A 56,382-nucleotide genomic window follows, 5' to 3' on the forward strand; every position below is an offset into this window, starting at 1 on the left:
CGTCGGCGAGCTCGTCGGCGGGCGCAGCGGTCTCGAACAGCGCGGGCGGGCCGTCGTCCACGGCGGGCGGGTCGGGATCGGGGGTGCGCCCCTGGAGGCGGGCCGTCGCCGCCGCCAGCCCGTGCGGCTGCCCGAAGTGACCGTCGGCCGCGACGAGCAGGCCCTCGACCAGCTCGACGTCGTGCGCGCGGCCCACGTCGACGCCCGCCGCGAGCAGCCGCCGATAGCTGCGGGCCCTCGCGAACACCCACCTCGGCGCCTCCTGCTTCTCGAGCGCGGCGACGGCGGCGAGATCCGGCAGGGTCTCCGCCACGCCGGCCGGGGTGCCGTCCTCGTGCAGCCGCTGGATCCGCGGGACGCCCTCGCGCGGACCCGGGTCGAACGCGACCCTCACCGGCGGCGGGGCAGTAGCCCGGCCAGCAGGCCCCGCTGCGGACCACCGAGGATCTCCTCCGGGGCGGCGCCCACCTCCGCGAACACGTCGTTGGCCGCCAGCACACCCGAGACGGCTGCACGTTCCATGAGGCCGGTGAGGAACGGGGTGGTGACGTGGTCGCCCGCCACCCGCAGCCCGCGGCACGGACCGGTGACGGTGATCCTGGACGCGGCCCCGCCGGGCGGGAACGACGGCGCCGTGGCCTCCATCCGCTCCTGCCGGTGCAGCACACCGGCGTCGGCCGTCTCCGGCCACAGCTCGGCGAGCTCGGCCCGCATCCGCGCCGACGCGGTGGAGGCGTCGGGGGCGGAGCAGGCGTAGGAGTGCAGCTCCACGATCGAGCCGCCGGTGCGCGCCGCCCACTCCGCCGACGGCGCCTCGAGGCGGGAGTAGACCGTGACCGAGTCGAGGGTGCGCTCGCGGCTCACGGCGCTGAACGTGGCGCGGTGGGGGGCGACGTCGCGGTCGAACCACAGCCGGGTGACGGCGAACGGCGGCGCGACCGGGATGGCGGCCGCCTTCGCCACGAGCCGCGGCGCCACCGCCGCCACCTGCGGGGACGCCGCGAGGAGGGCGCGCAGCGCGGGCGGTTCGGTGGCGAGCACCAGGTGCCGGGTGAGCAGCGCACCGTCATCCAGCTCCACCCGCCAGCTGTGGAACTCGGCCGGGGCGATCGACCGGGCAGGCGCGGCCGTGCGCACCTGCGCGCCCAGCTTCTCCAGGTACGCCGCGAACGGCTCCCAGATCGCGGTGCGGTGGTCGGTGGCCGGCGCGTCGAAACCGATGCCGTGCGGATTGCCCAGGAAGTAGTAGTGGAACATCGCGATCAGCTCGGCGGCCGACAGCGCGCCCGGATGGGCGAAGAACGAGCGCGCGAACGCCTCGAACAGCATCGCCTGCGCGCGATCGGACATGCCGAGCGAGGCGAGGAACCGGGCCGCGGGCACGTGGTCGAAGCGTGCGGTGGTGCGGACGCGGTCGTAGGCCAGCAGCTCGGCGGCGAGCGACTGGCGGGACCGCAGCAGGTCGCGCAGCCCGAGGCTGGGGGACCGGGCGAACAGCGCGATCAGGTTGAACGGCGGGACGCCGGGCAGTCCGGTGAGGTCCTCGTCCGGCCATTCGCGGGAGATCACCGGGTAGCCGCCGATCGGGCGGAGGAAACCCAGCTCCGGGTCGATGCGGCGCAGCAGCGCACGCCAGGTGTGGTAGTGGCGGAAGAACGCGTGGAACCCGTGCTCGACCACCTGCTCGGTGCCGTCGGGCAGGGTGTGCGGCCACGCGCCGAGCCGGCCGCCGAGGGTGGGCGCCGCCTCCAGCAGCGTGACGGCCACCCCGCGCTCGGCCAGCACCACCGCCGCCGAGACCCCGGCGATACCGCCGCCCACCACCACCGCCTCGGTGCCGGCCGGGACCGTGTGGGGCAACGACGGATCGGCCGGCACCAGTACCCGCGGGCGCGGTTCGCGACTCACCCGCTGACCCTATGCGGGAGCACCGACGCTTTCGCGGAATGCCCGCCCACCCGAGCCGCGTTGGCCCGTGACATGACGATCGATGTGGGCCGGTACGGGATCTGGCGAGGGCAAGGGGGGCTCAGCCCCGAGTTCGCGGTGGAGGCCGAGGCGCTCGGGTACGGCGCCGTCTGGATCGGCGGGTCGCCTCGAGGGGACCTCGCGCTCGCCGAGTCGCTCCTCGACGCCACCGAGCGCATCGTGATCGCCACCGGCATCGTGAACATGTGGGCGACACCCGCGGAGGAGGTGGCGCCGTCCTACCACCGGATCGCGGCGAAGCACCCGGGCCGGTTCCTGCTCGGCGTCGGGATCGGGCACCCCGAGCAGACGAGCAAGTACCGCAGCCCGTACGCCACGATGGTCGACTACCTGGACGCGCTGGACAAAGCCGATGTCCCCGTCGCGGGACGGGCGCTCGCCGCGCTGGGGCCGAAGGCGCTGCGGCTGGCGGCCGACCGCACGGCCGGCGCGCACCCCTACCTCACCACCCCAGAGCACACCCGGGAGGCGCGGGAGATCGTCGGTGACGGCGTCCTGCTCGCCCCTGAGCAGAAGGTGGTGCTCGACACCGACGCCGAGCGCGCCCGCGCGATCGGCCGCCCGGTCGTCGACCGGCCCTACCTGAACCTGGTCAACTACCGGTCCAACCTGCTGCGTCTCGGCTGGAGCGAGTCGGACCTCGACAACGGCGGCAGCGACGCGCTCATCGACGCCCTCGTGGCCCACGGCGACGCCGAGTCGGTGGCCGCGCGGCTCACCGCCCACCTCGACGCGGGCGCCGACCACGTGTGCGCCCAGGTGCTCACGGCCGAGGGCGCCGACCCGCTCCCGCCCCTGCGCGAGCTCTCGGCGGCGCTCGGGTTGCGCTGACCCTTTCCGGCCCGCCTCCCGGTGGTCGAGTAGCGCCGGCCCGCCAGGGCCTCTGTCCGGTGGTCGAGTAGCGCCGGCCCGCCAGGGCCGGCGCGTATCGAGGCCACAGCCACGATCGCCTCATGGGTGAGTGGTCTCGATACGGGCCGGCGCTGGGGCGCCGTCCCTACTCGACCACCGGGAGGGCGGTGAGCAGCTCTCTCGCGCGGGTCGCCGCGGCCGCCGCCAGGTGGGACAGCGCGTCCGGTGGGAGGCCGGGCGGTGGCGGGAACACCGGGACGTCCGCTCGTGCCGGTGGCGGGAGCGGAGCGGGAAGACCTGCGGGAGTGGCCGTGTACGCCGCGGCCGCCGCCACCACGCGATCGACGTCCCGCCGGTCCGCCGGTTCGGCCGCGGCCGGTTCCCTGCCGAGCACGTCGAGCAGCTCGTCCGCGTCGCGGCCGCGCAGCAGGAGCAGCACGAACGGGTCGTCGTCCAGCAGCCACGCCGCCTGGTAGCAGAGGCCGGCCGCGTGCTGGCACGGATCGCCGATGTCCGGGCAGTCGCAGTCGGACTCGAGGTCGCCGATGGTCGGCAGGAGCGCGACGTCGGCGGCGTCCGCGGAGCGCACGAGCGATCGCGGCACCTCGCGGTCGAGCAGCGCCGCGAGGTGGCCCGCCTCGGCCAGCACCTGGTCGAGGAACCGGGCCCACTCCGCGTCGGTGAGCTCGGCCAGGTGCACCACGACGTCGTAGATCCCGTCCGGGTCCTCGATGGTGGCGGCGATCCGGCCGGGCGACACCGTGATCGGCCCGATCCGCCCGCTGCCGGCGAACCGCCGCCCGGCCCGCAGCAGAGTGGCGTCGAGGGCGGCGTCCTCCATGGCCGCGGTGAACGCCCGCGCCCACCAGGACCGGCCGCGCCTGCCCGGGCGCGGCGGGAACGCGGGGAACCCCCGCGCGGCGGTCACGATTCGCCCCGCAGGGCGACGAGGTCGGCCAGCTGGGCGTCGGTGAGCTCGGTGAGCGCGGCCTCGCCCCCGGCGAGCACGGAGTCGGCGAGCGCGCGCTTGGATTCGAGCAGGGCGGCGATGCGGTCCTCCACGGTGCCTTCGCTGATCAGCCGGTGCACCTGCACCGGGCGGGTCTGCCCGATCCGGTACGCCCGGTCGGTGGCCTGCTCCTCGACGGCGGGGTTCCACCAGCGGTCGAAGTGCACGACGTGGTCGGCGCGGGTGAGGTTGAGCCCGGTGCCCGCCGCGCGCAGCGACAGCAGGAACACCGCCGCCTCGCCGCGCTGGAATCGCTCGACCATCGCCTCGCGTTCCGGCACCGGGGTGCCGCCGTGGAGGAACTGGACGGACGTGCCGCGCGCTCGCAGGTGCCGCTCGAGCAGCCGCCCCATGGTGACGTACTGCGTGAACACGAGCGCCGCGCCGTCCTCGGCGAGGATCGTGTCGAGCAGCTCGTCGAGCAGCTCCAGCTTCCCGGACCGGCCCCGCAGCACCGGGTCGGGCTCCTTCGCGTAGAGCGCGGGGTGGTCGCAGATCTGTTTGAGCGCGGTGAGGAGCGCGAGAACGAGGCCGCGCCGGGCCATGCCGTCGGCGCGGGCGATGCGCTCCATCGTCTCGGCCACCACCGCCTCGTACAGCCCCGCCTGCTCGCGGGTGAGCCCGACGGGGCGGTCGGTCTCGGTCTTGCGGGGCAGCTCCGGCGCGATGCCGGGGTCCGACTTGCGCCGTCGCAGCAGGAACGGGGCGATGAGCCGCGCGAACCGTCCGCCGACGCCCGGATCCTCCGAGATCGGGTCCGCCCAGCGGGCCCGGAACTCGGCGAGTGTGCCGAGCAGACCCGGGGTGGTCCAGTCGAGGATCGACCACAGCTCCACCAGGTCGTTCTCCACCGGGGTGCCGGTGAGCGCGACTCGGGCGGCGGACGGGATGCGGCGCAGCGCGGCCGCGGTGCCCGACGCGGGGTTCTTCACGTGCTGCGCCTCGTCGGCGACCACAAGGCCCCACCGGTGCGCGGCCAGCGCGTCGACGTCCAGCCGCATCGTCGCGTACGTGGTGAGGACGAACCCGTCGTGCTCCGGCAACTCCCGGCCGCTGCCGTGGTAGCGGTCGACGGGCACGCCCGGCGCGAACCGCGTGATCTCCCGCTCCCAGTTGCCCAGCAACGACGCCGGGCAGACCACCAGTGTGGGTCCGGCAGCGCGGTGCAGGTGCAGTGCGATCAGAGTGATCGTCTTACCGAGGCCCATGTCGTCGGCGAGGCACGCGCCGAGCCCGAGCGAGGTCATCCGGTCCAGCCAGCCGAGGCCGCGCAGCTGGTAGTCGCGCAGCGTTGCGGCGAGCCCGTCCGGCGGCGCGAGCGGGGCGGGCGGCGCGGCGATCCGCTCCTTGAGCTCCTGGAGCCAGCCCGTCGTGAGCACCGGAACCGGGGTTCCGCGGTCGTCGACCTGTCCGGTGAGCGCCGCTCCCAGCGCCGACACCGGGCTCACCGGGCCGAGCGTCCGATCGGTCGCCCGCGCCCGGGTGGCGGGATCGACGAGCACCCACTCGTCACGAAGCCGCACCACCGGCCGGTGACTCGCGGCCAGCTCGGCCATCTCCTCGCCGGTGAGGGGGTCACCGCGCAGGGCGAGCTCCCAGTCGAGGTGCAGCGGCTCCCCGCCTGCCGTGAACGGGGTCGGACCGCTGCCGCGCCCCGCGACGACGCGCGCGGACAGCTCCGGCCGCAGGTCCCGCGGCCAGTGCACGGCGACTCCCGCGGCGGCGAGCCGGGCGGAGCCGTCGCCGAGCAGGTCGGTGACATCCCCGTCGTCGAGGTCGAGCACGTCCGGCACCGCCTGCCCGAGCAACTGCTGAAGCGGGTCCCAGAACCGCGCGGCGCGGCGCACGGCGAGCAACGCGTCGATCCGGCCGCGAGGCCCGAAGCCGACGGCCGCGCCGCTCCACACGGCGGCGAGGTCGGCCACCCGCGTGGGATCGTCGAGCGCGTGCAGCTGGACGACGGCGCGGAACCGGGTGGCGTCCGGCCCCACCTCGACGCGCAGCGACAACCGCACGCCGGCGTCGAAACCCGCCGCGACCTCGTCGGCCCAGTCCCTCAGGTGCGGGACGGCGTGTGGCTCCGGCGAGGCGTACACCGGCGTGCCGGTCGCCTCGACCGCCTCGGGGGAACGGGGCAGCACGTCGGCCACGGCGTCGAGGAACGCCCGCAGCAGCGGTGCGGCCGCCGGGAGGGCCACCGGCTCCTCTCCCGGCGCGGGGACCGCCCTTGCGCTGGGCGGCATCGCCGCGGCGAGGGAGTGCAGCCGGTCGGCGTCGTCGGCGTCGAGCGGGCCGACCCGCCACGCGTCGAACCCCGCGGGCGACACACCCGGGAGCAGCCGGCCACGGGCGACGAGGTGCACGGCGAACCGGGCCGCATCGGCCCAGAACCGCAGCGCCGCGTCCAGATCGCCGGACTCACCGTGCCCGAACGTCGGACTCGCGAGCAGGGGCGCCAGCGCCTCGGCCACCGGTATCCGCCGCACCGGCACGTTCCGCACGTCGTCCCCGGGCGGGGGCACGACGTCGGCGGCGCCGGGGGTGCCGAGGCCGGTCAGCACGTCGCCGGTCAGCAGCAGCTGGCCGGCTCGTGGCGGGTCGGCGGGGACGAAGACGGCCAGGTCGGTCCGGCTGGGCGCCCGGCCCTCGGCGGCTGGGCTCATGGGATGAGTCGAGGTCATCGAACTCCAGGGTGCAGGGTGGTCGGGGAGCCGGCTCAGCGGGCCGCGACGTGGCGGGCCAGGTGCTCCCCGGTGAACGAGCCGGTGGCACGGACGAGCTCGTGCGGCGGGCCCTCGAACACCACGGTGCCACCGTCGTCGCCGCCGTCGGGGCCGAGGTCGATCACCCAGTCGGCGTGCGCGATCACGTCGAGGTTGTGCTCGACCACGATCACCGAGCTGCCGCCGTCGACGAGCCGGTCGAGCAGGGCCAGCAGGTGCCCGCAGTCGGACATGTGCAGCCCGGTCGTGGGCTCGTCCAGGATGTAGATGTTGCCTTCCTCGTGCAGCCGCCCGGCCAGCTTGAGCCGCTGGCACTCGCCGCCCGACAACGTCGACAGCGGCTGGCCGAGCGTCAGGTACCCGAGCCCGACGTCGACCACGGCCTGCAGCCGCCGCCGGATGTCGCGGGCGGTGAAGAACGCGCACGCCTGTTCCGCGGTCATGTCCAGGGCGTCGGAGATCGACTTCCCGTCGACGGTGAGCGCGAGCACCTCCTCCGTGTAGCGGCGGCCGTGGCATTCGGTGCAGGTGGAGCGCACGCCGTCGAGGAACGCGAGGTCGGTGTAGAGCACGCCCAGCCCGTTGCAGGTGGGGCAGGCGCCGTCGGAGTTGAAGCTGAACAGCGCAGGCTTCACCCCGGTGGCCTTGGCGTACAGCTTGCGGATCGGGTCCATCACCCCGGTCCAGGTGGCGGGCGTGGAACGGATCGAGGTGGCCACCGCGCTCTGGTCCACCACGATCGCCCCCGGGTGCTGGGGCACGAGCACCTCGCGCACCAGCGTGCTCTTGCCCGAGCCCGCGACGCCGGTGAGCGCGACGAGCACGCCGAGCGGGACGTCGACGTCGAAGCCGCGCAGGTTGTTGGCCTTCGCGTTCTCCAGGCGCAGGTGTCCGGTCGGCGTGCGCGGCTCCTCCCGGAGCGCGATCGGACGGTGCAGGAACTCGCCGGTGAGCGTGCCCGACGTCGCGAGCCCTGCCACGTCCCCCTCGTACACGATCCGCCCGCCCCCGGAGCCGGCCAGCGGGCCGAGCTCGACGACGTGGTCGGCCGCCGTGATCACGTCGCTGTCGTGCTCGACGACCAGCACCGTGTTGCCCTTGTCGCGCAGCCGGTGCAGCAGCGCGTTCATCCGCCCCACGTCGCGCGGGTGCAGCCCGATCGTCGGCTCGTCGAACACGTACATGACGTCCACGAGCGACGACCCGAGGTGGCGCACCATCTTGATCCGCTGCGACTCGCCACCGGACAGCGTGGAGGTCTCCCGGTCGAGCGTGAGGTAGCCCAGCCCCATGTCGATCAGAGCCCCGACCCGCGCGGTGGCCTCGTCGACGAGCGGCCTGACGTCCGGATCCGAGAGGGTGGGCAGCAGCGCGTGCACCCCGTGCAGGTTCATCGCCGTGACCTGGGGCAGGGAGTACCCGCCGACGGTGGCCGTGCGCGCGGCCTCGTTCAGCCTGGTCCCGCCGCAGCCGGGGCAGCGCACCGATGTGGTGAACCGCGCGACCGTCTCCCGTTTGCGCTCCGAGCTGCCGGAGTCGGCGTCCGCCTGGATGTAGAGGCGGTTGAACTTGGCCTCCACGCCCTCGAAGTCCATGTTGACGGCCTTGCGGCCGGGCCCCTTGAGCGCGACCTTCCCGTCCGAGCCCCACAGCAGCAGCCGCCACTCGGCGTCGCTGTAGTCGCGCAGCGGCTTGTCGTTGTCGAACTTCCCCGACTGCGCGTAGATGTGCCAATACCAGGAGTCGACCGCGAAGTCGCGGTGCCGGATCGCGCCCTCGTTCAGCGACTTGTCCAGGTCGAAGAAGGCGCCGTGGTCGAGCTGCACCTTGCGCCCGATGCCCTTGCACTCCGGGCACATGCCCTGCGGCTCGTTGAACGAGAACGCGTAGCCGTACCCGACGTGCGGGGTGCTGCGGCGCGACCACAGCAGCCGCAGCAGCGGGTTGATGTCGGTGACCGTGCCCAGCGTGGAGCGGGCCCCGCCGCCGAGCCGTTTCTGGTCCACCACGATCGCCGTCGACAGCCCCTCGATCAGGTCGGCGTCGGGCTGGCCCAGCTTCGGGAGGAACCCGCGCACGAACGCCGAGAACGTCTCGTTGAGCTGCCGCTGCGCCTCCGCGGCGATCGTGTCGAACACCAGTGACGACTTCCCGGACCCGGAGACCCCGACGAACGCCGTGATCTGGCGCTTCGGGATCCGGACGGACACGTCGCGCAGGTTGTTCTCGCGGGCGCCGGTGACGGAGATGTACTCGGTCATGCAGTCCTTCCTACGCGGGGCAGCGGACGGTTTCCGACCGCATTCACGCAGGCTCGACCCGGAAAACGCCGCACCGGCCCGCGACCGCCTCGAACGCCTCCGGCGTCACCGCCTCCACGACCCCGGCATCGGCCATGATCTTCGCGCCGTCGGCGAGACGCACCGGCCACAGCCGCAGCACCGGGAGCGCGTCCTGCGGATCCAGCTCGACGAGCCGAACCTGCTCGCGGCGCTTGCCCGTGCTCAGCACGGCGCGACCGTCCGCGGCCCGGACGTTGCGCGCCCAGTCGGCGCCGGGGAAGCCCTCCAGCAGGTAGCGCTGTCCCTCGTGCTCCAGCACCGAGAGCGGTGTGCTGCGCGGCTTGCCGCTCTTGCGGCCCGGCACGGTGAGCACGGGCAGCGTCTTCATGCCGAGGCCGGTGCGCCGCAGCGCGAGGAAGACCTTGTTCATCGGCTTGAGCCAGCGCGGCGGGGTGGGGTTCTGGGTGGTCATCGGCTCATCTCCCGGTAGCGGTGGACGGAAAGCGGCCCGAAGACCGCGATGATCACGAGCGGCCAGACGACGGCCATGAGGACGGGGTGCTGGGCGACCCATGAGTCGCCGCCCCACCCGGGGTTGCCGAACAGCTCGCGGGTGGCTGCCGCGGTGGCGGTCAGCGGGTGCCACTCGGCGATCGTCGAGACCACGGCGGGCATGGCGGCGGGTGCGAAGAACACCCCGGACAGGAACGCCACCGGGAACTCGAGGGCCTGAGCCGCGGTGACCGGCCCACTGCCGCGCGCGATCAGGCCCAGGTAGATGCCGATCCACAGCATCGCGAATCGCAACAGCAGGAGCAGCCCGGCGGCCGCGGCCACGGCGAGTGGCCCCCCGCTGATGCGCCAGCCGATCGCGAGACCCGCGAGCATCAGCACGACCAGCCCGATCGCCGAGATCGTGAGATCGGCGGCGGCCCTCCCGACGAGCACGGCCGACGGCGTCATCGGCATCGAGCGGAACCGGTCGGTGATCCCGCGCTGCGCGTCGGTGACGACGGCGATCATCGTGCTGCCGATCCCGGACAGCATGGTCATGGTCAACATGCCCGGGAGCAGCAGCTGCCGGTAGTCGCCGCCCGGCACCACCATCATGCCGCCCATCAGGAACACGAAGATCAGCAGGATGACGATCGGGAACCCGATCGTCATCACGAGCTGCTCGGGCTGGCGGCGCAGGTGGGCCAGGTAGCGACGGGTCAGGGTGCCGGCGTCGCTGAGCGCCCAGCGCAGGCGCGACCCGGGCGCGGGAAGGACGGTCACGCCGCCACCCCCGTCGCCGTCAGATGCAGGAACACCTCGTCGAGGGTGGGGCGGCGCACGGTGAGGTCCTCCGCGTCGATCCCTTCGTGCCGCAGCCCGTGCACGACCGCGGTGAGCGCCTCCATGCGGTCACTCACCGGGGCCGTCACCCGGCGGGTCGCCTGCTCGGTCTCCGGGGTGGTGCCGGCCACCCGTCCCACGAGCGCGGCGGCGCGGGGCAGGTCGGCCGCGTGGTGGACCACGACCTCGATCCGGTCCCCACCGATGCGCGAGCGCAGCTCGTCCGGTGTGCCCTCGGCGACCACGCGGCCGCCGCCGCCCTTCGGTGCGGCGAGCACCGAGATCCGGTCGGCGAGCTGATCGGCCTCATCCAGGTACTGAGTGGTGAGCAGGACCGTCGTGCCGTCCGCGACGAGCGCACGCACCGCGCCCCACACCCCGGCCCGGCTGCGCGGGTCGAGCCCGGTCGTCGGTTCGTCGAGGAACAGCACCGCGGGCGCGAGGATCATGCTGACGGCCAGGTCGAGCCGCCGCCGCATGCCGCCGGAGTACCTCCCGACCGGCCGGGTACCGGTGTCGGCGAGGTCGAACCGCCTGAGCAGCTCGTCGGCCCGCCGGTGCGCGTCGGCCCGGGACAGGTGGAAGAGCCTGCCGAACATCACGAGGTTGGTGCGGCCGTCGAGGATCTCGTCGACCGCGGCGTACTGGCCGACCAGCCCGATCCGCCTGCGCACGTCCGCGCCCTGCGTGGCGACGTCGAACCCGTCGATCGCGGCGCGCCCGCCGTCGGCGCGCAGCAACGTGGTGAGGATGCGGACGGCGGTGGTCTTGCCCGCGCCGTTCGGGCCGAGCAGCCCGTGCACCGTGCCCGGCGGCACGGACAGGTCGAACCCGTCGAGCGCGGGCTGGTCGGATCCGGGGTAGCGCTTGCGGAGCGCCTCGGCGCTCACAGCGGCAACCATGTCCCTCCCGATACTCAAGTTTGAACCCTGCCCGACGAGAATGCCTCACCGGGAAGGGGGTGTGCAAACTTGAATCGCCACGAACCGGGCGGGTGTTACCAAGCGCCCCGCTATCGCGGCGGATACGGCGGGAACTTCAACGCTTCCCAGCTGCCGGGCTTGCCCGGCGAGCGTGGTTCGCCCGCCATCGGGTACGCGCCGCCCTCGAGGCGCTCGATCAAGCCGCGCGTCCACTCGGCGCTGCTCGCCGCGCTGTGCTCCCACATGCCGAACAGCTCCCGCACGTGCGGCGGGTCCACCAGCGCGTCGACCTGTGCGCGCGCCTTGTCGCGCGCGGTCTCCAGAGCCCCCAGGCGCTCCCGCAACAGCGAGATCGCCTCCTCGCGGGACAGCGACGGCAGCATCGCGAGCGCGGCGCCCAACGCATCCGGACGTGGCTGCGGACGGCGCAGCGCGTCGCGCAGCAGCTTCATGTACTCGGCCTCACCGCGCTCGGTGAGCTCGTACTCGGTGCGCCCCGGCATGTCGTTGAAGTCCCGGAGGTAGCCGCCCTCCGTGAGCGAGTGCAACGCGTGGTAGATCGAGCCCCACTTCACGTTCGCCCACTCGTCGGCGCCCCACGACAGCAGGTCGTTGCCGATCCGGTAGCCGTGGGCGCGCCCGTACCCGCGAACGATCCCCAAGACCAGCAAGCGCGTCGCCGACATCGATCCGAGCCTAAGGCACCCGATCGGTTGTATCGCGGAACGCGGTCTCCAACCGCGCGTCTGACCAGGTGGAGCGGCGCAGTGCTGATGTAGCCAGTGGAGCGCCGCGGAGGAGCGGGGAAATGATCTGGACCAGTACCAGGGTGGCGGGGGTCGTCGCCGCCGTGTTGATGGGCGTGTCGGCATGCGCCGGCGCGCCGCCGACAGCGCCGGTCTCGCCTGCGACGTCCGCGGACGTCGCGCCGACCGCGACACCGGCCGCCGCCGGGACCCGCGCGATCAGGCCCACCGAGCACGCGGACGGCACGGACCTGCCCCGCTGCACCACCGGCGAGCTCTCCGCGTCACTCGGCGAGGGCGACGCCGCCGCGGGATCGGTGTACCGCCCGCTGATCTTCACCAACACCGGCTCCCACACCTGCGAGCTGCGCGGCTTCCCGGGCGTCTCGTACGTCGCAGGCGACGACGGCCACCAGGTCGGCCCGGCAGCGGCGATGTCGGGGGAGCGCGGCGGCCAGGTGCCGATCCCGCCCGGCGGCACGGCACGTGCCCAGCTCCAGCTCGTGAACGTCCAGAACTACGACGCCGCCGCCTGTCACCCCGTCCCGGTCCGCGGAGTGCGCGTCTACCCGCCGGGCGACACCGCCGCCCTGTTCGTCCCCGTGGAGGGCACCGGCTGCGACACCACCCCACCGGGGAACCAGCTGTCCGTCCAGACGATCACGCCGTAGCCGTCACGACACAGCGGAGGCCAGCCCGCCGAAGAACTCGATCGTGCGCGCCTGCTCGGCGGGTGGGCCGATCGGGCAGAGCTGCAGCTCCGTCGCTCCGGCGTCGGCGAACCGACGCACGGCCTTCTCCAGCTCCGCCTCGTTCCCGGCCAGGATCGTGTCCTCCGGTCCGGAGAACCCGGCCTGGTCCAGTGAGCGGCGATAGCTCGGCAACGAACCCGCCATGCCGAAGTTCCGGGCGACATGCTCGCGCGCGGCGTCCCGGTCATCGGTCAGCGTGGCGATCACGCCGACGACGACCTGCGGGTCCGGCCGGCCTGCCGCGGCCGCCCGCACCGCAGGCACCACGTTCTCGGCGACGCTGCGAGCGTCGGTCCACGTGGTGATCACCCCGTCGGCCCGCTCTCCGGCCATGCGCAGCAGGCGCGGGCCGTGCGCGGACAGCAGCAGCGGCGGTGCGGGCGCGCCGGGCGCAGTCAGCGCGCCGACCGCCGTGACCGTCTCGCCGTGTACGTCGACGGCCTCCCCGCGCAGCGCGGGGAGGAGGACGTCGAGCTGCTCCTCGACGTGCCGGCCGGGACGGTGCCAGTGCTGACCGAACCGGCCCTCGACGATCGGCTGGTGACTGGGTCCGATCCCGAGCGTGAGCCTGCCCTGCACCGCGGCCTGCGCGGTGAGTGCCTCCGCGGCGAGCGTGAGCGGGTGGCGCGACCAGGTCACCACGATGGCCGTCCCCATGCCGATCCGCGGGGCGCGGTCGCCGATGGCGGCGATGACCGTCAGCGGGTCCCATCCGAGCCGCTGACCGAACCAGGCACGGCCGAAGCCCCTGCGTTCCGCGTCCACCACCGCGTCGACCACGGCCGGCAGCGGCCTCTCGTCATCGATCCACATCCCGATCTGCATGCCACCAGTCCAGCGACGGCTCGGTCGCGGATCAACGGGCAATCGGCCCGCACAGCGATAAGGACGCGTGATGGATCCTGGTAGAGACGTGGTAGAGATGTGGCGTGGAGGTTCGGCAGCTGCGCTACTTCGTGGCCGTCGCGGAGGAGCTGCACTTCGGGCGGGCCGCCGAGCGCCTGCACGTCGCGCAGCCTGCGGTGAGCCAGCAGGTCGGCCGGCTCGAACGGGAGCTGGGCGTGCGGCTGCTGGAGCGGACGTCCCGACGCGTCGCGCTCACCGGCGACGGCAGGCGGCTGCTCGACGAGGTACGCGCCGCCCTGTCGGCGGTCGACCGGGTACGCGCTGTTGCGGCCGACCTCGCCGCCGGGCGCGCGGGGGTGCTGCGGGTCGGCACCACCCCCGGCACGGGACCACGCCTGTACCGGGCGGCCGCGAAGCTCCGGGCGGACGTCCCCGACCTCGCGCTCACCCTCGTGGACGGCACGATCGCCGCGCACGTCGCCGCACTGCGCGCCGGTGAGCTGGACATCGCGCTCGTCCGCGGGGCGGTGGGGGCCAGGGACCTGCAGGCGCGAGAAGTGTGGCGCGACCCGCTGCAGGTGCTGCTCCCGTCAGCGCATCCGGCGGCGCGCGCTCCGGCCGTACCGATCACCGCGCTCGCCGACCTCACGCTGCGCCTGCCCGACCGGGGGAGCGACCCGGCCCTGCAGGACGCCCTGCAGACGGCCTGCCGCGCCGCCGGCATCGTTCCGAGCACCGGCCGGCCGGTGCGTTCGCTCGAGGACGCCGCCGTCGAGATCGGCATGAGCGAAGGCGACGCCACGATCGTCTGCGGCTGCGGTGACGCGCCGATGCCGGGCGTGGCCGTCCGGCCGCTGGCCCCGCTGGTCGAGGTGTCCGGGCTGCTGCTCGCGCCGCCGAGCACCGCTCCCGCCTGCATGGACGCCCTCGTCGCCGCCCTCGCGTGATCCCGCTACGGTGACGCGGTGGCGATCACGCGGGACCTGCGGCTGGCAGACGGACGCGACCTGCGGATCCACGACACCGGCGACGGGGACACCGCGCTCGTCTGGCACCACGGCACGCCGCAGACCGGTGCGCTGTACGAGCCGCTTCTCGGCCTGGCCAGGCAACGCGGTTTCCGGCTCGTGTCCTGCGCCCGCCCCGGCTACGGCGGATCCACACCGCAACCGGGCCGCGCCGTCGGATCCGCGGCCTCGGACCTGGCTCATGTGGCCGACGTGCTCTGCCTCGACCGGTTCGCCGTGATGGGCTCGTCCAGCGGCGGTTCGCACGCGCTCGCCTGCGCGGCCCTGCTGCCCGACCGGGTGACCGGTGTGGCCTGCTTCGCCGCGATCGCCCCCTTCACCGGCGACGACAGCTGGTTCGCCGGTATGGCGGACGACGGCGCGCTCCGCGCCGCCATGGCCGGGCGGGAGGCCCGTCTGCGCTACGCCGAGCAGAGCGAGTTCGACCCCGCGACCTTCACCACCGCCGACTTCGAGGCGCTGTCCGGCACCTGGGAGGCGATGGGTGTGGACGCCGGAACCGCCGGACGCGCAGGGCCGGACGGCCAGGTGGACGACGACATCGCGCTCGTCACCCCGTGGGCTGCAGACCTGGCCCTGGTCGAGGCGCCCGTGCTGCTCGTGCAGGGCGAGCAGGACCGGGTGGCGCCCCGGACGCACGCCGAGCAGCTGGCCCGCACCCTTCCCCAGTCGGAGATGTGGTTCCGGCGCGACGACGGGCACATCTCCGTGCTCGACGCGTGCCCCGAGGCCATGGACTGGCTGCTGGAAGTGACCCGCCTGCTGGTCGAGTAGCGCCGGCCCTCAGGGCCGGCGCGTATCGAGACCACCGGCAGCTGCTACGCCCGAATCGGTTGTCCATCCTTGTCGAGGCGCAGCGGCAGGTCCCACATCGGGAACAAGGTGTCGACGTCGAGGAAGGCCGTGTAGGCGGTGATCCGATCGTCCTTGAGGTCGAGGACCTGCAGCGCCCAGGCGTAGTACCCGTCGCCGTCGGGGTTGGGCCGCCACTGCGCGAAAGCGGGCATTCCGTTGGCCGAGAGCGGCCGCAGCTTCGAACCCCGGCACGGCGCGCCCGGCCCGATCCACCACTTCTGGATCTCCTCGACGCCCTGAAGCCAGATGTCGTAGGGCGGCATGTTCAGGATGGCGTCCTCGTGCAGGAGGTTGACCAGTGCCCCCACGTCGTAGCGCTCGAACACGTCGGCATAGCGGGCCAGCAGCTCCTGGTGATCGGCGTCGAGCTCGCTCGCCCCGCCACCGCCGGGCCCTGGCTGCGCGAGCTCCTGCTCGGCCAGCGTGGCACGGGCACGCTGCAGCGCGCTGTTGACCGACGCGACCGTGGTGCCGAGCAGCTCGGCCACCTCGGACGCCTTCCACTGCAGCACCTCACGCAGGATCAGCACCGCCCGCTGCCGAGCGGGCAGGTGCTGCAGCGCCGCCACGAACGCGAGCCGCACCGACTCCTTCGCCACGGCGAGCTCGGCGGGGTCGGACTCGACGGGCAGCACCCGCGCGTCGGGGATCGGCTCCAGCCATGAGATCTCCGGCTTCGGCGTTGGCCTCGGGCCGTCGGTCGACGCGGCGGGGCCGAAATCCATCGGCGTGGCCCTGCGCTGGCGGCTGTCGAGCATCGTGAGGCAAACGTTCGTGGCGATCTTGTACAGCCACGAGCGCACCGAGGAACGGCCCTCGAACTTCTCGTACGAGCGCCACGCCCGCACCATCGTGTCCTGCACCGCGTCCTCGGCGTCGGCCGAGGAGCCGAGCATCCGGTAGCAGTAGCCGGTGAGCTCCACGCGGTACTGCTCCCACGTGGTCGGCGGGGCATCAGCGGTGATGGTCATCGGTTCCCCCTTCTCGCGCGACGAAGCCTAGAACGGGTGGCCGACAAAACCGAGCGAGGATCGGAAGCTGACGAGAAATGCGCGGTCACACGGGGTGCCGGCGCACGTGCCGGTCCCGGCCCGCGAGCACACCCGCCGCGCCCTGCACCGCGAGCAGCGCCACGAGCAGCAGGAGCGGGACCGTCCAACCGCCGGTCAGGTCGCGCAGCGCGCCCACCGCGAACGGCCCTGCGGCGGCGACGACGTAGCCAGCGGTCTGCGCCATGCCCGACAGCTGGGCCGCGTGCGCGGCGTCCGGGGCCCGCAGCGCGACGAGGACGAGCGCGAGGCCGAGCGCGGCGCTCTGCGCGGCACCGAGCAGGATCACGGCCACCGGCTCGACGCCGATCGGTGCGAGCACGCCCAGCAACCCGACCGCGGCCACGGCCGTGATGCCGACCGCGAGCCCCCGCTGGCGCCTCCCGCGCGTGGCGAGTATCGGGGCGACCAAGGCGCCGGCGATGCCGGCCACCGTGGAGAGCGACAGCAGGAAGCCGGCTGTCACCGGGTCGTAGCCGCGGTCGACGAGCAGCGCAGGCAGCCAGGCCGTCACCGCGAAGTAGCCGAGCGACTGCAGGCCCATGTACGCGGTGACCTGCCACGCCAGCGCGTCGCGCCAGAGCCCGCCGACGCGCTGCCCGCCCACCCGGGCGGGTCGCCCGGCCCTGCGCACGTGCGGAAGCCAGCACAGCAGCGCGACCAGCGCGAACAGCGCCCACCCTGCCAGCGCGCCGCGCCAGCCCAGCCCGGCCGCCTGCGCCACCGGCACCGTGATGCCGGCCGACAGGGCGCCGCCACCGGCGATCGCCATCGTGTAGAGGCCGGTCATCATCCCCGTGCGGTGGGCGAAGTCGCGCTTGATCAGGCTGGGGAGCAGCACGTTGCCGATGGCGATCGCCGAGCCGAGGAGCACGGTGCCGGCGAACAGCGCAGCCAGCGGGCCGCTCGAGCGCACCAGGAAGCCGACGATCAGCAGCGCCAGCGCGGTCAGCAGCGCGCGTTCGGTGCCGAGCCGCCGGGCCAGCGGCGGGGCAACCGGTGCGATCAAGCCGAAGCAGAGCACGGGAAGGGCCGTGAGGATCCCGGCCGCCGTGGCGGAGAGCCGCTCGTCCGCCTGGATCTGCGCGAGCAACGGCGCCACACCCACGACCGCGGGTCGCAGGTTCGCCGCGACCAGCACGATCGCCAGGCCGATCCACCACGCGGGTGCGGCCACGGAGCGTGTGGGGCGGGCCGCCGCCTCGACGTTCACGAGCTGCGCTCCATGATCGCGCGGGCCGCGTCGAGGTAGCGGTTCGCGGCGGCTCGCGCCGCGTCCGGGTCGCCGGCAGCGATCGCGGCGGCGAGCTCCTCGTGCCCGGGGAACGCCCCTGGGTCGTCGTCGTGCTCGTCGATCTCGCTGACCGAGTGCTCCAATGCCTCGGTGAGGCCTGCGTAGAGGTCGATGAGCACCGGGTTGCCCGTGGCGGCGACGACCGCCCGGTGGAAGGTGACGTCCGCCGCGACGAACGCGGCCCGGTCCGGCTGGTCGCAGGCGGCGCGGCGGGCCTCGACCGCAGCCCGGATCGCCGCGACGTCGGCATCGGTTCGATTCAGCGCGGCGGCCACGGCGGCGTCCCGCTCCAGGCTGGTGCGCACGGCGAGCACGTGCGCGACCGTGGTGCGCCGGGCCCTGCGCATCAGCGCGGCACCGAGATCGCTCGTGGCGCGCACGTACGTCCCGTCGCCGCGGCGAGGCTCCAGCACCCCGGCGTGTTCGAGGGCCCGCACCGCCTCGCGCACGGTGTTGCGCCCCACGCCGAGCGCCGCGACGAGCTCCGGTTCCGCCGGGATCTTCGCGCCAACCGGCCACTCGCCGGACGCGATGAGCGCCTCGAACTGGGCCACCACCCCGTCGCACAACCGGCCGGGCCGCACCGCCGTCAGTCCCACTCAAACAACCTAACATCCCATGTTTGGCTGCCGCGTACCGTCCCGCTGTGGCAGTCATCCATCGCGCTCGGATCACCCCGACGAAGGCCGAGCTCATCGCGGCCTGGCTGCCCTCGCGCGCCTGGTCGGGCAGCGCCGGGGGCCCTCTCGAACTCGTGGGCGCGTACCGGTTCGACGACCCGGCGGGGGACGTGGGGATCGAGACCCACCTGGTCCGGACGGCGGAGGGGGTCGTACTCCAGGTCCCGCTGACCTACCGAGGCACCCCGCTCGCCTCCGCCGAGCGCCACCTCGCCGGAACCATGGAACACACCCACCTCGGACGCCGCTGGATCTACGACGCCTGCGGCGACCCGGTCTACGTCACGGCGCTGGCCGCGGCGATCCGCACCGGCGGCGGGGAGGCCGAGGAATGGGTCGAGACGGATGGCGCCCCCGTACGGCGCATGGCCACCGCCAGCGTCGCCGGGTCCGGCGCCCCGGGCACCGCCACGCCGGCCTTCGCGTCCGTCGAACCGATCGATGGCCCTGCGACCACGACCGTCGCCGGGCTCGCCGTGCTTCGCCGCATCGGGCAGGTGGAGAGCCCCGAAGGCGCCGAGACACTCACCGGAACCTGGTCCGGGCAGGCCGAGCCGGCGCTACTGGCGTATCTGAGCCGCTGAGGGCCCGTCGCGCCATCATCGGACTTTGGGTTCGGAGGGGATCGCGCGGCGGATGACCTCCAGGTCGGCGCGCAGGTGGCGTACGCGGTCGGCGCCGAGGATCTTGCCGACCTCCTCCTCGATCGCGGGGACCAGCCCTTGGGCGACGGCGATCACGTCGTGGCCACGCTCCGTCGGAACGACGAGCTTCGCGCGCCGGTCTGTCGGGTCGGGAACGCGCCGCACATAGCCGTGCGTCTCGAGGTGCTTGACCAGCTCCGCCATCGCCTGCTTGGTCATCTGTGCCCGCTCGGCGAGCAGGCTCACCGTCGTGCCGGTGTCGTCGATGTACTGGAAGACCGCGCCGTGCGCCGGTCGTACCTCACCGTGCCCGTGTTCGGCGAGCCCGGTGAGGACGCGGTCGTTGAGCGCCACGAACGCCTCGCGCATGAGGACCGCGAGGTTCGCCGGCCGCTCCTGCCCGCCCAGGCTGGGCAGACGCCTTGACATTAGACATGCCTCCTGTCCATTATCTTCCGATATGGACATGCTACCTGTCGATTCCGCAGCACCTGAAATGATCCGTACCGGACTGGACGAGATCACCGTCCTCGCCACCAGCTCCCAGACCGGCGGCGCCCTGTTCGCCATGCAGATCCGAATGCCACCCGGCGGTGGCCCACCGGTGATGCACCGCCACGACCCCGGCGAGGTCTACTACGTGCAGAGCGGCGAGTTCACCTTCTACATCGGGGGAGCCGACGACCCCGACCGCCGCCGCGTGACGGCCCGCGCCGGCGACGCCGTCCCGCTCGCGGGCCGCACGCCGCACACGGTCCGCAACGAATCATCCGAGGACGCCGTCGCGTTCGTCGTGCACGCGCCCGGCGCCCCGATGGAGGGGTTCCTGCGCGCGGTCGCCGCGCTCGAAGGCCGGCCGGGCATTGACGAAGTCCTCGTCGTTGCAGAGCGGAACGGGATCGAGCTACTCGGCCCGATCCCCTGAGCCCTCCGCGAGCCCGCGGGTCCATGCGTTCCCGTGCGGCTCGAAGCCTGATCGCTGGAGGACGCGTCCGGCGGCGGACTCCCGGGGCGCATGGGCGACAATCCGGTCGAACCCGGCGCAGCGGGCGGCCCGCACGCACTCCGCCACGAGCCGGGAGCCGATCCCGGCGCCCCGTGCCGCCGGCTCGACGAGCAGCAACCCGAGCCGGGCAGCGCCCGGCTCGGCGTCGTCGGCGAGGCACAACGCACACCCGACCGGCGCGCCGTCGACCTCGGCGATCCACGCCGACTCCCGCGGGTCGGTCCGGCAGGCGAAGGCGGCCACGAGCCTGGCCGCCTCGGCCTCCTGCGGAGCGTGCTGGGAGATGATCCATCCCAGCTCGCCGGCCTCGGGCCCGCGCAGCACGACGGTGCGGGGGAGCGGTGCATCGAGCGCTCGGCGGATGCAGTCCATCGCGGCCACGAGCCGCCGCCGCGCTTCCGGGTCGAGCGGCTCGAGCAGCCGCTCGGTGGCGCGGACCTGCTCGCCGTCGATGTGCTCGTACGCGGTCCGGCCATGGGAGGTCAGGCGCACGACCTGGCGCCGCCCGTCGTCTCGCGCCGCCTCGCGCACGACGAGCCCGTCGGTCTCGAACCGGCGGAGGATCCGGCTGAGGTAGCCGGCGTCGAGCCCCAGGAGCCCGCGCAGCTCGGACGCGCTCATCTCGTCGCGATGTGCCAGCTCGAACAACACGCGGGCCTCGGTGAGCGAGTACGGCGTGCCGAGGACACCGGCCTCGAGCACGCCGATCACCCGTGTGTAGAAGCGGTTGAACTCGCGTACCCGCGCCACCGTGCGCGCCGCCACGGACATCCCCGCACCCTCCGAAGAAGCTTGACAGAGGCCAGCAATTCATTGACTCTGTCAAACACTAGCGGAAGGGGGCGGCGCCATGTGGCGCGTCTACTGCAGTGACTGCGGGGAGGTCGTACTCCTCGACTGCTCCCAGCTCACCAGCGTCGTCAACCTCGAACCGGGGGTGATCGCGGTGGAAGTGCGGTGTACGCGGGGACACCTCATCCCGATGCTGACGGGTCACGCGATGGGGGAGCAGGTGTGGAAGCAGTCCTCCTGATCATCGCGGTCGGGCTCGTGCTGATGGCGTTCGCGCCGGTCGCGCAACAGAGCACCCCACGCACCGGCCTGCGCACGCGCATCGCCCGGCAGTTGCACCTCTGGGACCGCTACCTCCTGAACCTGCCCGGCAGCGAGTCCTGGCGCGCGTGACGTCCGTCAGGCTAACCTGACGTCATGTCGCGAGACGCCTGGCGCGAGGCACTTGCGGCGTGGGGGCGCCTCTCCGGGCGACCCGGCTCGGGGGAGGAGGCGCTAGGCGCGCTGTCCGACATCGGCGTCCTCCGCAGGTTCCTGGACCAGGCCGAGCTCGAGGCGGTCCGGGTCGCCCGGCGCGACCGGAAGTCGTGGGCCGAGATCGCCACGCGCCTCGGCGTGTCCCGGCAGTCGGCGTGGGAGCGCTGGAAGGACCTCGACGAGGAGCCGAGCCCGCCGCCACCTGCGCGCACGCGGGTGGCGGTCCCGAACGTGGTCGGCATGTCATGGCCGGTCGCGCAGCACCGGCTCCTCGAGGAGAGCCTGCACGCGGTCATCGCGGATCCGGCGCCGATGCCGTTCCTCGGGCCCGAAGCCGCCGACTTTCACGTGGTCGAGCAGAAGCCCGTTGCCGGTGAAAGTGTCGCGTCACATTCGGAGGTGACCGTCTGGCTCTACCGCGGTCCAGGATCCGCGGGCGATCGCTCCCCGCTGGAGCCTCCGCCCGACCCTCGGGCCCGTCGTGGAGCCGTGGACGAGGAGACGGGCGAGAGCGTGCACTGACAGCGAGAGTTGCCGTCTCCACCGCGGGTTGTATGGATGAGCTCGCGTCGAGAGCGCGCTCGCGGTTGAGTAACCGGTGTGGGGCTGAGCTTCGACGTCGTCTCCGGACCGAGCAGGCGGGTAGTCCGCATCTGGTCGGCCGCGTGTGACGTCCAAACCGACATGAGCTCGATCGCGAAGGTCAACCCGATGATCGCGTTCGCGCGGATCGGCGGTAAAACGACGGTGCACCTGCGTGGGCCGGAGACGCAGGCTACGACGGCGACGTGCCCGTCCGGTGCGGAGTTCTTCGGAGCCGAGCTCCGCATCGGCGCGTACCTGCCGATGTTCCCTCCCGCCCGCATCGCCAACATGCAGGACGGCATCCTGCCGACCTTGCCCAATGGTCGGATCCTGATCGACAACCAGCCATGGGAGATGCCGACACCGCAGAACCTCGACGTCTTCGTCGACCACCTGGAGCGCGCAGGCCTGCTGGTCTTCGATCCGCTGGTCGAGGAGCTCCGGCACGTCGGCACCGTCGGCAACGTGCCGGAGCGAACCGCGCAGAGCCGGTTCGTCCGGGCCGTCGGGCTGCCGCGACGGAAGGTGCAGGTCATCGAGCGTGCGCGGCGCGCTGCCGAGCTGTTGAGGGCGGGTGTGTCGATCCCGGACGTGGTCTGCGATGCCGGGTACTACGACCAGCCGCATCTGACCAGGGCGCTTCGGCAGCTGATCGGCCAGACGCCTGCCGAGGTTGCGCGGGGCGGGCGGTACTTCGCCCTCTGATCTGCGCCTCGGTACAAGACAACCGCGATCTCCGCCGGTTGGATCCGCGACCATGAGGAAGCTGGTCGAATCGACGTACCTCTCACTCGACGGAAAGGTCGACGGCGAGGGCTTCTGGGCCGCCCAGATGCAGTACCGGGACACCTATGACGAGCACGCCGCGAAGCTGCTCGAACCCGCCGAGGCGCTCGTGCTCGGCAGGGCGACCTTCGAGGTCTTCGCGGCGACGTGGCCCGGCCAGACGGGCCAGCTGGCCGACAAGCTCAACGCGATGCCGAAGTACGTCGCCTCGCGCACGCTGGCCGATGCCGGCTGGAACGCCGAGATCCTGCGGGGTGACGCCGTGGGGGAGGTCGCCAAGCTCAAGGAGTCCGGCAATGGCACGCTGCTGAAGTACGGAACCGGTCCGTTGAGCCGGGCCCTGCTCGAAGGCGGACAGCTCGACGAGCTGCACCTCTGGGTGTTCCCCTTCATCGTGGGCTCCGGCGAGAGCCTCCTGCCCGGGATCATGACCACGCACCTGCACCTGGCGGACGTGACCGAGCTCGGTAAGGGCTGTGTGGTGCTGACCTACACGCCCAAGAAGTAGACCTCGATAGTTGGCAGGATGAACAAGAGGGCATTGGACGCGACATTGCCGGGCGGCTCGGAGATATGACGCAGATCACGTCCCGGTTCGTCGAGCCCGGCGCGACGGCTCCGACGTCCGTGGTGGGAGGGCGCCGCTTCCTCCCGTGACAGGAGGAGATCCGATGAAGTACGTGGTGCTGATCCACTCCAATCCCCGACCGTGGGGCCATCCGACGAGCGACTTCGTTGCCGAGCACCAGGCGTTGCCGAAGGAGCGGCGGGACGAGCTGCAGGCTGACTTCGAGGAGTTGCTCACGAAGATGCAGGCCGACGGCGAGCTGCTCGGGGGCGAGGCATTGGCCGATCCCGCGACAGCGCGTTTGTACCGCTGGGCCGACGGGGAGCAGGTCGCTGTGGACGGACCATACTCCGAGGCGCGTGAGCACCTGGCCGGCTTCTTCCTGATCGACGTCGACGCGGAGCGGATCGAGGAGATCGGACGCCGGTTCAGCGGGCCGGGCGAGACCGTGGAGATCCGGCCGGCCATGTGGCCGGGCGGCGGGGAGTCCTGACCGCGGCGGCGCTGGTCGAGGAGGTGTGGCGGCGGGAGTCGCCGCACCTCCTGGCCGCGCTGCTGCGCCGGCACGGCGACCTGGCCGACTGCGAGGACGCCGCCCAGGAGGCGGCCGCCGAGGCCACCGTCGCGTGGGCCACCCGGCCACCCGACGACCCGCGGGGCTGGCTGGTGCGGGTCGCGTCGCGGCGCCTGATCGACCGGGTCCGCAGTGACCGTGCACGCATTGCCCGCGAGGACCGGGTGGCGCTGGCCGAGCCGCTCCCGCCGGCGCCGTCGAGCAGCGACGACAGCATCGCGATGCTGATCCTCTGTTGCCATCCGGCGCTGTCGCGCTCCGCACAGATCGCGTTGACCCTGCGGTCCGTCGCCGGTCTGAGCACCGAACGGATCGCGGCCGCGCACCTGGTGCCGACGCCCACGATGGCCCAGCGGCTGAGCCGCGCCCGGGCCACCCTTCGCGCCGCCGGGGCCCGGTTCGAGCTGCCGTCGGTGGCCGAGCTGCCCGGCCGGATCGCGGTGGTGCTGGATGTCTGCCACGTGATGGCCACGGAGGGACACCTCCGCACCGGCGGCTCGGAGCTGGTGGACACCGACCTGTCCGCTGAGGCCCTGCGGCTGGTGCGGGTGCTGCACGCCGCGCTGCCCGCGCACGACGAGATCAGCGGGCTGCTGGCACTGCTGCTGTGCACGGGCGCGCGGGCAGGCACCCGGGTGGACGCCCGCGGCGACCTCGTACCGCTCGCCGAGCAGGACCGCAGCCGCTGGGACCGGGCGATGATCGGCGAGGGTGTCCGACTGCTGGAACGGGTGCTGCCCAGCGGGCCCGTCGGCCGGTTCCAGCTGCAGGCGGCCATCGCGGCCGTTCACGCCGAGGCACCCAGCGCCGAGGAGACCGACTGGGCGCAGGTCAGCGCGCTGTACGCGATGTTGCACGACGTCGCGCCCGGCCCGGCGGTCACGCTGAACCGGGCCGTGGCAGTGGCCATGGACCGAGGGCCCCGCGCGGGCCTCGACCTGGTCGAGCCCCTGCTGGAGCTGCCGGCGATGCGCCACCACCACCGCACCCATGCCGTCCGGGCCCACCTGCTGGAGATGACCGGCGACACCGCGGCCGCAGCGGAGGAGTACCGGACGGCGAGCAGGCTGACCACCAGCCTGCCCGAGCAGCGCTACCTCAACCGCCGCCTCGCGGCCCTGGACCAAGATCGCCCCAGGTGAGTGGTAATGACACCTGTTCGACAGACCGGAGTAGGTCTCAGGCGTGGCGCTCGTAGCCGCTGTCGAGTGGGCCTCCGATGCGCTTGAGTTCGGCGTCCCCGCAGTTTCTGAGGACTGAGGCGTCACCTTGAACAGCGGCTTGCAGGCCGGCGACCAGGTTCTCGCTGAGGTCAGGGGCGATCTCACGGAGTCGACGGGTCAACCATCGTCCGGTTCCGCTCCAGTGGCCGCGGGAGACGAGGGCAAGGTCGGCGACGTCGGTGAACACGGCAGCTGCGAGTGCGGCGCGGTCAGCTGGGTTGGTCTCGTCGGCGAGGTCATCCAGCAGCGCGGTCAGTCGATAACGACGGTCTTCGAGCTCGTCGTCGGCCAGCCCGGCGGGGCCAGCTTCCCAGCGGTCACGGGCGAGGTCCTGCAGTCGGGCCAACCGCCCGTCGTGGTCGCAGATGATCAGCCCGTGAGCACACATGTGCAGTAGAGGTGATCTGCGTAGGTGGCGCTCCCGGTCGATGAAGGCCACGAACGATTCCTCGGTGTGAACGAAGAACTCGACCAGCCGCCCCTGGGCGCGTTCGGTGCTCCGCATTGGGGCTGGACGGCCGGAGAGCAGGACGATCAGGTCAAGATCCGAGGACGGTGTGTCGTCTCCGCGGGCAGCGCTGCCCGCGACCAGTCCGCCCACCGCGTCCGGGAACCGGGCATCGAGGATCTCTCGCGACAGCATGCGGTCAGGCTCGAACACCCGGTGATCTCGCGCAACGAGATTGGGGATGCGCCGCTTGCGCCATCCAACTGGCATGCCGCGTGGTCAGACGCCGATGAGTTCAGCCAGGCGTGCTTGGACTTCGGGCGGGTGGATGCCGAGTGTTCCGAGGTCCGCAGGTGCGGTCCAGAGCAGTTCGAAGCTGTTGTTCTCGCCGTGCGCTGCTGCCTCGTCGCCAGACAGTTGCGCAGTTCCTTCGACGTTGGTCATGAGGAAGTAGTAGGCGGGTCGCCTGTTGTGCGTGCCGGTCCAGAGCAGTCGGTCGACCGTGGCGGTGAGGGTCGTCTCCTCCTCGAGTTCGCGTCGTGCGGCGTCCTCGGGAGTTTCGCCTGTCTCGACGTGGCCGCCAGGGAGGACGGCATAGTGGTGACCTTCGCAGTGCGGTCCTGATGCGCTGCCGGCTTCGCACATGGCGCAGTCGTCGGCCTGGTCATGGCGCAGATAGCGCTTGATGATCAGCACCTTGTTCGCGTCCAGCACGACAGCGGCTGCCCTCGGGATCAACATGCGCTGGAGCATGCCATCCGCCGCCACTGCAGTTGATCTGTCATAACGTCGATTATCGGCTCAAAGGCCGGGAGTGACATCCGATGGGAACTGCGTAGATCGGCTATGATTCTTGCGTGTCAACCAACAAGTATCTGGGGGATGGCTTCGTGTCGCGCACTCCACTCGTCCTCGTCCACGGCAACCCCGAGTCCGCGGCCATCTGGGGACCGCTCATCGGGGAGCTCGACCGGGCCGACGCGGTCGTCCTGCCCCCGCCCGGGTTCGGCGTCCCTGCGCCCCGCGGCTTCGACTCGTCGGCCACGACCTATCGGGACTGGCTGGCGTCTCAGCTCGAGCTGTTCCGCGCTCCGGTCGACCTGGTGGGTCACGACTGGGGCGGAATTCACGTCGCGGCGCTGGCCATGAGCCGTCCGGATCTGATTCGCAGCTGGGCCTCCGATGCCCTCGGCGTGTTCGCGCCCGACTACCTCTGGCATCCGCGGGCACAGGTGTGGCAGCAGGAGGGCCCAGGGGAAGCCTCGGTGCAGCAGTTGTGGGGAGGCGATCTGGAGCAGCGACTCGCGGTGACGTCGGCCCTCGGTATGGCCGGGCGCATGGCGGAGCGGGTCGCGGCAGGCATGGATCCCGAGATGGGTCGCGCCGTCCTCAAGCTGTTGCGGTCGGCACGACAGCCGGCGATGGCCGAAGCGGGACGGCTCCTACCGAGCGCCGCACAACGTCCGGGGCTCGCTCTCATCGCCGTGGACGACTTCGAGAGAGCCAGCGGGACGTTGGCGCAGCACGAGTGGGCAGCGCGCCAATCGGGCGCAAGGATGGCGCATCTGGAGGGCGTGGGCCACTGGTGGCCGGAGGAGACGCCGGCGCCGGTTGCTGAGGCTCTGACGAACTTCTGGGCAGAGCTGCCGGATCCAGAAAGGGCTCCTGCGACCGGCTCCCGGGGGTAACTTCTGCGGCGCGCTCGCCGGGTTCCCCTGTTCGTTATGACAGCACTGTCGTTCAGTGGCCGCCCGTCAGGGTGGCCTCGAGACCGGAGAGCACGATCCTCGCCGCTGTCGGCCCGGCGTTGAGGTACCAGGGGTCGTCGTCGACGAGCACGGCACGGCCGTCCCGCACGGCCGGCAAGGCCTTCCAGAGCGGGTTGGCGGTGGTCGCCGAATCAGCGGCCTCGGCCTCCGTGGTGGCACCCTGCACCGAGTAGAAGATCCGATCGGCGTCAGCCAGCTGCAGTTCCTCCGGCGAGAGATCCTTCGACGTCGCGTCGAACTGCTGCGCCGGAGGCCTCCGCAAACCCGCGTCCCATGCGATGAAGCCCACGAAGGAGGAGACGCCGAAGATCCGCGTGCGGTCGGCGGTCACCCGGAGGAACGAGACGGTCTGCTCCCCCGCGCTCTCCCCCAGCTTCGCGGCGTCGGCGGCGAAGCCGTCGAGGAACGCCTGCGCCGCGCCCTCCTTGCCGAGGCCGTCGGCGAGCAGCAGGAAGTCCTGCTTCCAGTTGACGCCGGTGCCTTCCACCAGAACGGTCGGCGCGAGCGCGGAGAGCGCCGGGTAGACCTCCTGCGACGCGGCGGCGTTGGCGAGCACGAGGTCGGGATGCAGCGCGGCGATCGCCTCCAGGTTCGGGTTCTGGCGCGATCCGACCGACGCGACGGCGGCGAGCTGGGTGGCGTACTGCGGGAACGCGTCCCGGACGTAGCGCGGCACGAGGTCGGCGTCATCCCCTGAAGCGGCGCCCACCGGCACGACCCCGAGCGTGAGGATCGCGTCGGTCTGGCCCGTGGCGATCACGACGACCCGCTGCGGTGGCGCCGCGATCGTCGTCACCCCACCGAAGTGCGTGATCGTGCGCGGGAAGACGCCGTCGGCCTCGGGGGCACCCATCCCGCCCGTAAGGGACGTCGGACCCGGTGGCCGGTCGACCGGCGCCGGGGGCGGCGCTTCGCTCACCGGGGGCGAGCTCGCGCACCCGCTCAGAGCGGCGAGCGCGGTGAGCGCCGCCACCGCGATCACGGGCACGCGTCCGAACACCGAGACCTCCCAGGAAAGGCTGACCTAAGTCCGGGGGACGATAGTCAACCGGGAGGGCCCGACGCCTCGGTTGTGATCGAGATTGCTGTGCCGAAGTCTGCTGTGACGAAGGCTTCAGCCCGCGGTCGGCGGCTGGTCCACCAGCTGGGCGAGGTAGAGCTGCTCGCCGAGCCTGTCGATGAGCTCGAGGTTGGTCTCGATGTAGTCGATGTGGTGCTCTTCGTCGGCGAGGATGTCCTCGAAGAGCTTCGCCGTCGTGATGTCCCCCTTGTCGCGGCACACCTTGATGCCGGGCCGGAGCCGTTCCACGACCTCGACCTCGATGGCCAGGTCGGCCTCGAGCTGCTCGCGGACCGTCTGCCCGATCCGCAGCGAGAACAGCCGCTGGTAGTTCGGCAGGCCCTCGAGGAACAGGATGCGGTCGGTGATGAGCTCCGCGTGCCGCATCTCGTCGATCGACTCGCTCTTGGTGTACGCGGCGAGCTTGGTGAGGCCCCAGTTCTGCTGCATCTTGGCGTGCAGGAAGTACTGGTTGATCGCAGTGAGCTCGCTCGTGAGCTGCTCGTTCAGCAGCGCGATGATCTCGTCGTCGCCACGCATCGGGTCCTCGCTTCGTCGGCAGTGAAAGGCAGGGGAAACGCACTGCGGACGTTAGCGTCACGAATGGGCGACAAATGATGCAGGTTCGCCTTTCTGCAGGTCAGGCGAACCTTAAAAGAGGCGGGCCTGGCTTTATGCCGACTTCGGCAGGTCGGAGATTTCCGACGGGGCGTTGGCGGCGGCGAGGAAGATGTCGATGTGGTCGTGGCACGAGCCGCAGCCGGTGCCCGCATCGCATGCGTCGCCGACCTCCTCGACGGTGCGCGCTCCGCGCGCGACGCATGACCGGATCACCGAGTCCGGCACCGCGTAGCAGATGCACACGTACACAAGGCACCCCTTCGATCAAGCAAGGCTTACCTATGGTCACATCCACCCCGGCCTGGACGCAAGAACTAGCCTTTCCAAGTGCCCCTCGACGAGTACCGCCGCAAGCGCGACGCGAGGCGGACGCCCGAGCCGATCCCCGCCGCCGACCCGGCCATGGAGGGCCCTGGCCACCGCTTCGTCATCCAGGAGCACCACGCGCGCCGGCTGCACTGGGACGTCCGGCTGGAGCGCGACGGCGTGCTGGCCTCGTGGGCGGTACCGAAGGGGCTGCCCGCCGACCCGGAGACCGTCCGGCTTGCCGTGCGCACCGAGGACCATCCCATCGAGTACCTGGAGTTCTCGGGCGAGATCCCGGCGGGTGAGTACGGCGGCGGCGCGATGACCATCTGGGACTCCGGCACCTACGAGACCGAGAAGTGGAACGCGCGCGAGGTCATCGTCCGGCTCACCGGGGAGCGGGCATCGGGGCGGTTCGTGTTCATCCGCACGGACCGCGACGGCGGTAAGGACAACTGGCTGCTGCGCCGCTCCGACCGGGACGGTGCACGCGCCCCGCTCCCCCACGACGCGCGCCCGATGCTCGCGACGCCCGGTGAGCTCCCGGCCGAGGGCGAGTGGTGGCCGCAGGTCGGGTTCGGTGGACGGCGCGTGATCGTGCGGGCTGACGGCGGGCGCGTCCGGATCACCGACGCCGATGGCGACGAGGTCGCCGCGCCGAGTCTGCGCGAGCTGGGGCCGTCGCTCGGTGCGACGCAGGCGTTGCTGGACGGCGAGCTGGTCGGTGGCGGCGAGGGCGCGTACCTGTGGATCGGTGACGTGCTGCACGTCGACGGTCGCGACACGTGCCCGCTCCCCTTCCGGGACCGGCGGGCGCTGCTGGAACGGCTCCCCCTCGACGGGCCGCGCTGGCGGCTCGCCCCGGTGTTCCCCGGAGCAGGGCCCGAGGTGCTGGCCGCGGCGAAGCAGCAGAACCTGCCCTACGTCGTGGCGAAGGACCCGGACTCCCCGTACGAGCCGGGCCGCACCAGCACGCGCTGGGTGCAGGTACCCACCGGGGTCGCGGCGCCGGAGCCGCCGCCGCACCGGGCGGCAGCCACGGGGTCCAGGGCGGGATACGGGCGAGCCTCGCTCAGCAATCCCGAGAAGGTGCTCTATCCGCTCACCGGCACCACGAAGGCCGACGTCCTGGCCTACTACCTCGCGGTCGCGGACGCGATGCTGCCGCATCTGCGCGACCGTCCCGTCACGCTCGTGCGCTGGCCGGACGGGGTGGAGCGGGGTTCGTTCTTCGAGAAGGACGTCTCCCGGCACGCCCCGCGCTGGCTGCGTACCGCCCGCGTCGGCACACCGGGCGGCCGGTCGGAGAACGCCGACTTCCCGCTGATCGACGACGCCGAGGGCCTCGCCTGGGCCGCGAACCTCGCTGCTCTGGAGTTGCACGTGCCGCAGTGGCGGGTGGGGCCGAGGGGCGCCCAGCGGCTGCCGGACCTCGTGGTGTTCGACCTCGACCCGGGAGAGGGCACCACCGTGGTGGACTGCGCGCGGGTGGCGGAGCGGATCGCCGAGCGGCTGGTGGACGACGGCCTGGTCGCGTACCCGCGCACCAGCGGCGGGAAGGGCATGCAGCTGTACCTGCCGGTCACCGTCTCGCAGTCGGAACGGACGTCGGAGTTCGCCAAGGCGCTGGCCGAGGAACTGGCTCGCGAGTCACCAGGTTCGGTGACGGCTGTGATGGCGAAGGCGCGGCGGCGCGGGAAGGTGTTCGTCGACTGGAGCCAGAACAACCCGTACAAGACCACGATCGCGAGCTACTCGCTGCGGGGGAGGGCGCGTCCGACCGTCGCCACGCCGGTGACGTGGGACGAGGTGCGGGCCTGCCGCCGCCCGGACGATCTCGTGTTCACCGCCGCCGACCTGCCCGCCCGCATCGCGGAGCACGGCGACCTGCTCGCCCCGCTGTTCACCGAACCGCAACGCCTCCCCCGTCGCGCGTGATCGAGTCGGCCTGCGAGGCTTCGCCTGTGCCCCGGCACCCCTACTTCGACGGCCCCTATCCGCGCGCCTATGCCCACCGCGGCTGGCACATCGACGACCTCGACGGGTGCGAGAACACCCTCGCTGCGTTCCACCGCGCCGTCACCGAGGGCTTCGCCTACCTCGAGCTGGACGTGCACGCGAGCGCCGACGGGGTGGCGGTGGTCCACCACGACCCGGCGCTCGACCGCACGACGGACGGCCACGGGCCGATCCGCGCACAGCCCGCCGCCGCGCTGGCCGGAGTGCGGGTGCGCGGCCGCGAGCCGATTCCGTTGCTGGAGCAGGTGCTCACGGAGCTGCCGGACACGCGAATCACCGTGGAGCTGAAATCCGGGGCGGCAGTGGTGCCGGTGCTCGAGGTGCTCGAGCGCACCGGCAGCTGGCACCGCGTCTGCATCGGCAGCTACCACGACGGGTGGCTGCGCAGGGCCCGCCAGGCGGCCGGACCGCTGCTGTGCACCTCGATGGCGCAGGCCGCCGCGTTCGGGCTGCGCACCCGCGCGTGGCTGGACGAGCTGCCCGGCGTGCTGCAACGCATCCCTGCGCCACCGTCGCCCGGGGATCTCGCCCAGCTTCCCCGCCACATCGGACCGCTGACCGTGGTGGACGCCGCCCTGCTGCGGGCAGCGCACGGGAGCGGGCGCGAGGTGCACGTGTGGACGGTGGACACGGCGAGTCAGATGGCCGCGCTGCTCGACCTCGGCGCTGACGGACTGCTCTCCGACCGGCCCGACGTACTGCGTGAGGTGCTGCATGCGCGCGGTGTGTGGCAAGGCGCCTGAGGTGCACGCAGGGCGCTAGTCTCCCCCGGTGACCGGGCCGACCACCGTCGTCGATCGCGGCGCGGTGCTCGCGTGGGCGCTGTGGGACTGGGGATCCGCCGCCTTCCACGCCGTGATCCTCACGTTCGTCTTCTCGGTCTACCTCACCGACGTCGTCGGCGACGGGACCCCTGCGGCGAGCGCCGCCCTCGGCTACGCGATCGGCGGAGCGGGCCTCGTCATCGCGCTGCTGGCCCCCGTGATCGGGCAGCGGGCCGACGCGGCGGGCAGGCGCAAGCTCTCGACCGGCCTGTGGACCGCCTGCACGGTCGCGGCGATGGCAGGGCTCTTCGCCATCCGCGACGACCCCGGCTACCTGTGGCCGGGCCTGGTGTTGCTGGCAACCGGCTCGGTCGTCGCCGAGCTCGCCCAGGTCTCCTACAACGCCATGCTCGCCCAGGTCTCGACGCCGGCGACGATCGGGCGGGTGTCCGGGTTCGGCTGGGCCATGGGTTACCTCGGTGGCATCGTGTTGCTGCTCGTCGTCTACTACGGGTTCGTGGCGGGCGACGGTGCCACGGCGGGACTCGCCGGCCTCCCCCGCGACGAGGGTTTCAACATCCGTGTGGTCGCGCTCGTCGCGGCCGCGTGGTTCCTGGTGTTCGCGCTGCCGGTTCTCCTGCGCGTGCCGGAGGCCCCACCGGCCAGGGACCGGCCGGCCCGGTTGGGCGTCGTGGCCGCCTACCGCGCGCTCGCGGCGGACATCGCCGCGCTGTACCGGGAGGACCGGCACACCGTGTACTTCCTCGGCGCGAGCGCGCTGTTCCGGGACGGGCTCGCCGCGATCTTCACGGTCGGGTCCGTGCTCGCGGTCGGCGTGTACGGCATCCGGGCCGGTGACGTACTGCTGTTCGGGGTGGCCGCCAACGTCGTCGCCGCGGTGGGAGCCGTCGCGGGCGGCCGGGTCGAGGACCGGGTCGGCCCGAAGTCCGTGATCATGGCATCGCTGCTCGGGATGATCGCGGCCGCTGTGGCGCTGCTCGTCGTGTCCGGGCCGGTGATGTTCTGGGTGTTCGGCCTCGCGCTGGTGCTGTTCGTGGGTCCGGCCCAGTCGTCGTCGCGCACGTTCCTCGCGCGGCTGGCCCCGCCGGGCCGCGAGGGCCAGTTCTTCGGCCTCTACGCCACCACGGGGCGGGCGGTGTCGTTCCTGGCGCCGAGCCTGTTCGGCCTGTTCGTCTCGCTCTTCGACGCACAGCGGGCCGGGATCGTCGGGATCGTGTTGGTGCTGGTGGCGGGGCTGCTGGCGCTGTGGCCCGTGCGTCCCCCATCCGTGTCCGCCCGGACGGGGTAACGGCTCGGCGGCAACGCTGTGAACAGCACGTCAGCGGGCAGTGACATAAGTCACAGTTGGCTGACAGGTCACAACAGCGTGTGTAGCGGCCTCGGATCGGGGACACTCGTGTACCGGGGCGGCGGACGTCCGGTGTGGTCGCATGAACTGACCACACCCGGTCGGATTCCGCCCCTATGGCGGGAATGAGCGGCTGTTCTGCAGACGTTACACCCGGTGGTGATGGCCGAGGGAGGCTCCCTCGGCCCCGTTAGGGAGGATGACGCATGGCCGACCGCGTGCTCCGTGGCAGCCGGCTCGGGGCTGTCAGCTACGAGACGGACCGCAACCACGACCTCGCGCCGCGGCAGTCGATGCGCTACGCGTGCCCGCGCGGCCACGAGTTCGAGGTGCCCTTCGCGGGCGACGCCGAAGCTCCGGCGACCTGGGAGTGCCGCCTGCACGGCAGCATCTCCCGCCTCGTGGACGGCGCAGAGCCGGAGCAGAAGAAGGCCAAGCCCCCGCGCACTCACTGGGACATGCTGCTGGAGCGTCGCTCCGTGGCCGAGCTGGAGGTGCTGCTCAACGAGCGCCTCGAACTGCTCGCCGAGCGCAGGCGCGAGATCGCCTGACCTCACACGGACGAGAGCCGGGTCGCCAGAAGGCGGCCCGGCTCTCGTGCGTTCACTCCCACCACCGGGAGCTAGGCGTCCAGCACCTGCGCTTCGCGCTTCACCACGGGTGGGAGCGTCGACCACGGGAAGTTGATCCACCGGTCGGTGCGCCGCCACACGTACTCGCACTGCACGCTGCTGTGCGGCTTCTCGTAGACCACGGCGCAGCGCACGTCGGCCACGTGCTCGCCGCAGAAGTCCCGCACGAGCTTGAGCGTGGCGCCGGTGTCGGCCACGTCGTCGGCCACGAGCACCCGTGCCCCGGACAGGTCCACCACGTTGGGCACCGGCGGCAGCATGATCGGCACCGGGAGCCGCTCGTCCACCCCCGTGTAGAACTCGACGTTCGCCACGTGCAGGTTCTTGACGTCGAGGGCGTAACCGAGCGCGCCCGCCACGAACAGGCCGCCACGCGCGATCGACAGGATGATGTCGGCGACGTAGCCGTCGGCGGCGATCTCCTCGGCGAGCTCACGGGAGGCGGTGCCGAAGAGCTCCCAGGTGAGCTCCTCACGCGGCGCGTTCATGTGCGGACCGGTCCGTCGCTCACGGCCTCGTCACCGGCCGGGCTGCTCGGGCGCTCCGGGGCCGGGGACGGGTCTGCGGCCGCTCGGTCGGCCCGGAGGACGGTGGGCGTGCGGCGCACGAGCCGGCCGGCGCCCCAGCAGGCGACCCGCCAGAACGCCTCGACGACGATCGTGGTGTCCATCTTCGACGAGCCGCGCTCGCGCTCGGTGAAGGTGATCGGCACCTCGCGCACGCGGAACCCTCCGAGCGCGGCGCGCCATGCCATGTCGATCTGGAAGCAGTAGCCCTGCGATGCGATCTGGTCGAGGTCGAGCTCTTCCAGCACCTGCCGGCGGAACACCCGGAACCCGGCGGTGATGTCCTTGATCGGCACGCCGAGCGCAAGGCGCGAGTACAGGTTCCCGGCGCGGGAGATCAGCTGCCGGCGCGCGGGCCAGTTGCGCACGATGCCGCCGGGCACGTAGCGGGAGCCGAGCACGACGTCGGCGTCGTCGAGGGCCGCGATCAGCGCCGGGAGGTCCTCCGGCGGGTGCGAGCCGTCGGCGTCCATCTCGACGACGATCTTGTAGTCGCTGCGCAGAGCTTCGGCGAACCCGGCCAGGTAGGCCGCGCCCAGTCCCTGCTTGCCCGTGCGGTGCAGCACCTTGATGCGTGGGTCGGCGGCCGCCATCTCGTCGGCGAGCTCACCCGTGCCGTCGGGGCTCGCGTCGTCGACCACGAGGACGTCCGCCTCGGGAACCGCGGCGTGCAGCCTCGCCACGACCGGACCCAGGTTGTCCCGCTCCTGGTAGGTGGGGATCACCACCAGAATCCGGCCCCTCGGCTCAGCCATCCTCGTCCCTTCCCGCACGCCTCACCGCGCGACGCCTGGTCACGATCCCCGTGCCGATCGCGAGCACCCCGATGGCAACCAGCGCCCATTCGGGCGCGGACCGCCATCGGGTGGCCAGAGTAGTGGTGTCCCGCAGCTGGGTCCGATCGACCAGGACATCCGGCGTGAACTGTCGCGTGCTGGCGGTGACCGTGCCGTCGCGGGTGATCGTCGCGCTCACCCCGCTCGTGGTCGCGATGATCACCGGCCGGTCGTGCTCGACGGCCCGGATCCGCGACATCGCGAGCTGCTGGTAGGTCATCTCGGACAGCCCGAACGTGGCGTTGTTGCTGGGCACTGCGAGCACCTCGGCACCGGCGGCCACGCTGTCGGCCACCAGATCGTCGAACGCGACCTCCCAGCAGATCGCGATGCCGACGCGGACACCCGCCATGTCGACGGCGCCTGCGCCGTTACCCGGCACGAAGTAGCCTGCGCGGTCGACGTACGGGGAGAGCAGGCGGAAGAACTCCCGCCACGGCATGTACTCCCCGAACGGCTGCACCCGGCGCTTGTCGTTGCGCTCCACGACGCCGACGCCGCCCTCCCAGACCAGGGAGGAGTTGGAGGTGGTGAGACCGTCGGGGTTGCGCAGCACCGAGCCCACCAGCACGGGGACCCCGACGGCGCGGGCGGCCCTGTCGATCTGGGCTGCGGCGTCGGGGTTGCGCAGCGGGTCGATGTCGCTGGAGTTCTCCGGCCAGATGACCAGGTCGGGGCGGGGCACCCGGCCGGCTCCGACGTCGGCGGCGAGCTGCTCGGTGGCCTTGACGTGGTTGTCGAGCACCGCGCGGCGCTGGGCGTTGAAGTCGAGGCCCAGCCGCGGCACGTTGCCCTGCACCGCGGCGATCGTGACGGCGCGATCGTCGCCGTTGGGGGTGGCGGGTACCAGCGCGGCCAGCGGACCCGCCGCCACCGCGAGAACCGCGATGAGCGCCGGTGCCACCATCCGGCGCGGGCTCTGCCGCCGGACGAGCCTGCGCGCCAGCTCGCCGAGCGCGAGGCCCGCGAGTACCGCCCCGAACGACAGCAGCGGCTCGCCGCCGATCGCGGCGAGCGGCAGCAGCGGCCCGTCCGGCTGGCCGAAGCCGACCCGGCCCCACGGCAGCCCGCCGAACGGGATGCGACCCCTGATCGCCTCACCCGCGATCCACACCGCGGCGGCCCAGACGGGCGCGGCGGGCAGCCGGGACACGACGGCGATCCCCGCGCCCGCGAGCCCGATGAAGAGCGCCTCGAACGCGCTCAGCACGACCCAGGGCAGGGAACCGACGAACGTGCCGGTCCACGCGAGCAGGGGCAGGAGGAAGCCGAGGCCGAACAGGAACCCGTAGCCGAACCCGGCGCGGGCCCGCCTCCCGTACAGCACGAACCCGAGCAGCGCGAACGCCGGGAGTACCAGCCACCACAGCGTGCGGGGAGGGAAGCTCAGGTAGAGCAGCACACCGCCGACCACGGCGCCGACGGCCCTGGCGGCCGGCGCGGGAGGCAACCACCTGTGGGCCGCAGCGGATACCGGTGGCCTGGTGCCCGGCTCGGGCGCGACGGGTTCGGCGGTGGGTGCGGCCACGGCGTGAGCCTACGGGGCGGGTGTATGACGCCGGTGATCGAGCCGGAACGAGAGGCCGGAACAGAACATCAGGCCGGAACCGGGGCCAGGAGGTGGGCGTTGCCCAGCGCGTCGAGCGGGCCTTGGGCGCCGCTGCGAGTGAACCACTCGTAGCCGTAGGCGCTCGCGAAGTCGTCGGCCGGCACGTCCTCGTCGGCGATCTGGCTCGCGTGCGCCACCATCGCGGCACGCTTGTTCCGCAGGTGCGCGTCGGTGCCGGTGACGGCGAGCCCGATCTCGGCGGTGACCCGCCCGAACGGCACGGCGGCGGCGCGCGCTGCGCCGTGGATCAGGTGCCGATCACGCGCGGAGACGTGCAGGTGCTCGCGGTCGACCGTGGCCCGGTATCCGGTGAGTCCGAGCATGTCCGCCGCGGTGGCCCCGATCCGGAAGATCGCCCGGTGATCGGGGTGGCCGTAGATCCCGTGCTCGTCGTCGTGGACGATCGCGCCTGCGCCCTCGTCGTCGGCGATCTCGGCGACGTCGCGGGCGAGCTGCAGCAGGTCGGCCATCGCGAGGGCCCGTTCGTGCCGCGCATCGGCCCAGCCGGGCAGCCCGGAGTCGCGCCTGCCGAGCAGTGCGAGACGCGACACGCCGAGCAGCTCCGCCGCCCGCTCCAGCTCGGCGAGCCTGCGCTCCGGGATCGTCTCCCCCGGCCGGAGCGAAACGCGGGAGCCGCCCAGCTCGCCTGCCGTGGCGACTACGAGGACGGTGCGCGCACCCGCGTCGGCGAGACGGCGCAGCGTGATCCCGGTGAAGATCGCCTCGTCGTCCGGGTGGGCGTGCAGGACGAGGACGGTGTGCCCGCGCAGGTCGGGGGTGCTGATCATCGGTGGTTCGCAGACGTGCGGGGCCGCGCGGAGCGGCCGGGACGGACGGGGGCCGGGGGTCAGCTGCGACAGCAGCGACAGCACCCCGGACAGCACGAGGTCACGCCCGCGCAGTAGGTCCGGTCCGTCACGGCGCGAAATTCTGCCAGACGGTGCCAGCGCCCCACCACGGGGTGGGACGAAGGACACCTCCGGCTAGGACCGCCGCCTACGCCGGAGCCGGGGCACGTGGTGCCGCCACGCCCGGCCCAGCCCTGCCGTGACGGCCGCCACGGCGAGGGCACTGCCCGGCAGCCCGAGCGCCAGCAGCCCCACGACCAACAGGATCAAGAGGCCGAGTACTGCGCGCACGCAGGTCCGCGTCCCGGTTCGGGCGAGGCTGCGCTCACCGCGCAGCAGAGCGGCGAGATCCGGATCCGCGGCCGCGATCCGCAGCTCGATCGCCCGCAACGCCTCGCGTTCGTCCCTGTCCAGCATCTCGACCTCCACGATCCGTTATGGAAGGCATACGCAGCGCACCGTCGGACGGTTCACATCGGGGCAGGAGAGTGGTGAGGGTCGCCATCGCGAGCACGCCCGCTCGATCACCGGCAGCCTGGGCGCCGTCCCTACTCGACCACCGGGAGGGCGTCGTGCAGGACCTCGCCGCGGTGCACGGTGCGCAGGCAGCGCGGATTCCGGGCGCTGCCGTCCAGGGGGCCCGCGCCGTCCCAGATCGCGTAGCTGGCCGGGGCGCCGGGCAGCAGGCGTCCGGCCAGTCCTGACCGCTCCCCCGCCGCGCGGTACCCGCCCACGGTGTGCGCGGTGAGGGCCTGGGTGGCGGTGAGCGCCGAGGCGGGCGTGCGGTGCTCGACGGCGGCGCGTACCGCCGCCCACGGGTCGACCGGGGTGACCGGGGCGTCGGAGCCGAGCGCGAGGACGACGCCCGATGAGGAGAGTTCGGCGAACGGGTTCATGCCGCGGGACCGGCCCGAGCCGAGCCGCGCGGCGTACATGCCGTCCGGGCCGCCCCAGTACGCGTCGAAGAGCGGCTGCACGCTCGCGACCACACCGAGCTCGGCCAGCCGGCGCGCCTGCGCCGCGTCCACCATCTCCAGGTGCTCCACCCGGTGGCCCGCGGCGCGCACGGCCGCGGCGGACGTCGCGGCGGCGGCCTCGTCGAGCCCGGCGAGCAGTGCGTCCGCCGCGGCATCGCCGATCACGTGGAACCCGGCCTGTACACCGGCCTTCGTGCAGGCGACGAGGTGCGCGCCGATCGCGGACGCGTCGAGGTAGCGGTTGCCGGTGCAGCCGGGAGCGTCGGCGTATGGCACCCGCAGCGCCGCGGTGCGCGAGCCGAGCGAGCCGTCGACGAAGAGGTCACCCGCGAGCCCGCTTGCCCCGGTTGCCGCGATCAGCTCCGTGGCGTCCTCCGCGGTGTGCACCGCCTCGCCCCAATAGCCGACGACCTCCGGCCCGGTGCGGACGCGCAGCGCGGCCAGATCGTCCGCCGACGAGATGTCCGGGCCTGCGCACTCGTGCACGACCGCGACCCCGCGGGCGGCGGCATCGGCGAGGAACGCGATCTGCGCGGCGTCGCGGGTGGCGGTGTCGACGGCGGCGAGCGCGGCCCGGCGGGCCCGGTGGTGGGCGTCGCCGGACAGCGCCGTGAGCGACCACCCGGCGGCGCCGGCCACGCCGGGGGCCCGGTCGAGCAGGGCGGAGGAGACGAGGGCCGAGTGCACGTCGATCCGGCTCAGGTAGACCGGCGCGCCCGCGGCGGCGCGGTCGAGCGCCGAGCGCGACGGGAGCTCGTCGGGCCATGCGTGGTCCTGCCAGCCCTGGCCCCACACGAGCGCGCCGGGCCGGGCGGCGACGCGGGCCGCAACCGCGTCGAGCAGCGCCCGTGCCGAGCCGCAGCGGGTGAGATCGAGCCCGTCGGCGAGCAGGCCCGCGGCGGTGGCGTGCACGTGCGCGTCGACGAACGCCGGGGTGACGACGGCGCCTGCGAGCTCCAGCACGGTGGCGCCGGGCCGGCGGTCCCGCGCGGCGTCGGCGCCACCCACCCAGGTGATCCGCTCACCCTCGATCTCGAGGGCTCCCGCGCCCGGTGCCGGGGCGAAGATCCGGGCACCGAGCAGCAGGGTGCGATCCACCCGGAGTGTCTACCGGATCAGTAGGCGCGCTTGGGCATGAGGATCCACAGCACGATGTAGATCACGATCTGCGGGCCGGGCAGCAGGCAGGACAGGAGGAACAGCAGCCGGACCACGAACGGGCTCATGCCGAACCGGTCCGCAAGGCCCGCGCACACGCCGGCGATGACCTTGCCGTGCCGCGGGCGGGTCAGGGTCGATGCCACCTTGGGCTCCTTCCACATCGCGGCGAGTCTCGCCGCTGGGTCCAGTGTCGGCCTCGTGGACGGCGCTGGCACTCGGGAAACGCCCGGAGGCGCCCCTGAGGTTCCACTGGCGATACCCCCAGAAGCGTCATCGCACTCGCGGACCGTGACCGTGTGCTGCGCCGCGGGGGCGGTGATCGCTGGTGTCGGTGAATGCCCTGGTCAGGCCGTTGGGGTGCGCATAACGTCCCTGTCGTGACGCGATCACGCTCCCTGGCCATGCTCGTCGCGGCGGGTGGTGCCGTGGCGCTCACCCTGCTCGGTCCCCCCGCTATGGCGACGGCGCAGACCGCCGCCGCCGTGGTCGTGCTCGGCGACAGCGCCGCGGCAGGCGACTACGACGTGGGCACGCGCGGGGAGAACGGCAATTGGTGCCACCGCTCCAAGCACGCCTACGTCCACCGCACCGACCTCGCGTCGGAGTCGGTCAACCTCGCATGCTCGGGGGCCGACACCGCGGACGTCGCGTTCGGTCGCGGCGCCCACTACACGGAGGGATCCCAGGCGCAGCGGCTCATCGAGGTCGCGGGCCGGTACCGGGTCACCACCGTGATCGTGCAGATCGGCGCCAACGACGACGCCGCGCTGTTCGACACCGGCGTCGCGTGCATCCGCGCGTTCGTCGACCCGCGCGAACCCCCGTGCCGGGAGACGGTCGGCCCGCTCGTGCGCGAGCGCATGGCCGTCACGGCGACCAAGGTGGAGGCGGCGGTGCGCGACGTGCGCGCGGCCATGCGGCAGGCCGGCTACGGCGGCCGCGAGTACACACTCGTGCTCGCGTCCTACGCGTCCCCGATCTCCGAGCACATGGTGCCGCTGCAGGCCCTCGCGGGCTGCCCGTACAGCCGCCCCGACGCCGCGTGGGGGCGCACCACGCTGTTCCCGGCGCTCTCGACCGCGCTGCACGGGGTCGCCGAGCGCACCGGCGCGCGGTTCCTCGACATGGCGCGGGCAACAGAGGGCTTCGAGGCGTGCACCAAGCCGCTGCGCGACCAGGAGTGGCAACGGCGCATCACCGTCGACCCGGAGGCGCTCGTGTACGGCGGACTGGATGCCATCGGATTCCACCTCGCCCAGGAATCGTTCCACCCGACGGCCGCGGCACACGCCGAGATGGGGCGATGCGTGGGTGAGTTCGTGCGCTCCCGGTCGGATGCCGCGGCCTGTGTGGCCGGTTCCGACGGACAGGCGCATCTCGAACCGGCCCCCGTGGAGGCCCCTGCCGCATGAGTCGGCGCATTTACGGCCCGGAAACAGATCGGCAGCTCATCTGACATCCGACGTCCATACGGTCGCGGCTCTCGTGATCAGTAAGGGAGTCGTGTGACGAGTTACCTCATCAAGCGCGTGCTGGCGCTTGTCCCGGTGCTCGGCGTCGTCGCGGTCGTGGTGTTCCTCCTCATCCATCTCACGCCGGGCGACCCGGCGGCGGTGATTCTCGGGCCGGAGGCCAGCGAGGCCGACGTGCAGGCGCTGCGCGCGCAGCTGGGGTTGAACGATCCGCTCTACGTGCAGTTCCTCCGATGGTTGGGCGGGGTGCTGCAGGGTGATCTCGGGGATTCGCTGTTCATCCGGCAGCCGGTCACCGAGGTGCTGGCCGACGCCATGGGGCCCACGCTCTCGCTGGCGATCTTGGCGGAGCTGTTGGCCGTGGTCGTCGCCGTGCCCGCGGGGATCGTGGCCGCGCGCAGGCGCGGCACCGCCGTGGACCGGGCCTTCATGGGAGGTGCCCTGCTCGGGATCTCCGTGCCGAGCTTCCTGTCCGGGCTCTTCCTCGCACTGGTGTTCGCGGTCGGGCTGGGCTGGTTCCCGGTGGCAGGGTTCCGCCCGCTCGAGGACGGCCTTGGCCGACACCTGACCTACCTCGTGTTGCCCGCGATCGCGCTGGGTGGGTTGCAGGCCGCGCTCATCGCGCGCACCACCCGGTCCTCGATGCTCGACGTCCTCACCCAGAACTACATGAAGACCGCGAAGGCGAAAGGGCTCTCGGAACAGGTGCGCATCTACAAACACGCATTGCGCAACGCCGCCCTCCCGGTGCTCACGGTGATCGGCCAGACGTTCGGCACGTTGATAGCCGGGGCCGCCGTCGTCGAAACCGTCTTCAACATCCCCGGCATCGGGCAGCTGGTCGTGAACTCGGTGGAACGGCGCGATTTCGTCGTCATCCAGGGAGTGGTGCTCCTGATCGCCGTCAGTTACGTCCTCATCAACCTGGTGGTCGACGTGCTCTACAGCATCCTCGATCCGCGGATCCGGGTCGACTAGTGGTCACGATGGTTCCGGGCACGACATTCCGTCGCGCGCAAAGTGGCCGATCCCTGTTCCTGCGCCGGTTCTCGGCGAACCGCACCGCCCTCGCAGGCGGGATCCTCACCGCCGTCATGGTCCTGCTGGCGATCGCCGGCCCACTGCTCGTGCCGGCCGATCCTCTCGCGGTCGCGGCAGAGGACCGGTTGCAGGGGCCGAGCGCGGCACACCTGTTCGGCACCGACAACTACGGGCGCGACCTGCTCGCCCGGGTCGTGCACGGCGCCGCGACCTCGCTGGGCACGGCGTTCGCGATCGCCCTGATCACGTCGCTGCTCGGCCTCGCCGTCGGCCTCTACGCGGGATACAACCGAATGGTCGATGCCGTGGTCATGCGGATCGCCGACGGCCTCATGGCCTTTCCCGCGATCCTCCTGGCCATCGCCATCATGGCCGCACTCGGCCCGCGCACCGAGAACGTGGTCATCGCGCTGACCGTCGTCTTCGTGCCCTACATCGCCCGGGTCGTGCGCTCCTCGGTGCTGACGATCAGGGAGCAGACCTTCGTGGAAGCGCTGCAGGCGCAGGGCGCGTCGACCTCGCGGATCATCTGGCTGAACATCGCCCCGAACGTGCTCTCGCCGCTCATCGTGCAGGCGACGTTCATCTTCGCCGACACGATCATCACGGAGGCGGCCCTCTCCTTCCTCGGGGCCGGCATCCCGCCACCCGCACCGAGCTGGGGGAACATCCTGCTCGACGGCAAGATCGTGATCTACACGGCGTGGTGGATGACCGTGTTCCCCGGCATCGCGATCCTGCTCACGGTGCTGGGCGTCAACCTCCTCGGGGACGGCCTGCGGGACCTGCTCGACCCGCGATACGCGAAGGCGGTCAAGTGACCAATCGGGTACTGACGGTCGAGAACCTGCGCACCCACTTCGCCACCGAACGCGGCCGCGTCACGGCCGTCGACGACGTGTCGTTCTCGGTGGACCGCGGCGAGACGCTCGGGATCGTCGGCGAGTCCGGCTGCGGCAAGAGCGTCACCGCCGAGTCGCTGATGCGGCTGCTCGACGAACGCTCCACCACCTACGAGGGCCGAGTGGTCCTGGCCTCCGACGACCTGCTCGCGCTCCCCGAGGCCGAGATGCGGCGCAGGCGGGGCCGGGACGTCGCGATGATCTTCCAGGACCCGATGAGCTCGCTGAACCCGGTGTTCACGGTCGGCGACCAGCTGGTGGAGGGGATCCGGCTGCACCAGGGCGTCGCGACGGCGCAGGCCCACGAGATGGCCGTTCGGATGCTCGAGCTGACCAACATCGCCGCTCCCGAACAGCGGATGCGCGAGTACCCGCACCAGCTCTCCGGCGGCATGCGGCAGCGGGTGATGATCGCGATGGCGCTCTCCACCCGGCCCAAGCTGCTGATCGCCGACGAGCCGACCACCGCGCTCGACGTCACCACCCAGGCCCAGATCCTCGACCTCATCGAGGAGCTGCGCGCCGAGTTCGAGATGGGCACGATCTTCATCACGCACGACCTCGGCGTGGTCGCGGAGGTGTGCGATCGGGTGGCCGTGATGTACCTCGGGCAGATCATCGAGGAGACCGATGTCGTCTCCCTGTTCGACAAGCCGCTCCACCCGTACACGCGCGGGTTGCTCGCCTCGACCCCGGCGCTGGAGGCGGACCCGAGCGAGGAGCTCGGCACGATCCCCGGCCGGGTCCCGACCCTGCACAACGTGCCATCGGGCTGCCGGTTCGCAGACCGGTGCGCGCACGCACTCGACTCGTGCCGGGACGAGGCGCCGGTGCTGGAGGAGATCGAGCCGGGCCACACCGTTCGATGCCTGCGGGCGGGGGAGCTGGCCGGTGTCCGCTGAGCACGCACTTCTCGAGGTGCGCAACCTGCGCAAGTCCTACCCGACGCGCACGGCGCTCGGCACCCGTGGCGGCGAGGTCCACGCCGTCAACGGGATCAGCTTCGACCTGCGCGAGGGCGAGTGCTACGGGCTCGTCGGTGAGTCCGGCTGCGGGAAGACGACCACCGGCCGGCTCCTGCAGGGCATGCTCGCCCCGTCCGGCGGGACCATCGCCTACCGCGGCACGCCATTGTCGTCGCTGTCACGGGCGGCGCTGCGCGCCTACCGCTCCGACGTCCAGATGATCTTCCAGGATCCGTACTCGGCACTGAACCCGCGCAAGCGGGTTGGGCGGATCCTCGAGGAGTCCCTGAAGATCCAGGGCGCCACGCCCGGACGCGAGCTGCGCTCCAGCGTCATCGCCTCGCTGGAGGCGGTGGGCCTGTCGGAGGAGCACTTCGACCGGTATCCGCACGAGTTCTCCGGCGGGCAGCGCCAGCGCATCGGCATCGCGCGGGCGCTGATCGTCTCCCCCCGGATCATCCTGTGCGACGAGCCGGTCTCCGCGCTCGACGTCTCGATCCAGGCGCAGATCCTCAACCTGCTGCGCCGGCTGCAGCGCGAGCTCGGGCTGACCTACCTGTTCATCTCCCACGACCTGTCCGTCGTGCGCTACATCGCCGACCGGGTCGGCGTGATGCACCGGGGTGAGCTCGTGGAGGAGGGCACCACCGAGGAGATCTTCGCCCGACCGCGGCACCCGTACACCAAATCCCTGCTGGCCGCCGTGCCGGCACGCCATCCCGCCGAGCGGAAACGCCGGCCCACCCAGCACGACAGGCTCGAGGAGACGGCATGAAGATCCGACTGGTCGCCGCGTTCGCCGCGTTCGCGGTCCTCGCGGCCGGCTGCGGCGGCGGGGGCGGCTCCGCACCGGCGGACACGACCGAGTTCGACATCGCATGGGACGCCCAGCCCGCCACGCTGGACCCGGTGATGACCACCGCGACCACCACGCGCGACATCATGCGCAATGTCTACGAGCCGCTCGTCGTCATGGACGCGAACGACCAGGTGCAGCCCGTGCTCGCGAGCGGCTGGACCGTGTCGGAGGACAAGCGCACGATCAGCTTCACCCTCCGCGAGGGCGTCACCTTCCACGACGGTTCCGCGCTCGACTCCGACGACGTCGTCGCGTCGTTGGAACGCTGGATCGCGCAGACGGTGTCGGGCAAGCAGTTCATGCAGGGCACCACCGTCACCGCGACCGGCCCGTTGACCGTGGACGTCACCACGCCGCGGGCGATGTTCACCACGCTCCAGCTGCTCGCCGACCCCAGCCTGATCACGCCCATCCAGCCCGCCGAGGTGGTGCGCGGGGCCCCCGCCGAGGGCGTCACCCGGTTCGTCGGCACCGGGCCGTACCAGTTCGTCGAGTGGGTCACCGACCAGCACATCCAGCTGCGGCGTTTCGCGGGCTACGCCTCGCCGCCGGGGCCGGCCAGCGGCCAGGCCGGCGCGAAGACGCCGGTGTACGAGAACCTCTACTACCACTTCGTCTCCGACCCCTCGACGCGCCTCGCGGGGCTGCAGACCGGTGAGTACGACGCGGCGAACGCGCTGCCGTTCGACAACATCGCGCAGCTGCAGGCCGACCCCAACCTCAAGACGGACGTCAGCCTCGAGGGCACAAACGTGGTGGTCTTCAACAAGCGCAAGGGCGTCATGTCCTCGCCACTGATGCGCCAGGCCGCCAACGCAGCACTCAACATGGACGAGATCCTGCGGGCCGCGTTCGCCGACCCGCAGTACTACCAGCTCAACGGCGCGATCGCCTCCGACGAGGCCAGCCCGTGGTACTCGGACGCCGGCCTCACCAACTACAACGTGCACGACCCCGACAAGGCGCGGAGCCTGCTGACCGAGGCGGGATACGCCGGTGAGCCCGTCCGCATCCTCACCACGCGCGAGTACGCCGACCACTACAACTCGGCGGTGGTGATCGAGGCCGAGCTGAAGGCCGTCGGGATCAACGCGCAGCTCGTGGTCACCGACTGGGCCACGCTGCTGCAGAACCGCACCGACGACACCGCCTACGAGGCGTTCATCACCGGGTTCACCCCCACCGTGCTGCCCACGAGGAACCTGTTCCTCGCCGGCAACTGGCCCGGATGGACCGACGACCCTGCTATCACCGGTGCCATGGACGCGATCACGTATGCGGCGGACGAGACGTCGGCGACCGCGGCGATGGGGCAGCTGCAGCAGGCCGTCTACGACTACCTTCCCATTGTGAAGTTCGGGGAGAACTCGACGCTCATGGGCCTCGCCGCCGACGTCGAGGGCTTCAGCCGCCAGACCGAGACCGGGGACATCTTCTACAACGTGCACCCGAAGAATGACGCATAACCACCTGACCGCCGTGGAGCTCGCCGGGCTGACCCGGTCCGGCGAGCTGACCGTCACCGAGGTCATGGAGGCGCACCTCGCGGAGATCGAGCGTCGCAACCCCGCCGTCAACGCGATCGTCGACTTCCGGCCTGAACGCGCGTTGGCCGCGGCTCGCGAGCTCGACCGCACCTTCCGCAAGGACGAGCCGCGCGGAGCGCTCTACGGGCTTCCGGTGGCGCACAAGGATCTCGTGCCGGCCGCCGGGTTCCGGTTCACCCAGGGCAGCCCGATCTACGCCGACCGGGTCGCCACGCAGGACCACCTCGTCGTCGAGCGGATGGCGGCGGCGGGGGCGATCGCCGTCGGCAAGACCAACGTGCCCGAGTTCGGGCTGGGGTCGCACACGTTCAACGACGTCTACGGCGTCACCCGCAACCCGTACGCGCTCGACCGCACCGCGGGCGGCAGCAGTGGCGGCGCGGCGGCGGCGCTCGCGGCGCGCATGCTGCCGCTGGCGGACGGGAGCGACACCGGCGGCTCGCTGCGCAACCCGGCGTCGTTCTGCAACGTCGTCGGGTTCCGACCCTCGCCGGGCCGGGTGCCGTCGTGGCCGAACGGAGACCCGTTCAGCCGGCTGTCGGTGGTGGGACCGATGGCGCGCACGGTCGACGACCTCGCGCTGCTCATGAGCGTGCTCGTGGGAGCAGATCCGCGGGCCGGGTGGTCGGTACCTGCGGACCCGGCCGCCTACTTCCCGCTACCCGACCCGGGGCGTCCGATCCGGGTGGCGTGGTCGCCTGATCTGGACGGGCGGGTCGTGGTGGCCCGCGAGGTCCGGGACGCGCTCGAACCGGTGGTCGCAGCGCTGGCGGCGCACGGCTGGGACGTCGAGCTCGCCACCCCCGACCTCACCGGCGCCATCGAGACGTTCCGCGTGCTGCGGGCGCTCAAGATGCAGGTGACGCTCGGCCCGGTGCTCGCCGAGCACCCGGGGCGGCTCAAGGCCGACGCGCGGTGGAACGTCGAGGAGGGCGCCAAGCTCGACGGCCCCACGATCGCGGAGGCCGAGCGCAACGCGGCCCGGATCTTCCACGTGGTGCGGGAGTTCTTCGACTCCGTCGACGCGCTGGTCACCCCGACCTGCCAGGTGGCCCCGTTCGAGATCACCACCCGGTACCCGCGCGAGATCGACGGCACCCCGATGCACGACTACCTGGAGTGGATGGGCCTGCCGTCGGCGATCACGGTCACCGGTTGCCCGGCGATCTCGCTGCCGGCCGCCTTCACACCGGACGGGCGGCCGGTCGGCATCCAGCTCGTCGGGCCGCACCTGCGAGAAGATCGCCTGCTCGCCATCGCGCGCGCGTTCGAGTCGGTGGTGAACGCCGGCCGCGCGCCCGAGGTCGATCCGACCCCACAGCCGGCCTTCGTCACCGTGGATTGATCGAGAAGGGGGAACATGCTGACCAGCGGGTTGGACGACCGCATCCCGGACCTGGAACTGCTCTACCGCGACCTGCACGAACACCCCGAGCTGTCGTTCCAGGAGGAGCGCACCGCGTCCGTTCTGGCCGCCCGCCTGGTCTCGGCGGGACTCGAGGTCACCACCGGCGTGGGCAAGACCGGCGTCGTCGGCGTGCTGCGCAACGGCGAGGGCCCGACGGTGCTCCTGCGGGCCGACATGGACGCGCTGCCCGTGCAGGAGATCGAGAAGGTCCCCTACCGCAGCCGCGCCACCGGCGTCGACCCGGACGGCATCTCGACCCCGATCATGCACGCCTGCGGCCACGACACCCACATGACGGCACTGATCGGTGCCGTGGAGCAGCTGGTCGCGAACCGCGACTCGTGGTCGGGCACCGTGCTCGCCGTCCTGCAACCGGCCGAGGAGGTCGGAAGCGGGGCGCAGGCCATGCTGGACGACGGGTTCCTCGAGCGCTTCGGCCCGTTCGACGTGGCGCTGGGGCAGCACATCACCTCGGCGCCCAGCACCCACCTGTACCTGTGCCCCGGCGTGTTCATGGCCGCGGCCGACAGCCTGCGCGTCACCGTGTACGGCCGCGGCGGGCACGGGTCGGCCCCGCACACCACAGTCGACCCGGTCGTGCTCGCCGCCTCGATCGTGGTGCGCCTGCAGACGATCGTGGCGAGGGAGGTCGCTCCCAACGAGGTCGCGGTGGTGACCGTGGCCGCCATCCACGCGGGCCGCAAGGAGAACGTCATCCCGGCCTCTGCCGAGCTCAAGCTCAACGTCCGCACCTTCGACCCGGACGTGCGCGAGCGCGTGCTCGCCGCCATCACCCGCATCGTCAATGCCGAAGCCGAGGCGGCCGGCGCGCCGCGGCCGCCGGAGATCGCCCCGATCAACGGCTTCCCGCTGCTGCGCAACGACGTCGCGACCACGGAAGCGGTGCGGACGGCTTTCACGGAGGCGTTCGGGGCCGGGCACGTCCACGAGACCACGCCCAAGACCGGCAGCGAGGACTTCGGGCTCTTCGCAGTGGCGGCCGGGGTGCCGTCGGTGTTCTGGAACTTCGGCGGGTTCGACCCCGCGCTCTACCCGGACGACCCGGCGCACCCGCAGGCCGCGGTCGCCTCCGGCCGGGCACCGGGCGGCCACTCCCCCGAGTTCGTGCCGACCGGCGTCGCGCCGACCCTGCGGCAAGCGGTGGAGGCACTGCTGACCGCGGCCGGGATCTGGCTCGCGCGATGACGGTCGACACGCTCTTCACCGGGGCGCGGGTGATCGACCCGGAGTCAGGCCTCGACGACGTGCGGCAGGTGGGCGTGCGCGACGGGACGATCGTGCACGTGGGCGCCGACCCGGTCCCGGCCACGCGGACCGTGGACGTCACCGGGCTCGTGCTCTCCCCGGGCTTCATCGACCTGCACAGCCACGCCCAGTCGGTCAACGGGCTGCGCCTGCAGGCGATGGACGGCGTGACCACCTCGCTGGACCTGGAGTCGGGCACCCTCCCCGTACCGCTGACCTACGAGCGGGCCGCCGAGGAGGGCAGGCCCATCAACTACGGCTACGCCGCCTCGTGGGCCATGGCACGGCTGCACGTGGTGGATGGTGTGCCGCTGGCGTCGGGTACCGCACCGAACGTCTTCCAGGCCATGACGGACGCGGCACGCTGGAACCAGCCGGCCACGCCGGCCGAGGTGGACCGGATGCTCGCGCTGCTGGAGGAGGGCGTCGCGCACGGTGCGCTCGGGATCGGCGTGCTGCTCGGCTACTCGCCGGACTCGGGCCGAGTCGAGTACTTCCGCACGGCGCAGCTCGCGTCCCGCCTCGGCGTCGGCGTGTTCACCCACTCCCGCGGCAAGTCGAACGTCGAGCCGATGACCTCCCTCGAAGGCGCGCTCGAGATCGTCGGCGCCGCCGCGGGTACCGGCGCCAGCATGCACATCTGCCATCTGAACAGCACCTCGCTGCGGCACATCGACGAGATCGCCGCCGCGATCGAGACCGCCCGTGGTCTCGGCAACCGCGTCACCACCGAGGCCTACCCGTACACCGCGTCGTCCACGGGCGTCGGGGCGGCGTTCCTCGCCCCCGACGCACTGCACCGCATCGGCATCGAGCCGAAGGACATTACCTATTTGCCGACCGGGGAACGCGTCGCCGACACCGAGCGACTGGCCGAGCTGCGCGCCACCAACCCGGGCGGCCTGTGCGTGATCGACTACCTGCGCGCCGACGAGCCGGCCGACATCGAGACCCTGCTGGGGTCGATCACCCTCTCCGACACGGCGGTGGCGTCCGACGCGATGCCGCTCGTCCTCGACGGCGTGCCGGACCTCGGTACGCAGTGGCCACCCGACCCGCGGGCGATCGCCCATCCGCGCAGCATGGGCTGCTTCGCGCGAGCACTGTCCTGGCTCACCCGGGAGCTCGGGGTGTTCTCGCTCGCCGAGACCGTGCGCCGCTGCACCCTGCTCCCCGCGCAGATCCTCGAGGAGACCGCCCCGGCCATGCAGCGGAAGGGCCGCGTGCAGGTGGGTGCCGACGCCGACCTCACCGCGTTCGACCCCGACACGGTCGCCGAAGGCGCCACCTACGACCGGATCGGCCCCTCCACCGGGTTCCGGCACGTGGTGGTCGGCGGGGAGTTCGTGGTGCGCGACGGCGAGCTGATCACCACGGCCCTCCCCGGCCGCCCGGTCCGCGGCCGGGGCAGCCACTGAGCCTGCGGAGCGTCCGAACCGCCGGCACGAAGGAGCCGACCGAGGAGCCCCGACAGCCTTCCGTGACTCCCCCGTGTGACGGCGCTTCCCCATGGTGCCTGCCCGTGCAACGCTGTTCTTCTCCGTGCAAGGCAGTGGTCGGGATGGAGATCGCTCGGGAGATCGAGGCGTTCCTCGCCGTCGCCGAGGAACTGCACTTCGGCCGGGCCGCCGCGCGCCTGCACCTGACGACGTCCCGGATGAGCCAGTCGATTCGTGGCCTCGAGCGCCGGATCGGCGCGCCGCTGTTCGAGCGGACCAGTCGCACGGTACGGCTCACCCCGCTGGGCCAAACCCTGTTCGAGGATGTCCGTCCGGCGGTCGAACAGTTGGAGGAAGCCCTGCGCAAGGCCAAACGCGCGGCCGGTCGGGAGCCGCAGGGTGTGATGCGGGTCTTCTTCGCCAACTCGCTGCGCGAGGAGGTCACCACCACCCTGATGCAAGATTTCGCCGAGGCCTACCCGCAGATCCCACTGGTGCGCTACGCATATCCCGCCATGCAGCACCGCCAGTGGTGCGACCAGCAACGCGACGACGTGTTCGTCACCTGGTTCCCGGCCGAGCCGGGCACCCTGCACCTGCCGAGGGTGCACCTGGGGCAGGCGATCCTCCGCGAGCCCCGATCGGTGATGGTCAGGACCGGCCACGCGCTGGCCCGACACGAGGTGGTCGACATCGAGGAGCTCGCCGACCACGACGTGCTCTACCCGCCCCCCGTCACACGGCAGTTCGCCGATGCCTGGACCCCGCCGATCACGCCTTCAGGGCGCCGGATCCGCCGCGTGCGGCGGATGACCGACAGCTACCTGGAGGAGGCGGTGACGATCGTGGTGCGCGAGAACATCGCCCACATCACCACCACCAGCTTGTCCCTGATCGGGCTGCCGTCGGACCTGGTGCTGGTGCCGCTCACCGGGTTGCCGCCGTTCTGGCTTGCACCGATCTGGTCGGTATTCGCGCAGAACATCTGGATCCCGGAGTTCGCCGAGCTGGCCGCGCGGACCGGCTCCCGCGCCGGGTGGCTGACGCCCGACGGAGGGTGAGACCTCGGTTACGCCTGGCATGGCGTGCCGGCGCGCACAGCCGAGGCGGCTCGTATCGCACCGCGACGCAGTGATCACGGGGTGACGGAACCGGCCCCCGCGTGCTGAGCTGGATGAATGTGAGGCGTGGCGCGCGGGCCGGGAGATCGCCCGCGAGGGGCATGGCGATCGAGTCGTGCGCCTACGGGATCCGTCGTGAAGCCTCGCTACACGGTGCTGTAGCCGGCGGTCCTTGATGCCCGGCACCGGAGCAACCGAAGGTGTGGCCGTGCCTGCCGCCGGTGGCTTGACCAGCCGTCTCTCACCAGCACCCGAGATCTGGGCATTCGCTGTAAGCCCGGCCATCAACCATTCATCCGGTCTCGGGCCGCCGTGATCCGCCGGCTGAGATCGCCTGGCGACGAAATCCGTAGCCAGTGCCGGCTCGTCGCGACCAGATCGAGCGGTCACGCCGATGACCCACCACGAAAGGACACCGGATGACACGTACCGGGTTTCCCGAGCTGCGGCGCCTCCGGCCCGCGCGACGATCCACTCCGGCGGATCGAGCGTGACCGGGCGGGGCGATGCCGGTGGGGCCGACGAGCCGGATCCGCGGGTGTTCGGCGATCCGCGGGCGATCGCCGCCTGGTTCGAGGAGCTGCCCGCCGCGGTCTTCGTCTTCTCCGGGCCTGATCACATCTTCACCGCGGTGAACAGGGCGGGGCGGATCATGGTCGGTCCAGACCGGGAGGTGGTGGGGCGGCGCTACCGGGAGGCGATCCCGGAAGAGGCCGGTCAACGCATGGCCGAGCTGCTGGACGACGCCTACAAGACGGGGAGCCCGGTCTCCGGGCAGGAGTGGCGGGTCCTGCTGGACAACGACGCCGACGGGGAACTGGAGGAGCTCTACCTGAGCTTCACCGTCGTGCCGATCCGGGACGCGGGCGGCGACGTGACCGGGCTGGTCGCGCACGTGCTGGACGTGACCCCGGCCGTGTCCGCCCGGCGCGCGGCCGAGGCTCAGGCCACCGCGTTCGAACATCGCTACCACGCGGCACTGGACGGGGTGATGTCCCTGCAGCGCAACCTTCTGCCGGAGCGGTTGCCGGTGCTTCCCGGCGTGGAGCTGGCGGCCCGCTACCTCGCCGCCGACAGCGAACAGGGCGCCGGGGGCGACTGGTTCGATGCGGTGCCACTCGGCGACGGGCGGCTCGGACTGGTCGTCGGCGACGTCGTGGGTTCGGGCACCCGTGCCTCGGCGGTCATGGGTCAGCTTCGTGCGGTGCTGACGGAGCTCCTGCTCGAGGGTCTAGCCATCCCTGAGGTGTTGGCCCGGCTCGACCGCTTCGTCGCGCGGATTCCGGAAGCGGCGGCCACCACGCTCTGTCTTGCCGTGCTGGATCCGGCCGACGGGCGGCTGGACTACATCAGCTGCGGGCATCCGCCACCTCTGGTGCTGGCGGCCGACGGTCGGACCGGCTATCTACCCGCCGGTGCCACGGGCCCTCTCGGCGTCGTCGCGGCAACCCGCCCGGTCGTGGTGCAGACCGTGTTGCTGACGGCCACGGATGTGTTGCTGCTCTACACCGACGGGCTGGTCGAGGGTCCCGAACTGCCCCTGGACGAGGGCCTGGACCTGCTGCGGGGAGTCGCGGCCGGGGCGCGGGCGCGCGGAACCCCGTCGATGATGGCCGCCGCGGCGCCGGAGCGGGTGTGCGAGCTGACCGTGGAACGGATGACCCGCAAGGGCCACACCGATGACGTGACCCTGCTGGCAGTGCAGTGCACCGGCACGCGGCCCGAGCCGTTCGAGGCCGAGCTGCCGGCATCCCCGGGCGTCCTTTCCCCGCTTCGCATCCAGCTCGACGACTGGCTGATCGCACGGGGCGGCAGCGACGAGGACACGCGCGCCATCCGATTCGCCGTGCTCGAGGCCGTCAGCAACGTCATCGAACACGCTTACCCCGACGACGTGGGACGGGTCCGGGTCGAGGGGGTGCACGACGACTCCGGGCGGATCTGCATGACCGTCAGTGACACCGGTCGGTGGGTCCCGCCACCGGTTCGTCCGAACCGCCGAGACCGAGGATTCGCCCTGATCCGCGGCTGCATGGACACCGTGGAGATCGACCGCACGACCACGGGGACCAGCGTGCTGATGGACCGCACGCTGAGCCGCAGGCCCGTCGTCGGTCCGGACAGCGGCCGCCTGCGGCCGGCAGCCGCGTCCAGCGAGGCCGGGTTCCGCGTCGACATCGTGGATGTGGGCCCGCCGCACGTCGCGGTGCACGGGCCGATCGACCTTCCCAGCGCTGCCGATCTGCGTCGTCGCCTCCAGGACGCCACCCGGGGCGGGGTGCTCCCGCTGACCATCGACCTCACCGGCGTGACCCATCTGGCCAGCGCAGGCGTACAACTGCTCTACCAGCTGGCCGAACAGATGGCCGCCGACGGCTGTCGGCTGCGACTGATCGCCCCCACCGGCAGCGCCGCCCACCAGGTGCTCTCGCTCACCGCGCTGGACCAGCTCACCGAGATCATCGAGGAACCCGAGGTGAGTCGGTAGGTCGGATCAGAGCACCCGATCAGAGCACGACGAGGTCGCGGCTGCTGACGGCGGACGACTCGGTCTCGCTGCGCCTGCAGTGATCTGTCGGTGTGCACTGGCACGATGGTCGCAACGGAGGTGCATGCCGTGACCACGACACCCGACCACCCGGGCAACTGGCCGAAGGACGACTTCGTCCCCACTGACGAGCTCGTGCGCCAGCAGGGGATTCTCCCGCTGACGTCAGTGGATGACCTGGCTGCCGTCGACGATCCGTTCGAATCGAACGAGGAGTACGAGGAGTTCCTCGGCGACCTGTACACATCGCGGCGGGCCGGCCTGGTGTGAGCCTCATCGTCCTCGACACCGACGTAGCCTCCGCTCTCCTTCGCCGCCGTACACCGGATGCCCTCGCGCGACAGCTGGTCGGCAAGATTCCGGCGATCACGTTCGTGACGCTGGGAGAACGAAGGCCTCGAACTGCTCCGTTGAGCGCCGAGCGCTCCCGCGGCCTCAGAGCACCACGAGGTCGCGCGGCCGTTTGTTGAGCCGTTCGTAGCCGTCCTCGGTCACCACCACGATGTCCTCGATGCGCGAGCCCCACTCGCCGTCGAAGTACACCCCCGGCTCCACGCTGAAGGCCATGCCCTGCTCCAGCGCGAGCGCGTTGCCCGCCACGATGTAGGGCTCCTCGTGGACCTCGAGGCCGATGCCGTGGCCGGTGCGGTGCACGAACCGCTCTCCCAGGCCGGCGGCGGTGATCGGCTCTCGGGCGGCGGCGTCCACCTGCTCGGCGGTGACGCCCGGCCGCACGGCCCGCACCGCGCGGTCCTGGGCGTCCTGCAGCACGGCATACGCCGCACGCACGGCGGCGGGCGGCTCGGCCCCGACGGCGTAGGTGCGGGTGGAGTCGGAGTTGTAGCCGCTCTCCAGCGGGCCGCCGATGTCGATCACGACCACGTCACCGCTCCCGATCACGCGATCGGACACGTCGTGGTGCGGGCTGGCGCCGTTCGCCCCGGACCCGACGATCACGAACGCGGCCTCCGTGTGGCCCTCGGCGACGATCGCCTCGGCGATGTCGGCGGCGACCTGCGCCTCCGTGCGGCCCGGCTTGAGGAACTCGCCCATCCGGGCGTGGACGCGGTCGATCGCCGCACCCGCGGCACGCAGCTCGGCCACCTCGGCCGCGTCCTTGCGCATCCGCAGCTCGCGCAGCACCGGCCCCGCGAGCACCTGCTCCACGTCCGGGAACGCGGCACGCAGCGGCAGGACGTGCGCGGCGGGCATCGCGTCGGCGAGCCCCACCCGGCTCGGCCCGCCGCCGAGGTCGCTCACCAGCAGGTGCGGGTCCTCCCCGTCGACCCAGGTCACGACGTCGATGCCGAGCTCGTCCAGCGGGAGCCCCGCGAACCCCGGCGCCTCGAGGCGCGGCACCACCAGCGCGGGCGGGGCACGGTGGCCCGCCGCCGGCAGAACGAGGCACGTGAGGCGCTCGTGGGACTCGCCGGACACGCCGAGCAGGTACCGCAGATCCGGGCCCGGTGTGACGAGCAACAGGTCGGTGTCCTGCGTGGCTGCCACCTCGCCTGCGCGGCGGATGCGCTCGGCGAGCAGCGCGGTCGGAACGGCCGGTGTCATGAGAGGGAGGGTATTCCGGCAAGCTGTGGCCCGTGACCCCGCCTGCACCGCCCGCGCAGTCGCTGATGCTGCTCGACTCCGCCAGCCTGTACTTCCGCGCCTTCTACGGGGTGCCGGAGTCGATCACGGGCCCGGACGGCACGCCGGTCAACGCGATCCGCGGGTTCACCGACATGGTCGCGCGACTCATCAGCGACCGGCGCCCCACCCGCCTCGTCGCGTGCCTCGACCTGGACTGGCGTCCG

At 72.2% G+C, this 56,382-nt stretch carries 58 protein-coding genes (2 of these 58 running past the window's edge); 30 read left to right on the top strand and 28 right to left on the bottom strand.

Going from position 1 to position 56,382, the window contains the following annotated elements; translation table 11 throughout:
• On the bottom strand, positions 1-394 hold the 5' portion of the coding sequence (locus K1T35_RS23840) for a bifunctional 3'-5' exonuclease/DNA polymerase (protein ID WP_220253927.1). The gene continues 1,196 nt to the left of window position 1, outside the view; the window shows 394 of its 1,590 coding nt (coding positions 1-394); it begins with the start codon at positions 392-394; its stop codon lies beyond the left edge, outside the window.
• Complete coding sequence (locus K1T35_RS23845; protein WP_304940827.1) at positions 391-1,908, bottom strand: FAD-dependent oxidoreductase; 1,518 nt, start codon at positions 1,906-1,908, stop codon at positions 391-393. The genes K1T35_RS23840 and K1T35_RS23845 overlap by 4 nt, the downstream gene beginning before the upstream one ends.
• 72 nt (positions 1,909-1,980) lie before the next feature.
• Between K1T35_RS23845 and K1T35_RS23850 the strand changes: the two genes are divergently transcribed.
• The gene (locus K1T35_RS23850) at positions 1,981-2,820 is read left to right on the top strand and encodes an LLM class F420-dependent oxidoreductase (RefSeq protein ID WP_220253928.1); all 840 of its coding nucleotides are present in this window, start codon (positions 1,981-1,983) and stop codon (positions 2,818-2,820) included.
• Between the two features lie 166 nt (positions 2,821-2,986).
• Here the strand turns inward: K1T35_RS23850 and K1T35_RS23855 are convergent, their stop codons facing one another.
• The 7 genes from K1T35_RS23855 to K1T35_RS23885 form a co-directional block, all read right to left on the bottom strand.
• On the bottom strand, positions 2,987-3,769 hold the full coding sequence (locus K1T35_RS23855) for an SWIM zinc finger family protein (RefSeq protein WP_255620631.1): 783 nt from the start codon (positions 3,767-3,769) through the stop codon (positions 2,987-2,989).
• Positions 3,766-6,513 carry a DEAD/DEAH box helicase gene (locus K1T35_RS23860; protein WP_220253929.1) on the bottom strand — a complete coding sequence of 916 codons (2,748 nt, stop codon included), beginning with the start codon at positions 6,511-6,513 and terminating at the stop codon, positions 3,766-3,768. The genes K1T35_RS23855 and K1T35_RS23860 overlap by 4 nt, the downstream gene beginning before the upstream one ends.
• A gap of 53 nt (positions 6,514-6,566) precedes the next feature.
• A complete protein-coding gene (locus tag K1T35_RS23865) occupies positions 6,567-8,834 on the bottom strand; it encodes an excinuclease ABC subunit UvrA (protein ID WP_220253930.1) in 2,268 nt (755 codons plus the stop codon).
• 43 nt (positions 8,835-8,877) lie between these two features.
• Complete coding sequence (locus K1T35_RS23870; RefSeq protein WP_220253931.1) at positions 8,878-9,327, bottom strand: nitroreductase/quinone reductase family protein; 450 nt, start codon at positions 9,325-9,327, stop codon at positions 8,878-8,880.
• Positions 9,324-10,133: an ABC transporter permease gene (locus K1T35_RS23875; RefSeq protein ID WP_255620633.1), complete on the bottom strand. Its 810-nt coding sequence runs from the start codon at positions 10,131-10,133 to the stop codon at positions 9,324-9,326. Before K1T35_RS23875 ends, K1T35_RS23870 begins: the two co-directional genes overlap by 4 nt.
• Positions 10,130-11,095 (bottom strand): ATP-binding cassette domain-containing protein, encoded by a 966-nt coding sequence (locus tag K1T35_RS23880; RefSeq protein ID WP_220253932.1) that lies wholly within the window; start codon positions 11,093-11,095, stop codon positions 10,130-10,132. Before K1T35_RS23880 ends, K1T35_RS23875 begins: the two co-directional genes overlap by 4 nt.
• 110 nt (positions 11,096-11,205) lie before the next feature.
• On the bottom strand, positions 11,206-11,802 hold the full coding sequence (locus K1T35_RS23885) for a PadR family transcriptional regulator (RefSeq protein ID WP_220253933.1): 597 nt from the start codon (positions 11,800-11,802) through the stop codon (positions 11,206-11,208).
• 122 nt (positions 11,803-11,924) lie between these two features.
• Between K1T35_RS23885 and K1T35_RS23890 the strand changes: the two genes are divergently transcribed.
• Positions 11,925-12,533 (top strand): DUF4232 domain-containing protein, encoded by a 609-nt coding sequence (locus K1T35_RS23890; protein WP_220253934.1) that lies wholly within the window; start codon positions 11,925-11,927, stop codon positions 12,531-12,533.
• Between the two features lie 3 nt (positions 12,534-12,536).
• Here the strand turns inward: K1T35_RS23890 and K1T35_RS23895 are convergent, their stop codons facing one another.
• Positions 12,537-13,439 (bottom strand): TIGR03564 family F420-dependent LLM class oxidoreductase, encoded by a 903-nt coding sequence (locus tag K1T35_RS23895; protein WP_220253935.1) that lies wholly within the window; start codon positions 13,437-13,439, stop codon positions 12,537-12,539.
• 104 nt (positions 13,440-13,543) lie between these two features.
• Here K1T35_RS23895 and K1T35_RS23900 point away from each other — a divergent pair, with 104 nt between their 5' ends.
• Together K1T35_RS23900 and K1T35_RS23905 are read left to right on the top strand one after the other, a co-directional pair.
• Positions 13,544-14,407 carry a LysR family transcriptional regulator gene (locus K1T35_RS23900; RefSeq protein ID WP_255620635.1) on the top strand — a complete coding sequence of 288 codons (864 nt, stop codon included), beginning with the start codon at positions 13,544-13,546 and terminating at the stop codon, positions 14,405-14,407.
• A gap of 18 nt (positions 14,408-14,425) precedes the next feature.
• Positions 14,426-15,262: an alpha/beta fold hydrolase gene (locus K1T35_RS23905; RefSeq protein WP_220253936.1), complete on the top strand. Its 837-nt coding sequence runs from the start codon at positions 14,426-14,428 to the stop codon at positions 15,260-15,262.
• Positions 15,263-15,306: 44 nt separating this feature from the next.
• Here the strand turns inward: K1T35_RS23905 and K1T35_RS23910 are convergent, their stop codons facing one another.
• From K1T35_RS23910 to K1T35_RS23920, 3 genes are all read right to left on the bottom strand, one after another.
• The gene (locus K1T35_RS23910; protein ID WP_220253937.1) at positions 15,307-16,314 is read right to left on the bottom strand and encodes a sigma-70 family RNA polymerase sigma factor; all 1,008 of its coding nucleotides are present in this window, start codon (positions 16,312-16,314) and stop codon (positions 15,307-15,309) included.
• Positions 16,315-16,399: 85 nt separating this feature from the next.
• Positions 16,400-17,605: an MFS transporter gene (locus K1T35_RS23915; RefSeq protein WP_220253938.1), complete on the bottom strand. Its 1,206-nt coding sequence runs from the start codon at positions 17,603-17,605 to the stop codon at positions 16,400-16,402.
• Complete coding sequence (locus tag K1T35_RS23920; RefSeq protein ID WP_255620636.1) at positions 17,602-18,285, bottom strand: FadR/GntR family transcriptional regulator; 684 nt, start codon at positions 18,283-18,285, stop codon at positions 17,602-17,604. The genes K1T35_RS23915 and K1T35_RS23920 overlap by 4 nt, the downstream gene beginning before the upstream one ends.
• 47 nt (positions 18,286-18,332) lie before the next feature.
• On the opposite strand from K1T35_RS23920, the gene K1T35_RS23925 reads away from it, so the two are divergent.
• Positions 18,333-18,950 carry a hypothetical protein gene (locus K1T35_RS23925; protein ID WP_220253939.1) on the top strand — a complete coding sequence of 206 codons (618 nt, stop codon included), beginning with the start codon at positions 18,333-18,335 and terminating at the stop codon, positions 18,948-18,950.
• Between the two features lie 15 nt (positions 18,951-18,965).
• On the opposite strand, the gene K1T35_RS23930 is transcribed toward K1T35_RS23925, so the two are convergent.
• Positions 18,966-19,439 (bottom strand): MarR family winged helix-turn-helix transcriptional regulator, encoded by a 474-nt coding sequence (locus tag K1T35_RS23930; RefSeq protein WP_220253940.1) that lies wholly within the window; start codon positions 19,437-19,439, stop codon positions 18,966-18,968.
• A gap of 67 nt (positions 19,440-19,506) precedes the next feature.
• Between K1T35_RS23930 and K1T35_RS23935 the strand changes: the two genes are divergently transcribed.
• Entirely contained in the window at positions 19,507-19,935 is a 429-nt protein-coding gene (locus tag K1T35_RS23935; protein WP_220253941.1) for a cupin domain-containing protein, read from the top strand.
• Here K1T35_RS23935 and K1T35_RS23940 read toward each other — a convergent pair.
• Positions 19,915-20,787: a helix-turn-helix domain-containing GNAT family N-acetyltransferase gene (locus K1T35_RS23940; protein WP_220253942.1), complete on the bottom strand. Its 873-nt coding sequence runs from the start codon at positions 20,785-20,787 to the stop codon at positions 19,915-19,917. The genes K1T35_RS23935 and K1T35_RS23940 overlap by 21 nt on opposite strands.
• Positions 20,788-21,030: 243 nt before the next feature.
• Here K1T35_RS23940 and K1T35_RS23945 point away from each other — a divergent pair, with 243 nt between their 5' ends.
• The 6 genes from K1T35_RS23945 (at position 21,031) to K1T35_RS23970 (ending at position 24,940) form a co-directional block, all read left to right on the top strand.
• Positions 21,031-21,201: a hypothetical protein gene (locus K1T35_RS23945; protein ID WP_220253943.1), complete on the top strand. Its 171-nt coding sequence runs from the start codon at positions 21,031-21,033 to the stop codon at positions 21,199-21,201.
• A 24-nt stretch (positions 21,202-21,225) separates the two neighbouring features.
• A complete protein-coding gene (locus K1T35_RS23950) occupies positions 21,226-21,807 on the top strand; it encodes an AsnC family protein (protein ID WP_220253944.1) in 582 nt (193 codons plus the stop codon).
• 162 nt (positions 21,808-21,969) lie between these two features.
• Positions 21,970-22,575 carry a helix-turn-helix domain-containing protein gene (locus K1T35_RS23955; RefSeq protein ID WP_220253945.1) on the top strand — a complete coding sequence of 202 codons (606 nt, stop codon included), beginning with the start codon at positions 21,970-21,972 and terminating at the stop codon, positions 22,573-22,575.
• Between the two features lie 52 nt (positions 22,576-22,627).
• Positions 22,628-23,164: a dihydrofolate reductase family protein gene (locus K1T35_RS23960; RefSeq protein ID WP_220253946.1), complete on the top strand. Its 537-nt coding sequence runs from the start codon at positions 22,628-22,630 to the stop codon at positions 23,162-23,164.
• Between the two features lie 163 nt (positions 23,165-23,327).
• Complete coding sequence (locus K1T35_RS23965) at positions 23,328-23,717, top strand: YciI family protein (RefSeq protein WP_220253947.1); 390 nt, start codon at positions 23,328-23,330, stop codon at positions 23,715-23,717.
• Positions 23,693-24,940, top strand: coding sequence for an RNA polymerase sigma factor (locus tag K1T35_RS23970; protein WP_255620637.1), 1,248 nt, complete (start codon positions 23,693-23,695; stop codon positions 24,938-24,940). The genes K1T35_RS23965 and K1T35_RS23970 overlap by 25 nt, the downstream gene beginning before the upstream one ends.
• 37 nt (positions 24,941-24,977) lie before the next feature.
• Here K1T35_RS23970 and K1T35_RS23975 read toward each other — a convergent pair whose 3' ends face one another.
• Together K1T35_RS23975 and K1T35_RS23980 are read right to left on the bottom strand one after the other, a co-directional pair.
• Positions 24,978-25,664 carry a nucleotidyltransferase domain-containing protein gene (locus K1T35_RS23975; RefSeq protein ID WP_220253948.1) on the bottom strand — a complete coding sequence of 229 codons (687 nt, stop codon included), beginning with the start codon at positions 25,662-25,664 and terminating at the stop codon, positions 24,978-24,980.
• 84 nt (positions 25,665-25,748) lie between these two features.
• The gene (locus K1T35_RS23980) at positions 25,749-26,210 is read right to left on the bottom strand and encodes an NUDIX hydrolase (RefSeq protein WP_255620638.1); all 462 of its coding nucleotides are present in this window, start codon (positions 26,208-26,210) and stop codon (positions 25,749-25,751) included.
• 116 nt (positions 26,211-26,326) lie between these two features.
• Here K1T35_RS23980 and K1T35_RS23985 point away from each other — a divergent pair, with 116 nt between their 5' ends.
• On the top strand, positions 26,327-27,157 hold the full coding sequence (locus K1T35_RS23985; RefSeq protein WP_255620639.1) for an alpha/beta fold hydrolase: 831 nt from the start codon (positions 26,327-26,329) through the stop codon (positions 27,155-27,157).
• 52 nt (positions 27,158-27,209) lie between these two features.
• Here K1T35_RS23985 and K1T35_RS23990 read toward each other — a convergent pair whose 3' ends face one another.
• The 3 genes from K1T35_RS23990 to K1T35_RS24000 form a co-directional block, all read right to left on the bottom strand.
• Positions 27,210-28,238: an ABC transporter substrate-binding protein gene (locus tag K1T35_RS23990; RefSeq protein WP_220253950.1), complete on the bottom strand. Its 1,029-nt coding sequence runs from the start codon at positions 28,236-28,238 to the stop codon at positions 27,210-27,212.
• A 114-nt stretch (positions 28,239-28,352) separates the two neighbouring features.
• Positions 28,353-28,838, bottom strand: coding sequence for a bacterioferritin (bfr, locus tag K1T35_RS23995; RefSeq protein ID WP_220253951.1), 486 nt, complete (start codon positions 28,836-28,838; stop codon positions 28,353-28,355).
• 132 nt (positions 28,839-28,970) lie between these two features.
• Positions 28,971-29,162, bottom strand: coding sequence for a bacterioferritin-associated ferredoxin (locus K1T35_RS24000; RefSeq protein ID WP_255620640.1), 192 nt, complete (start codon positions 29,160-29,162; stop codon positions 28,971-28,973).
• Positions 29,163-29,246: 84 nt separating this feature from the next.
• On the opposite strand from K1T35_RS24000, the gene ligD reads away from it, so the two are divergent.
• The 4 genes from ligD to K1T35_RS24020 all read left to right on the top strand — a co-directional run bounded on the left by ligD (position 29,247) and on the right by K1T35_RS24020 (position 33,928).
• On the top strand, positions 29,247-31,163 hold the full coding sequence (ligD, locus tag K1T35_RS49805) for a non-homologous end-joining DNA ligase (RefSeq protein WP_220253953.1): 1,917 nt from the start codon (positions 29,247-29,249) through the stop codon (positions 31,161-31,163).
• Positions 31,164-31,189: 26 nt separating this feature from the next.
• Positions 31,190-31,987 (top strand): glycerophosphodiester phosphodiesterase family protein, encoded by a 798-nt coding sequence (locus K1T35_RS24010; RefSeq protein ID WP_220253954.1) that lies wholly within the window; start codon positions 31,190-31,192, stop codon positions 31,985-31,987.
• A gap of 28 nt (positions 31,988-32,015) precedes the next feature.
• A complete protein-coding gene (locus tag K1T35_RS24015; RefSeq protein WP_255620641.1) occupies positions 32,016-33,317 on the top strand; it encodes an MFS transporter in 1,302 nt (433 codons plus the stop codon).
• A 266-nt stretch (positions 33,318-33,583) separates the two neighbouring features.
• Complete coding sequence (locus K1T35_RS24020) at positions 33,584-33,928, top strand: RNA polymerase-binding protein RbpA (protein WP_142101180.1); 345 nt, start codon at positions 33,584-33,586, stop codon at positions 33,926-33,928.
• Positions 33,929-33,999: 71 nt separating this feature from the next.
• Here K1T35_RS24020 and K1T35_RS24025 read toward each other — a convergent pair whose 3' ends face one another.
• The 7 genes from K1T35_RS24025 to K1T35_RS24055 form a co-directional block, all read right to left on the bottom strand.
• On the bottom strand, positions 34,000-34,497 hold the full coding sequence (locus K1T35_RS24025; RefSeq protein WP_220253955.1) for a phosphoribosyltransferase: 498 nt from the start codon (positions 34,495-34,497) through the stop codon (positions 34,000-34,002).
• The gene (locus tag K1T35_RS24030) at positions 34,494-35,330 is read right to left on the bottom strand and encodes a polyprenol monophosphomannose synthase (RefSeq protein WP_220253956.1); all 837 of its coding nucleotides are present in this window, start codon (positions 35,328-35,330) and stop codon (positions 34,494-34,496) included. The genes K1T35_RS24025 and K1T35_RS24030 overlap by 4 nt, the downstream gene beginning before the upstream one ends.
• A complete protein-coding gene (gene lnt, locus K1T35_RS24035; RefSeq protein WP_220253957.1) occupies positions 35,323-36,939 on the bottom strand; it encodes an apolipoprotein N-acyltransferase in 1,617 nt (538 codons plus the stop codon). The genes K1T35_RS24030 and lnt overlap by 8 nt, the downstream gene beginning before the upstream one ends.
• Before the next feature lie 68 nt (positions 36,940-37,007).
• Positions 37,008-37,904 carry a PIG-L deacetylase family protein gene (locus K1T35_RS24040; RefSeq protein ID WP_220253958.1) on the bottom strand — a complete coding sequence of 299 codons (897 nt, stop codon included), beginning with the start codon at positions 37,902-37,904 and terminating at the stop codon, positions 37,008-37,010.
• A gap of 99 nt (positions 37,905-38,003) precedes the next feature.
• Positions 38,004-38,285 carry a DUF3040 domain-containing protein gene (locus tag K1T35_RS24045; RefSeq protein WP_220253959.1) on the bottom strand — a complete coding sequence of 94 codons (282 nt, stop codon included), beginning with the start codon at positions 38,283-38,285 and terminating at the stop codon, positions 38,004-38,006.
• 131 nt (positions 38,286-38,416) lie between these two features.
• Positions 38,417-39,943: an amidohydrolase gene (locus K1T35_RS24050; protein WP_220253960.1), complete on the bottom strand. Its 1,527-nt coding sequence runs from the start codon at positions 39,941-39,943 to the stop codon at positions 38,417-38,419.
• Positions 39,944-39,960: 17 nt separating this feature from the next.
• Positions 39,961-40,149, bottom strand: a complete 189-nt coding sequence (locus K1T35_RS24055) for a PspC domain-containing protein (protein ID WP_255620642.1) — start codon at positions 40,147-40,149, stop codon at positions 39,961-39,963.
• A 234-nt stretch (positions 40,150-40,383) separates the two neighbouring features.
• Between K1T35_RS24055 and K1T35_RS24060 the strand changes: the two genes are divergently transcribed.
• The 12 genes from K1T35_RS24060 (at position 40,384) to K1T35_RS24115 (ending at position 54,844) form a co-directional block, all read left to right on the top strand.
• Positions 40,384-41,418, top strand: coding sequence for a GDSL-type esterase/lipase family protein (locus tag K1T35_RS24060; protein WP_255620643.1), 1,035 nt, complete (start codon positions 40,384-40,386; stop codon positions 41,416-41,418).
• Positions 41,419-41,511: 93 nt separating this feature from the next.
• Positions 41,512-42,456, top strand: coding sequence for an ABC transporter permease (locus K1T35_RS24065; RefSeq protein WP_220253963.1), 945 nt, complete (start codon positions 41,512-41,514; stop codon positions 42,454-42,456).
• 8 nt (positions 42,457-42,464) lie between these two features.
• Entirely contained in the window at positions 42,465-43,340 is an 876-nt protein-coding gene (locus tag K1T35_RS24070) for an ABC transporter permease (protein ID WP_255622659.1), read from the top strand.
• Positions 43,337-44,323, top strand: a complete 987-nt coding sequence (locus K1T35_RS24075) for an ABC transporter ATP-binding protein (protein ID WP_255620645.1) — start codon at positions 43,337-43,339, stop codon at positions 44,321-44,323. Before K1T35_RS24070 ends, K1T35_RS24075 begins: the two co-directional genes overlap by 4 nt.
• Positions 44,313-45,161: an ABC transporter ATP-binding protein gene (locus tag K1T35_RS24080; protein WP_220253965.1), complete on the top strand. Its 849-nt coding sequence runs from the start codon at positions 44,313-44,315 to the stop codon at positions 45,159-45,161. Before K1T35_RS24075 ends, K1T35_RS24080 begins: the two co-directional genes overlap by 11 nt.
• A complete protein-coding gene (locus tag K1T35_RS24085) occupies positions 45,158-46,711 on the top strand; it encodes an ABC transporter substrate-binding protein (protein WP_220253966.1) in 1,554 nt (517 codons plus the stop codon). Before K1T35_RS24080 ends, K1T35_RS24085 begins: the two co-directional genes overlap by 4 nt.
• A complete protein-coding gene (locus tag K1T35_RS24090) occupies positions 46,701-48,137 on the top strand; it encodes an amidase (RefSeq protein WP_220253967.1) in 1,437 nt (478 codons plus the stop codon). Before K1T35_RS24085 ends, K1T35_RS24090 begins: the two co-directional genes overlap by 11 nt.
• 15 nt (positions 48,138-48,152) lie before the next feature.
• Positions 48,153-49,406 (top strand): amidohydrolase, encoded by a 1,254-nt coding sequence (locus K1T35_RS24095; protein ID WP_220253968.1) that lies wholly within the window; start codon positions 48,153-48,155, stop codon positions 49,404-49,406.
• A complete protein-coding gene (locus K1T35_RS24100; RefSeq protein WP_220253969.1) occupies positions 49,403-50,884 on the top strand; it encodes an amidohydrolase family protein in 1,482 nt (493 codons plus the stop codon). The genes K1T35_RS24095 and K1T35_RS24100 overlap by 4 nt, the downstream gene beginning before the upstream one ends.
• A gap of 143 nt (positions 50,885-51,027) precedes the next feature.
• Positions 51,028-51,966 (top strand): LysR family transcriptional regulator, encoded by a 939-nt coding sequence (locus tag K1T35_RS24105; RefSeq protein ID WP_220253970.1) that lies wholly within the window; start codon positions 51,028-51,030, stop codon positions 51,964-51,966.
• Positions 51,967-52,516: 550 nt separating this feature from the next.
• Complete coding sequence (locus K1T35_RS24110) at positions 52,517-54,514, top strand: SpoIIE family protein phosphatase (protein WP_220253971.1); 1,998 nt, start codon at positions 52,517-52,519, stop codon at positions 54,512-54,514.
• Between the two features lie 129 nt (positions 54,515-54,643).
• Positions 54,644-54,844 carry a hypothetical protein gene (locus tag K1T35_RS24115; RefSeq protein ID WP_220253972.1) on the top strand — a complete coding sequence of 67 codons (201 nt, stop codon included), beginning with the start codon at positions 54,644-54,646 and terminating at the stop codon, positions 54,842-54,844.
• A 165-nt stretch (positions 54,845-55,009) separates the two neighbouring features.
• Here the strand turns inward: K1T35_RS24115 and K1T35_RS24120 are convergent, their stop codons facing one another.
• A complete protein-coding gene (locus K1T35_RS24120) occupies positions 55,010-56,137 on the bottom strand; it encodes a Xaa-Pro peptidase family protein (protein WP_220253973.1) in 1,128 nt (375 codons plus the stop codon).
• A 65-nt stretch (positions 56,138-56,202) separates the two neighbouring features.
• On the opposite strand from K1T35_RS24120, the gene K1T35_RS24125 reads away from it, so the two are divergent.
• On the top strand, positions 56,203-56,382 hold the 5' portion of the coding sequence (locus K1T35_RS24125; protein ID WP_220262810.1) for a 5'-3' exonuclease H3TH domain-containing protein. The gene runs 765 nt beyond the window's last position; the window shows 180 of its 945 coding nt (coding positions 1-180); its start codon is at positions 56,203-56,205; its stop codon lies beyond the right edge, outside the window.

This window comes from Pseudonocardia sp. DSM 110487, from assembly GCF_019468565.1.
In the GTDB taxonomy this organism is placed as follows: Bacteria; Actinomycetota; Actinomycetes; order Mycobacteriales; family Pseudonocardiaceae; genus Pseudonocardia.

Bases quoted from the DNA above. Each gene is read 5' to 3' on its own strand.
- K1T35_RS23850 (WP_220253928.1), top strand. From the start codon at position 1,981: ATGACGATCGATGTGGGCCGGTACGGGATCTGGCGAGGGCAAGGGGGG.
- K1T35_RS23860 (WP_220253929.1), bottom strand. From the start codon at position 6,513: ATGAGCCCAGCCGCCGAGGGCCGGGCGCCCAGCCGGACCGACCTGGCC.
- K1T35_RS23865 (WP_220253930.1), bottom strand. From the start codon at position 8,834: ATGACCGAGTACATCTCCGTCACCGGCGCCCGCGAGAACAACCTGCGC.
- K1T35_RS23870 (WP_220253931.1), bottom strand. From the start codon at position 9,327: ATGACCACCCAGAACCCCACCCCGCCGCGCTGGCTCAAGCCGATGAAC.
- K1T35_RS23880 (WP_220253932.1), bottom strand. From the start codon at position 11,095: ATGGTTGCCGCTGTGAGCGCCGAGGCGCTCCGCAAGCGCTACCCCGGA.
- K1T35_RS23885 (WP_220253933.1), bottom strand. From the start codon at position 11,802: ATGTCGGCGACGCGCTTGCTGGTCTTGGGGATCGTTCGCGGGTACGGG.
- K1T35_RS23890 (WP_220253934.1), top strand. From the start codon at position 11,925: ATGATCTGGACCAGTACCAGGGTGGCGGGGGTCGTCGCCGCCGTGTTG.
- K1T35_RS23895 (WP_220253935.1), bottom strand. From the start codon at position 13,439: ATGCAGATCGGGATGTGGATCGATGACGAGAGGCCGCTGCCGGCCGTG.
- K1T35_RS23910 (WP_220253937.1), bottom strand. From the start codon at position 16,314: ATGACCATCACCGCTGATGCCCCGCCGACCACGTGGGAGCAGTACCGC.
- K1T35_RS23930 (WP_220253940.1), bottom strand. From the start codon at position 19,439: ATGTCAAGGCGTCTGCCCAGCCTGGGCGGGCAGGAGCGGCCGGCGAAC.
- K1T35_RS23935 (WP_220253941.1), top strand. From the start codon at position 19,507: ATGATCCGTACCGGACTGGACGAGATCACCGTCCTCGCCACCAGCTCC.
- K1T35_RS23940 (WP_220253942.1), bottom strand. From the start codon at position 20,787: ATGTCCGTGGCGGCGCGCACGGTGGCGCGGGTACGCGAGTTCAACCGC.
- K1T35_RS23950 (WP_220253944.1), top strand. From the start codon at position 21,226: ATGTCGCGAGACGCCTGGCGCGAGGCACTTGCGGCGTGGGGGCGCCTC.
- K1T35_RS23955 (WP_220253945.1), top strand. From the start codon at position 21,970: ATGAGCTCGATCGCGAAGGTCAACCCGATGATCGCGTTCGCGCGGATC.
- K1T35_RS23960 (WP_220253946.1), top strand. From the start codon at position 22,628: ATGAGGAAGCTGGTCGAATCGACGTACCTCTCACTCGACGGAAAGGTC.
- K1T35_RS23965 (WP_220253947.1), top strand. From the start codon at position 23,328: ATGAAGTACGTGGTGCTGATCCACTCCAATCCCCGACCGTGGGGCCAT.
- K1T35_RS23975 (WP_220253948.1), bottom strand. From the start codon at position 25,664: ATGCTGTCGCGAGAGATCCTCGATGCCCGGTTCCCGGACGCGGTGGGC.
- K1T35_RS23980 (WP_255620638.1), bottom strand. From the start codon at position 26,210: ATGTTGATCCCGAGGGCAGCCGCTGTCGTGCTGGACGCGAACAAGGTG.
- bfr (WP_220253951.1), bottom strand. From the start codon at position 28,838: ATGCGTGGCGACGACGAGATCATCGCGCTGCTGAACGAGCAGCTCACG.
- K1T35_RS24020 (WP_142101180.1), top strand. From the start codon at position 33,584: ATGGCCGACCGCGTGCTCCGTGGCAGCCGGCTCGGGGCTGTCAGCTAC.
- K1T35_RS24025 (WP_220253955.1), bottom strand. From the start codon at position 34,497: ATGAACGCGCCGCGTGAGGAGCTCACCTGGGAGCTCTTCGGCACCGCC.
- K1T35_RS24030 (WP_220253956.1), bottom strand. From the start codon at position 35,330: ATGGCTGAGCCGAGGGGCCGGATTCTGGTGGTGATCCCCACCTACCAG.
- K1T35_RS24045 (WP_220253959.1), bottom strand. From the start codon at position 38,285: ATGCTGGACAGGGACGAACGCGAGGCGTTGCGGGCGATCGAGCTGCGG.
- K1T35_RS24070 (WP_255622659.1), top strand. From the start codon at position 42,465: ATGGTTCCGGGCACGACATTCCGTCGCGCGCAAAGTGGCCGATCCCTG.
- K1T35_RS24085 (WP_220253966.1), top strand. From the start codon at position 45,158: ATGAAGATCCGACTGGTCGCCGCGTTCGCCGCGTTCGCGGTCCTCGCG.
- K1T35_RS24090 (WP_220253967.1), top strand. From the start codon at position 46,701: ATGACGCATAACCACCTGACCGCCGTGGAGCTCGCCGGGCTGACCCGG.
- K1T35_RS24095 (WP_220253968.1), top strand. From the start codon at position 48,153: ATGCTGACCAGCGGGTTGGACGACCGCATCCCGGACCTGGAACTGCTC.
- K1T35_RS24100 (WP_220253969.1), top strand. From the start codon at position 49,403: ATGACGGTCGACACGCTCTTCACCGGGGCGCGGGTGATCGACCCGGAG.
- K1T35_RS24105 (WP_220253970.1), top strand. From the start codon at position 51,028: ATGGAGATCGCTCGGGAGATCGAGGCGTTCCTCGCCGTCGCCGAGGAA.
- K1T35_RS24120 (WP_220253973.1), bottom strand. From the start codon at position 56,137: ATGACACCGGCCGTTCCGACCGCGCTGCTCGCCGAGCGCATCCGCCGC.